The 53211-nt window shown below is 68.5% G+C and carries 65 protein-coding genes, 1 pseudogene and 1 riboswitch (2 of these 67 running past the window's edge); of the genes and pseudogenes, 44 read left to right on the forward strand and 22 right to left on the reverse strand.

All coding sequences use genetic code 11. The features are described from left to right. The 3 genes in view from ACZ3HL_RS01930 to ACZ3HL_RS01940 are tightly spaced (each overlapping or abutting the next) and all read left to right on the forward strand, a layout consistent with a single transcriptional unit that may run on beyond the window. On the forward strand, window positions 1-35 hold the final stretch of the coding sequence (locus ACZ3HL_RS01930) for a ComEA family DNA-binding protein (protein WP_465528160.1). The gene continues 688 nt to the left of window position 1, outside the view; 35 of the gene's 723 nt are visible here — the last part of the coding sequence; its start codon lies off the left edge, out of view; its stop codon occupies window positions 33-35. Next, a complete protein-coding gene (locus tag ACZ3HL_RS01935; protein ID WP_465528162.1) occupies window positions 32-916 on the forward strand; it encodes a ComEC/Rec2 family competence protein in 885 nt (294 codons plus the stop codon). Before ACZ3HL_RS01930 ends, ACZ3HL_RS01935 begins: the two co-directional genes overlap by 4 nt. Beyond that, window positions 865-2349, forward strand: a complete 1485-nt coding sequence (locus ACZ3HL_RS01940; protein ID WP_465528164.1) for a recombinase family protein — start codon at window positions 865-867, stop codon at window positions 2347-2349. The genes ACZ3HL_RS01935 and ACZ3HL_RS01940 overlap by 52 nt, the downstream gene beginning before the upstream one ends. Window positions 2350-2644: 295 nt before the next feature. On the opposite strand, the gene ACZ3HL_RS01945 is transcribed toward ACZ3HL_RS01940, so the two are convergent. Continuing rightward, the gene (locus tag ACZ3HL_RS01945; protein ID WP_465528166.1) at window positions 2645-2803 is read right to left on the reverse strand and encodes a hypothetical protein; all 159 of its coding nucleotides are present in this window, start codon (window positions 2801-2803) and stop codon (window positions 2645-2647) included. Between the two features lie 190 nt (window positions 2804-2993). Here ACZ3HL_RS01945 and ACZ3HL_RS01950 point away from each other — a divergent pair, with 190 nt between their 5' ends. Together ACZ3HL_RS01950 and ACZ3HL_RS01955 are read left to right on the forward strand one after the other, a co-directional pair. Next, window positions 2994-3527, forward strand: coding sequence for a hypothetical protein (locus tag ACZ3HL_RS01950; protein ID WP_465528168.1), 534 nt, complete (start codon window positions 2994-2996; stop codon window positions 3525-3527). Further along, entirely contained in the window at window positions 3527-5203 is a 1677-nt protein-coding gene (locus tag ACZ3HL_RS01955; RefSeq protein ID WP_465528170.1) for a DNA primase family protein, read from the forward strand. Before ACZ3HL_RS01950 ends, ACZ3HL_RS01955 begins: the two co-directional genes overlap by 1 nt. 278 nt (window positions 5204-5481) lie before the next feature. Here ACZ3HL_RS01955 and ACZ3HL_RS01960 read toward each other — a convergent pair whose 3' ends face one another. Then, window positions 5482-5754 (reverse strand): hypothetical protein, encoded by a 273-nt coding sequence (locus ACZ3HL_RS01960; protein WP_465528172.1) that lies wholly within the window; start codon window positions 5752-5754, stop codon window positions 5482-5484. 169 nt (window positions 5755-5923) lie between these two features. Between ACZ3HL_RS01960 and ACZ3HL_RS01965 the strand changes: the two genes are divergently transcribed. Together ACZ3HL_RS01965 and ACZ3HL_RS01970 are read left to right on the forward strand one after the other, a co-directional pair. Continuing rightward, on the forward strand, window positions 5924-6442 hold the full coding sequence (locus tag ACZ3HL_RS01965) for a hypothetical protein (RefSeq protein ID WP_465528174.1): 519 nt from the start codon (window positions 5924-5926) through the stop codon (window positions 6440-6442). A gap of 175 nt (window positions 6443-6617) precedes the next feature. Next, window positions 6618-7166, forward strand: coding sequence for a hypothetical protein (locus ACZ3HL_RS01970; RefSeq protein WP_465528176.1), 549 nt, complete (start codon window positions 6618-6620; stop codon window positions 7164-7166). Here ACZ3HL_RS01970 and ACZ3HL_RS01975 read toward each other — a convergent pair. Continuing rightward, the gene (locus ACZ3HL_RS01975) at window positions 7159-7896 is read right to left on the reverse strand and encodes a hypothetical protein (RefSeq protein WP_465528177.1); all 738 of its coding nucleotides are present in this window, start codon (window positions 7894-7896) and stop codon (window positions 7159-7161) included. The genes ACZ3HL_RS01970 and ACZ3HL_RS01975 overlap by 8 nt on opposite strands. 32 nt (window positions 7897-7928) lie before the next feature. Here ACZ3HL_RS01975 and ACZ3HL_RS01980 point away from each other — a divergent pair, with 32 nt between their 5' ends. From ACZ3HL_RS01980 to ACZ3HL_RS01990, 3 genes are all read left to right on the forward strand, one after another. Beyond that, entirely contained in the window at window positions 7929-8945 is a 1017-nt protein-coding gene (locus tag ACZ3HL_RS01980; RefSeq protein ID WP_465528178.1) for a glycosyltransferase family protein, read from the forward strand. A 66-nt stretch (window positions 8946-9011) separates the two neighbouring features. After that, window positions 9012-9152: a hypothetical protein gene (locus ACZ3HL_RS01985; RefSeq protein WP_465528180.1), complete on the forward strand. Its 141-nt coding sequence runs from the start codon at window positions 9012-9014 to the stop codon at window positions 9150-9152. Between the two features lie 99 nt (window positions 9153-9251). Next, window positions 9252-9845: a galactosyltransferase-related protein gene (locus ACZ3HL_RS01990; RefSeq protein ID WP_465528182.1), complete on the forward strand. Its 594-nt coding sequence runs from the start codon at window positions 9252-9254 to the stop codon at window positions 9843-9845. A 76-nt stretch (window positions 9846-9921) separates the two neighbouring features. On the opposite strand, the gene ACZ3HL_RS01995 is transcribed toward ACZ3HL_RS01990, so the two are convergent. Beyond that, window positions 9922-10116, reverse strand: coding sequence for a hypothetical protein (locus ACZ3HL_RS01995; protein WP_465528184.1), 195 nt, complete (start codon window positions 10114-10116; stop codon window positions 9922-9924). Between the two features lie 68 nt (window positions 10117-10184). On the opposite strand from ACZ3HL_RS01995, the gene ACZ3HL_RS02000 reads away from it, so the two are divergent. From ACZ3HL_RS02000 to ACZ3HL_RS02115, 24 genes are all read left to right on the forward strand, one after another. Further along, a complete protein-coding gene (locus tag ACZ3HL_RS02000) occupies window positions 10185-11690 on the forward strand; it encodes a hypothetical protein (RefSeq protein WP_465528186.1) in 1506 nt (501 codons plus the stop codon). Further along, entirely contained in the window at window positions 11687-13210 is a 1524-nt protein-coding gene (locus tag ACZ3HL_RS02005; protein WP_465528188.1) for a hypothetical protein, read from the forward strand. Before ACZ3HL_RS02000 ends, ACZ3HL_RS02005 begins: the two co-directional genes overlap by 4 nt. Beyond that, window positions 13194-14345, forward strand: coding sequence for a hypothetical protein (locus ACZ3HL_RS02010; protein ID WP_465528190.1), 1152 nt, complete (start codon window positions 13194-13196; stop codon window positions 14343-14345). Before ACZ3HL_RS02005 ends, ACZ3HL_RS02010 begins: the two co-directional genes overlap by 17 nt. Window positions 14346-14378: 33 nt before the next feature. Then, window positions 14379-14918, forward strand: coding sequence for a phage scaffolding protein (locus ACZ3HL_RS02015; protein WP_465528192.1), 540 nt, complete (start codon window positions 14379-14381; stop codon window positions 14916-14918). Between the two features lie 109 nt (window positions 14919-15027). After that, the gene (locus tag ACZ3HL_RS02020) at window positions 15028-15960 is read left to right on the forward strand and encodes a phage major capsid protein (RefSeq protein ID WP_465528194.1); all 933 of its coding nucleotides are present in this window, start codon (window positions 15028-15030) and stop codon (window positions 15958-15960) included. A 60-nt stretch (window positions 15961-16020) separates the two neighbouring features. After that, window positions 16021-16449: a hypothetical protein gene (locus tag ACZ3HL_RS02025; RefSeq protein ID WP_465528196.1), complete on the forward strand. Its 429-nt coding sequence runs from the start codon at window positions 16021-16023 to the stop codon at window positions 16447-16449. Continuing rightward, window positions 16434-16793 carry a hypothetical protein gene (locus tag ACZ3HL_RS02030; RefSeq protein ID WP_465528198.1) on the forward strand — a complete coding sequence of 120 codons (360 nt, stop codon included), beginning with the start codon at window positions 16434-16436 and terminating at the stop codon, window positions 16791-16793. Before ACZ3HL_RS02025 ends, ACZ3HL_RS02030 begins: the two co-directional genes overlap by 16 nt. A 3-nt stretch (window positions 16794-16796) precedes the next feature. Further along, the gene (locus ACZ3HL_RS02035; protein ID WP_465528200.1) at window positions 16797-17120 is read left to right on the forward strand and encodes an HK97 gp10 family phage protein; all 324 of its coding nucleotides are present in this window, start codon (window positions 16797-16799) and stop codon (window positions 17118-17120) included. After that, entirely contained in the window at window positions 17120-17581 is a 462-nt protein-coding gene (locus tag ACZ3HL_RS02040; protein ID WP_465528202.1) for a hypothetical protein, read from the forward strand. The genes ACZ3HL_RS02035 and ACZ3HL_RS02040 overlap by 1 nt, the downstream gene beginning before the upstream one ends. Before the next feature lie 57 nt (window positions 17582-17638). After that, window positions 17639-18247: a hypothetical protein gene (locus ACZ3HL_RS02045; protein WP_465528204.1), complete on the forward strand. Its 609-nt coding sequence runs from the start codon at window positions 17639-17641 to the stop codon at window positions 18245-18247. Between the two features lie 95 nt (window positions 18248-18342). Next, window positions 18343-18747: a hypothetical protein gene (locus ACZ3HL_RS02050; protein WP_465528206.1), complete on the forward strand. Its 405-nt coding sequence runs from the start codon at window positions 18343-18345 to the stop codon at window positions 18745-18747. Further along, window positions 18744-19100, forward strand: a complete 357-nt coding sequence (locus ACZ3HL_RS02055; RefSeq protein WP_465528208.1) for a hypothetical protein — start codon at window positions 18744-18746, stop codon at window positions 19098-19100. Before ACZ3HL_RS02050 ends, ACZ3HL_RS02055 begins: the two co-directional genes overlap by 4 nt. Before the next feature lie 18 nt (window positions 19101-19118). Then, window positions 19119-22409 (forward strand): hypothetical protein, encoded by a 3291-nt coding sequence (locus ACZ3HL_RS02060; RefSeq protein ID WP_465528210.1) that lies wholly within the window; start codon window positions 19119-19121, stop codon window positions 22407-22409. Window position 22410: 1 nt separating this feature from the next. Beyond that, on the forward strand, window positions 22411-23286 hold the full coding sequence (locus tag ACZ3HL_RS02065; protein WP_465528212.1) for a phage distal tail protein: 876 nt from the start codon (window positions 22411-22413) through the stop codon (window positions 23284-23286). 11 nt (window positions 23287-23297) lie between these two features. Next, a complete protein-coding gene (locus ACZ3HL_RS02070; protein WP_465528214.1) occupies window positions 23298-24431 on the forward strand; it encodes a hypothetical protein in 1134 nt (377 codons plus the stop codon). A 16-nt stretch (window positions 24432-24447) separates the two neighbouring features. Further along, a complete protein-coding gene (locus ACZ3HL_RS02075) occupies window positions 24448-24684 on the forward strand; it encodes a hypothetical protein (RefSeq protein WP_465528216.1) in 237 nt (78 codons plus the stop codon). 3 nt (window positions 24685-24687) lie between these two features. Then, window positions 24688-25845: a hypothetical protein gene (locus tag ACZ3HL_RS02080; protein WP_465528218.1), complete on the forward strand. Its 1158-nt coding sequence runs from the start codon at window positions 24688-24690 to the stop codon at window positions 25843-25845. Next, complete coding sequence (locus tag ACZ3HL_RS02085; RefSeq protein WP_465528220.1) at window positions 25846-26535, forward strand: hypothetical protein; 690 nt, start codon at window positions 25846-25848, stop codon at window positions 26533-26535. 19 nt (window positions 26536-26554) lie between these two features. Continuing rightward, complete coding sequence (locus ACZ3HL_RS02090) at window positions 26555-26947, forward strand: hypothetical protein (protein ID WP_465528222.1); 393 nt, start codon at window positions 26555-26557, stop codon at window positions 26945-26947. Beyond that, window positions 26944-27279 (forward strand): hypothetical protein, encoded by a 336-nt coding sequence (locus ACZ3HL_RS02095; protein WP_465528224.1) that lies wholly within the window; start codon window positions 26944-26946, stop codon window positions 27277-27279. Before ACZ3HL_RS02090 ends, ACZ3HL_RS02095 begins: the two co-directional genes overlap by 4 nt. Further along, complete coding sequence (locus tag ACZ3HL_RS02100; protein WP_465528226.1) at window positions 27279-28010, forward strand: hypothetical protein; 732 nt, start codon at window positions 27279-27281, stop codon at window positions 28008-28010. Before ACZ3HL_RS02095 ends, ACZ3HL_RS02100 begins: the two co-directional genes overlap by 1 nt. Window positions 28011-28049: 39 nt before the next feature. Then, window positions 28050-28283 carry a hypothetical protein gene (locus tag ACZ3HL_RS02105; RefSeq protein WP_465528228.1) on the forward strand — a complete coding sequence of 78 codons (234 nt, stop codon included), beginning with the start codon at window positions 28050-28052 and terminating at the stop codon, window positions 28281-28283. Window positions 28284-28495: 212 nt separating this feature from the next. Continuing rightward, window positions 28496-28909, forward strand: coding sequence for a hypothetical protein (locus ACZ3HL_RS02110; RefSeq protein WP_465528230.1), 414 nt, complete (start codon window positions 28496-28498; stop codon window positions 28907-28909). Next, window positions 28910-29530, forward strand: a complete 621-nt coding sequence (locus ACZ3HL_RS02115) for a DUF3558 domain-containing protein (RefSeq protein ID WP_465528232.1) — start codon at window positions 28910-28912, stop codon at window positions 29528-29530. 7 nt (window positions 29531-29537) lie between these two features. Here ACZ3HL_RS02115 and ACZ3HL_RS02120 read toward each other — a convergent pair whose 3' ends face one another. The 3 genes from ACZ3HL_RS02120 to ACZ3HL_RS02130 form a co-directional block, all read right to left on the reverse strand. Beyond that, complete coding sequence (locus ACZ3HL_RS02120; protein ID WP_465528234.1) at window positions 29538-29864, reverse strand: helix-turn-helix domain-containing protein; 327 nt, start codon at window positions 29862-29864, stop codon at window positions 29538-29540. Between the two features lie 178 nt (window positions 29865-30042). After that, window positions 30043-30285 carry a hypothetical protein gene (locus ACZ3HL_RS02125; protein WP_465528236.1) on the reverse strand — a complete coding sequence of 81 codons (243 nt, stop codon included), beginning with the start codon at window positions 30283-30285 and terminating at the stop codon, window positions 30043-30045. 151 nt (window positions 30286-30436) lie between these two features. Then, window positions 30437-30724 (reverse strand): hypothetical protein, encoded by a 288-nt coding sequence (locus ACZ3HL_RS02130; RefSeq protein ID WP_465528238.1) that lies wholly within the window; start codon window positions 30722-30724, stop codon window positions 30437-30439. Between the two features lie 102 nt (window positions 30725-30826). On the opposite strand from ACZ3HL_RS02130, the gene ACZ3HL_RS02135 reads away from it, so the two are divergent. Further along, a complete protein-coding gene (locus ACZ3HL_RS02135; RefSeq protein ID WP_465529085.1) occupies window positions 30827-31588 on the forward strand; it encodes a GntR family transcriptional regulator in 762 nt (253 codons plus the stop codon). A 54-nt stretch (window positions 31589-31642) separates the two neighbouring features. Here the strand turns inward: ACZ3HL_RS02135 and ACZ3HL_RS02140 are convergent, their stop codons facing one another. The 6 genes from ACZ3HL_RS02140 to ACZ3HL_RS02165 form a co-directional block, all read right to left on the reverse strand. Beyond that, entirely contained in the window at window positions 31643-31993 is a 351-nt protein-coding gene (locus ACZ3HL_RS02140; RefSeq protein ID WP_465528240.1) for a hypothetical protein, read from the reverse strand. Window positions 31994-32181: 188 nt separating this feature from the next. After that, complete coding sequence (locus ACZ3HL_RS02145) at window positions 32182-34047, reverse strand: FtsK/SpoIIIE domain-containing protein (RefSeq protein ID WP_465528242.1); 1866 nt, start codon at window positions 34045-34047, stop codon at window positions 32182-32184. Continuing rightward, on the reverse strand, window positions 34044-34724 hold the full coding sequence (locus ACZ3HL_RS02150; protein WP_465528244.1) for a DUF2637 domain-containing protein: 681 nt from the start codon (window positions 34722-34724) through the stop codon (window positions 34044-34046). The genes ACZ3HL_RS02145 and ACZ3HL_RS02150 overlap by 4 nt, the downstream gene beginning before the upstream one ends. Continuing rightward, complete coding sequence (locus tag ACZ3HL_RS02155) at window positions 34721-35179, reverse strand: hypothetical protein (protein ID WP_465528246.1); 459 nt, start codon at window positions 35177-35179, stop codon at window positions 34721-34723. The genes ACZ3HL_RS02150 and ACZ3HL_RS02155 overlap by 4 nt, the downstream gene beginning before the upstream one ends. Continuing rightward, on the reverse strand, window positions 35176-35364 hold the full coding sequence (locus ACZ3HL_RS02160; RefSeq protein WP_465528248.1) for a hypothetical protein: 189 nt from the start codon (window positions 35362-35364) through the stop codon (window positions 35176-35178). The genes ACZ3HL_RS02155 and ACZ3HL_RS02160 overlap by 4 nt, the downstream gene beginning before the upstream one ends. After that, window positions 35361-35552, reverse strand: coding sequence for a hypothetical protein (locus tag ACZ3HL_RS02165; RefSeq protein ID WP_465528250.1), 192 nt, complete (start codon window positions 35550-35552; stop codon window positions 35361-35363). The genes ACZ3HL_RS02160 and ACZ3HL_RS02165 overlap by 4 nt, the downstream gene beginning before the upstream one ends. A 50-nt stretch (window positions 35553-35602) precedes the next feature. Between ACZ3HL_RS02165 and ACZ3HL_RS02170 the strand changes: the two are divergent. Then, a pseudogene (locus ACZ3HL_RS02170) lies at window positions 35603-37210 on the forward strand (ComEC/Rec2 family competence protein); the annotation flags it as partial. Between the two features lie 17 nt (window positions 37211-37227). On the opposite strand, the gene thrC reads toward ACZ3HL_RS02170, so the two are convergent. Next, on the reverse strand, window positions 37228-38493 hold the full coding sequence (thrC, locus tag ACZ3HL_RS02175) for a threonine synthase (RefSeq protein ID WP_465416364.1): 1266 nt from the start codon (window positions 38491-38493) through the stop codon (window positions 37228-37230). A gap of 13 nt (window positions 38494-38506) precedes the next feature. Beyond that, a riboswitch (SAM riboswitch) is annotated at window positions 38507-38639 on the reverse strand. A gap of 135 nt (window positions 38640-38774) precedes the next feature. On the opposite strand from thrC, the gene holA reads away from it, so the two are divergent. Continuing rightward, window positions 38775-39758, forward strand: coding sequence for a DNA polymerase III subunit delta (holA, locus tag ACZ3HL_RS02180; protein WP_465416362.1), 984 nt, complete (start codon window positions 38775-38777; stop codon window positions 39756-39758). A 52-nt stretch (window positions 39759-39810) separates the two neighbouring features. Here holA and rpsT read toward each other — a convergent pair whose 3' ends face one another. After that, the gene (gene rpsT / locus ACZ3HL_RS02185) at window positions 39811-40071 is read right to left on the reverse strand and encodes a 30S ribosomal protein S20 (RefSeq protein WP_007034798.1); all 261 of its coding nucleotides are present in this window, start codon (window positions 40069-40071) and stop codon (window positions 39811-39813) included. Window positions 40072-40403: 332 nt separating this feature from the next. On the opposite strand from rpsT, the gene ACZ3HL_RS02190 reads away from it, so the two are divergent. Continuing rightward, window positions 40404-41309 (forward strand): EamA family transporter, encoded by a 906-nt coding sequence (locus ACZ3HL_RS02190; protein ID WP_465528252.1) that lies wholly within the window; start codon window positions 40404-40406, stop codon window positions 41307-41309. Window positions 41310-41332: 23 nt separating this feature from the next. Next, window positions 41333-41707, forward strand: coding sequence for a VOC family protein (locus tag ACZ3HL_RS02195; RefSeq protein ID WP_465528254.1), 375 nt, complete (start codon window positions 41333-41335; stop codon window positions 41705-41707). Here ACZ3HL_RS02195 and ACZ3HL_RS02200 read toward each other — a convergent pair. Next, entirely contained in the window at window positions 41704-42291 is a 588-nt protein-coding gene (locus ACZ3HL_RS02200; protein WP_465528256.1) for a class I SAM-dependent methyltransferase, read from the reverse strand. The two genes, ACZ3HL_RS02195 and ACZ3HL_RS02200, sit on opposite strands and share 4 nt — an antisense overlap. A gap of 113 nt (window positions 42292-42404) precedes the next feature. Between ACZ3HL_RS02200 and lepA the strand changes: the two genes are divergently transcribed. Then, window positions 42405-44246, forward strand: coding sequence for a translation elongation factor 4 (gene lepA, locus ACZ3HL_RS02205; RefSeq protein ID WP_034316306.1), 1842 nt, complete (start codon window positions 42405-42407; stop codon window positions 44244-44246). A 46-nt stretch (window positions 44247-44292) separates the two neighbouring features. Here lepA and ACZ3HL_RS02210 read toward each other — a convergent pair whose 3' ends face one another. Together ACZ3HL_RS02210 and ACZ3HL_RS02215 are read right to left on the reverse strand one after the other, a co-directional pair. Beyond that, entirely contained in the window at window positions 44293-44739 is a 447-nt protein-coding gene (locus ACZ3HL_RS02210; RefSeq protein WP_465416354.1) for a pyridoxamine 5'-phosphate oxidase family protein, read from the reverse strand. A gap of 56 nt (window positions 44740-44795) precedes the next feature. Further along, window positions 44796-46559, reverse strand: coding sequence for a family 20 glycosylhydrolase (locus tag ACZ3HL_RS02215; protein ID WP_465528258.1), 1764 nt, complete (start codon window positions 46557-46559; stop codon window positions 44796-44798). Between the two features lie 154 nt (window positions 46560-46713). Between ACZ3HL_RS02215 and ACZ3HL_RS02220 the strand changes: the two genes are divergently transcribed. Beyond that, window positions 46714-47763 (forward strand): nitronate monooxygenase, encoded by a 1050-nt coding sequence (locus tag ACZ3HL_RS02220; RefSeq protein WP_465528260.1) that lies wholly within the window; start codon window positions 46714-46716, stop codon window positions 47761-47763. Here the strand turns inward: ACZ3HL_RS02220 and ACZ3HL_RS02225 are convergent. From ACZ3HL_RS02225 to ACZ3HL_RS02235, 3 genes are all read right to left on the reverse strand, one after another. Beyond that, complete coding sequence (locus ACZ3HL_RS02225; RefSeq protein WP_465416346.1) at window positions 47738-49213, reverse strand: amino acid permease; 1476 nt, start codon at window positions 49211-49213, stop codon at window positions 47738-47740. The genes ACZ3HL_RS02220 and ACZ3HL_RS02225 overlap by 26 nt on opposite strands. A gap of 135 nt (window positions 49214-49348) precedes the next feature. Next, a complete protein-coding gene (locus ACZ3HL_RS02230; protein ID WP_465528262.1) occupies window positions 49349-50392 on the reverse strand; it encodes an alpha/beta hydrolase in 1044 nt (347 codons plus the stop codon). A gap of 171 nt (window positions 50393-50563) precedes the next feature. After that, complete coding sequence (locus ACZ3HL_RS02235; protein ID WP_465528264.1) at window positions 50564-51541, reverse strand: zinc-binding dehydrogenase; 978 nt, start codon at window positions 51539-51541, stop codon at window positions 50564-50566. 60 nt (window positions 51542-51601) lie between these two features. Between ACZ3HL_RS02235 and ACZ3HL_RS02240 the strand changes: the two genes are divergently transcribed. The 3 genes from ACZ3HL_RS02240 to ACZ3HL_RS02250 are packed head-to-tail and all read left to right on the forward strand — an operon-like array spanning window position 51602 to window position 52649. Continuing rightward, entirely contained in the window at window positions 51602-51805 is a 204-nt protein-coding gene (locus tag ACZ3HL_RS02240; RefSeq protein ID WP_465416341.1) for a hypothetical protein, read from the forward strand. Window positions 51806-51816: 11 nt separating this feature from the next. Beyond that, window positions 51817-52296, forward strand: coding sequence for a guanyl-specific ribonuclease (locus tag ACZ3HL_RS02245; RefSeq protein WP_465416340.1), 480 nt, complete (start codon window positions 51817-51819; stop codon window positions 52294-52296). Beyond that, entirely contained in the window at window positions 52293-52649 is a 357-nt protein-coding gene (locus ACZ3HL_RS02250) for a barstar family protein (RefSeq protein ID WP_465416338.1), read from the forward strand. The genes ACZ3HL_RS02245 and ACZ3HL_RS02250 overlap by 4 nt, the downstream gene beginning before the upstream one ends. Here ACZ3HL_RS02250 and ACZ3HL_RS02255 read toward each other — a convergent pair. Then, on the reverse strand, window positions 52646-53211 hold the 3' portion of the coding sequence (locus ACZ3HL_RS02255) for an enoyl-CoA hydratase family protein (protein WP_465528266.1). 208 nt of this gene lie beyond the right edge of the window; the window shows 566 of its 774 coding nt (coding positions 209-774); its start codon lies off the right edge, out of view — the gene reads right to left on this strand; its stop codon occupies window positions 52646-52648. The genes ACZ3HL_RS02250 and ACZ3HL_RS02255 overlap by 4 nt on opposite strands.

The following is a 53211-nucleotide window of genomic DNA, read 5'->3' on the forward strand; positions in this document are numbered from 1 at the left end:
TCAAGAAGGTCCGGGAATTGGTGTCCGTCGGATGAACCCGTCCGCCGATCCGTCCGAAGTGGACACCGCGTCGTGGCGAGGGCAGGACTTGCGGCTGGTACCGGCCGCGACGACTGCCTGGCTCGGCACTCTTTCCGGGTTGCTGGGCGGCTGGTGGATCACGATGCTCTGCGGCGCGGCCGCCGTGGTGCTCGCGATCGCCGCCGGTGTCCGCGCCCGCCGGACGGCGTCCCGGTGGGTGGCGGGCCTGGGTGCCCTGGCGGTCGTCGGCGTGCTCACCGCCGGTCCGGTGGCGCTGCGGATCCGGGCCGCCGAGCACGACGACCTCCGTGCCGCCGCCGCACGGGGGAGTGACGTCGCCACGAGGGTGGTGGTCACCGAGCGGCCACGTCCGGTCCGCGGTGCCGGATACGCCGACCGCCGGGCAGGCACCCGCCTGGTGGTCATCGCCGCGACGGTGGACACCGCGGTGACGGGTGAGCGGGTGGTGGATTCGGCCGGCCGGATCCTCCTGCTCGCTCCCGCCGAGGGGTGGACGGACCTGTTGCCCGGGCAGCAGGTCACCGCCTCGGGGCGGCTCGCGCCGTCGAAAGGGGCCGGGCTGACGGTCGCGGTCCTCTCGGTGCGAGGCCCGCCGTCGGCCCTCGGTCCGTCGCCCTGGTGGCAGCGAGCCGCGGAATCGCTGCGCGCCGGGCTCCGGGAGCTGTGCGCCGTACTCCCGGAGGAGGAGGCCGGTCTCGTGCCCGGGCTGGTCGTGGGGGATACGAGCACCCTGTCCCCGAGGGTCGAACGCGAGTTCACGGACTCCGGCATGTCCCACCTGATGGCCGTGAGCGGAGGCATTGTTCGTGCTACACATGCGACATGTCAAGTGACCTCGTGCGCGTCGGCCAATACGGCCGGGCCTCCCACCTGAACGAGCGCAGCGTGGACGACCAACTGGTCGAAAACGACGCGTGGGTCGCGCGGGAGCCCACGTGGCGCACAGTTTGGGTGAAGCGCGACGACGGCCGCAGTGCTTCGAAGTTCGCCACCAAGGCCCGGCCGGGTTGGGAGCAGGCGATGGCGTCGATCGACGCCGGTGAGATCGACGTGCTTCTGTGCTGGGAGCTGAGCCGGGCATCCCGCGATCGCAGGGTCTTCGCCGCATTGTTCGCCAGCTGCGAGGAAAATGGGGTCAAAATCGGCGTCGGCGGCCGGGTCTACGACCTCGCCGACGAAGAGGACGCGTTCCAACTGGACCTCCAGGCGGCCCTTGCTGTGCGGGAGAGCGGGAAAACGCACAAGCGCGTAAAGCGCGGCAGCAGGTCGTCACTCGCATCCGGGCGTCCGACGGGGAAGCCGCCGTTCGGCTATCGCCCGATGCGCGACCCAGAGACCGGCAAGCTGGACTCGTGGGTTGCGGACGAAGTGACAGCGCCGATCGTCGCGGAGATGGCCGAGCGGGCTCTGGACGGGGAGCCTCTCGCGACGATCGCGAAGAGCCTGAACGCGCGCGGCATCCGCACCAGGCCGACGAAGGCCTTCCCCGAGGGAGCCGAGTGGGACGGGATTCGCGTTCGTCGCACAGTGATCAACCCGACGAACGCGGCATTTCGGGTCCACAATAACCAGATCGCGGCAGGCGTAGAGGCTCAGTGGCCGGCCATCCTGGTCCAGGACGACGACCCAGAGAAGGCGCGCGAGAAATCCCGCGAAATGCTCGATCTACTTGTCGCGAAGCTGTGCGACCCGAGTCGGAAAAGCTACGCCGACGGCTCGACGAAACATCTCTTGGTAAATATCGCGCGATGCGGCAAGACACTGGAGGGCGGCGAGATGTGCGGAGCCCGCTGCCGCCGCATCAAGAACCGCCGCACCCCGAGCTATGCCTGTGAACGGGCGTTCTGCGTCGCGCGCGAGCAGGCGCTCGTCGATCACTTCGTCACAGAGGTTGTCCTCGGCCGACTGGAGCGTGAGGACGCCCTGGAGCTGCTCGTGCCAGACGAGAGCGGGCAGGCCAGCGCGGCACGGCAGGAGGCCGCGGTCTTGCAGGCGCGCCTGGAGACGTTTTATAGCCGGGGCGCGCGCGGCGAGATTTCAGACGAGGGTGTCGCTCGCATCGAGAAGGAGTTGATCCCGCTGATCCGGGCCGCTGAACGGCGTGCTGAGCAGCACGCGGCCGCCGCGTCCCCGCTGCTCGCCCAGGTGGCCGGGCCGGGCGCGCGGGACCGGTGGGAGCGGCTGACGGTGCCGCAGCGGCGCGAGGTGGTCCGTGTGCTCGGCGTGCCGGTGATCCTGCCGACGGGGCGTGGAAAATGGCGCGACCCGGCGGCGCTGGACTTCCGCTGGCACCACGAGGCCAGGTAACGATTTCGTCGCGCAAACAAGGGCCGTTCCCGTTGGGAATGGCCCTTTTTCTTGCCCGGGTTCGTAAACGTGCTGGTCAAAATTTTCGAGCCGCTTTCGGGTTGGCTATTGAATAGCCAATTGATTAGCCGTTCTCGGGGCGGCTAGGCTCTGACTAGCGGTAATAGAGGCTTGCGCGCGTTACTGAATCCGCATTAGCGTGGAGTCATCCTCAACCGGCGAACGCGGCCGGGAAACCACCTATTCGAAATGGTGCCTGCTCATGTCTGAAAACGCCAGTAGCGCAGCGCGTGCGTTAGCCCGTCGGCGCTGGGACAACGCCGGGCCGCGAGAACGCCGTGCGCACGGTGCCGCCGTTCAGGACGGCCTCCGCCGCCGGTTTGCCCGCGAGATCGACCCGGAAGGCCTGCTTGACGCCGAGGAACTGGCCGTGCTCGTCGAACAGCGGCGGCACGACCACTACGTCGAGATAGGCCGCAAGGCCGCTGCCGCAGCGTTAAAACGAGCTAAGGCGGGATGACCCAGCTACCCGAAGAAGTCAAGGACCGGCTAGCTGCGCGCATCGCCGAAGTCCTCGCTGCCGCACCGCCCCTCTCGGCGGCGCAAAAAGCAAAACTTGCATCGATCTTGAAGGGTGGCGCCCGGTGACCGACGAAAAGAACGCCGCCCCGGCTCGAATCCGGGGCGGCGTCGGAACTACTAACAGCAGCCGTCGCCAGTTTAGCGCATTGCGCCTTGTCGGTGGACCGCTCGACCAGGAAATTGAGGCCGCCGTGGCACGTCACCCAGCAGGGAAGCAGCGCAGTGAAAACGGGTCTTCGGCGTGCACCGGATGTGTGCGGGAGAGAGAACAGCGCCGTCGCATCATCGGGTTCCACCACGATCGGTGTGCCCGGGGTGTCCTTATCCGGGACACGTTGATCGCGGACTATCGCACGTACGCCCAGCTCGGCTATTACGACTACGAGCGCCCGGTCCTGTCTCACGAGGTCGACGACCTCCTGGCCGAGAACCCCGACCTCACGACAGAAGCCCTCCAAGGCGCGTACCTCGACATGGTCGGCAACGCGAACCGTGCGATGGAATTCGCGTACCGGCTGGCGTGTGGGCAGCGGTTAACCGCGTGGATGCGGGTCTCTGCGCAGCACGGCGACCGGTGGATCGGCGGTGGCGCGTGATGGCTACCCGGGAAGAATGGATCGCCGCCGTCAACGCGGCTAGTTATCCCGAGTACTCGCGGCTCACGAAGCCCGCCGCGCGCATCGACCTCGCCGACCAGCTCGCCCTGCTCGACGTGCTGTGCGTGCCGCTGCGGCGGTTCCTGGAGCACCTGCGCGTCCACGGCGTCCCGGAGGACGCATGGCGGACACTGGCCGCGCTGGCGCACCCAGACCGGGCCGAGGGCCGCTTCGCCGTGGCGAAGAAGTCGCTCGACTCGGGACGTGCGTACACCGACCTCGGCTTGGCCGAACGCGTCGCCGACCAACATTCCGCGGACCTCGCGTGGTGCCGAGGGCTCGGCGGGTGGGTCGGCTGGGACGGCACGCGGTGGCGAACCGGCGACGGCGACCAGGTCGCGCAGGCGGCCGTCATCGCCACCGTCCGCCGCCTCGGCCACGAAGTGACCCGTGCTGAGCGTGAACTCGCTGCTGCGGACGACGAGAAGGCGACGAAGTTGGCGGAAAAGAAGGTCACGGCGGCAGCCAAGTTCGCTCACGCGGCACAGGGCGCCAGCAAGATCAGCGCCGCCGCCACGCTCGCGCGGAGCGAAGGACTCGCCGCCGACCCAAACGACTTCGACCAGCGGGCCGACCTCCTGGCCGTCTCCAACGGCACCCTCGTGCTCGGCGACACCGTCCAGTTCCGCGAACACCGCCGCGCCGACCGCGCCACGCTCGTCGCGCCCACCGAGTACGAACCCGGTGCGCCGTCGATGCAGTGGGACGCCTTCCTCGCGCGCGTCCAACCGGACCCGGAAATGCGGCAGTACCTTCAGAAGCTCGCCGGATACTCCCTCTTCGGCGCGAACGACCGGCGGCTGCTCGTCTTCCTGCTCGGCGACACCTCGACCGGGAAAAGCACGTTCGTCGAAACGATCGGCGCCGTTCTCGGCGACCACGCCGCCGACTTCAAACTCTCGCTGTTCGCGTCCAAACAGGAGGAGTCCGCGCGGCCGGATCTGCTGGAGGCGCTGCCCAAGCGCTTCGTGCATGCAAGCGAAACGTCGAGTCGCTGGAAGATCCACGGTGATGAGATCAAGACCTTGACCGGGCACGACACGCAGCGGGCGCGGGCATTACACAGCTCGGTCTTCGTCTCGCGGAAGCCCGCGTTCACGCCCTGGATCGCAACCAACGCCGCTCCCACCGTCACTGGTGCCGACACCGCGCTCTACCGGCGCATCGTTGTCGTCCCCTTCGACGTGGTCATCCCGCAGGACCGCGAACACGCTGGGCTCGCCGAGAAGATGGTGCGCGACGAAGGCCCGGCCATCCTCGCGTGGCTCGCGCGAGGCTGGGCGCTGTATCGCACCGAAGGACTCGAACCGCCCCTCGCGGCACAGAAAGCCGCCGCCGCCCTCCGCAGCGACCTGAGTGTGCTCGACACGTGGCTGGCCGAGGAGACCGAAGCGGGCGAGGACTACAGCGCCGACGCGGCCGACCTGTGGAGCAGGTACACGTCGTGGGCGCGCGACGCCAAGATCCCCGACGCCGACACCGGTTCCAAGATCGCCTTCGGTAAGGGCCTCAGCGCGCGCGGCTACGGCACCGCGTTCGGCGGCACGAAGAACAAGCGCCGACGGCTACGCACAGGACTGCGGCTCAGCGCCGCCGCCGAGAGCATCGCCATCTGAGAGGTGCACGGGTGCACGGAAGGGTGCACGGGTCTCCACAGGAGACTCGTGCACCCTTTTTGCTGGTCAGAGGGCGCACGAGGGGAAGGTGCACGGGTGCACGGGATTTTGGCGAAAACTACTTCCCCCACGTAATACACACCCCACTCCTTACGCGTTATGTAGAAAAAGCCCGTGCACCCGTGCACCTTCGCGTCGATCTGTGTCCTGAGCTGGGCAAACACGGTGCACGGATAGCTGTCTCAACCCGTGCACAGCCGTGCACAGCCGTGCACCTCCTACGCGCCGCCCTTGTCGAGGTCGTCGACAACCGCGGCCAGGCGACGGAGTGCGTCGGCGGCGTCCACGGCCGGCACCCCGTCTGCTGTGATCTCACCGGAAGGGATGAAGGTGTTCAGGTGGAGTTCCGTGCGGCTGTCGCCGGTGGCGGTCCGATCAACGAGGTAGGACTTGAAGCCGTGCCGTTTCAGTGCGGCTTCGGCCTCTCCATAGCTCACGTTCCGGTCCACTTTGAGGGCGACGCCGACGCTACCGCCGAAAAGTTCGATCATCCCGAGGCTCCCTTGTGGTCACGCATATGTGCACAGTGGTCGTTCTCGCCCGGCCGAGCGTTTCAAGCGCTCGAACAGGGCCGTTGACACTGGCCCCTTGACGTAACCGTCTAAACGAGAACATCGGTTACCCTGATCTTGCGATGTTCGTGCAGGTCAGGAGGTCACGATGTCCGAGTTGATGGAGTTGCTGGACCACGTCGTCGCCCGCCAGGCGGTGACCTCCCGGCCGGGTGCGATCCCGACGAAGGGCGGCTTCGGCTCGGCACCGCCGATCGACCTGGACGCGCTGGCGCTGCGCGACGCGCTCGTCGGGGCGGCCGGTTCGGAGTATGTCGACTTGGTGGCGGCAGCCATGGCGCGGATCGAGCGGCCGTTGCGTGTGCCGCTCGGCCTCTGCGAGTGCGGTGTGCCGGTCGCGTGCGAGTTCGACCGCGTGGCCGCGCAGTGCGGCGGCTGCGGCGAGTGGATGAACCGTGCGGAATCTGTTGCTGCTGCTCGGGAGTACGTCGAGACCACGTGGCTCACGCCCGCCGAGATCGAGCGGGAGACGCGTACCTGGGGTACCCCGGTGTCGGCTGGCCGCGTGCGGGTTTGGCGGCACCGGGGGCGAATCGGCGCCGATGAGTACGGACGCTATCGGCTCGTGGACGTCCTGGCGTTGATCGACGAGGTGGGCGCTTCCTAATGCGACCGAAGTTGCTTTAGTGGAGTCGATCGCGTACGTTACAAAGCAGGCACCGTCGTGCCCGAAGATCCCAGTTGCTCGCTCGGGGGTTGCTGGAACGGCGAGACGACGGCCCGAGAAAGCCCCCGAACGCGTCGGTGTTCGGGGGTTCCTTCTTGTCCAGGAGGTGATCGCGATGCCGAGCGGCGGAACGAATCACCAAGCCTCGGGTGCTGTCGCAGCACATGCCGAACGCCAGGTGCGTGCCTTCGAGTTGTCGCTGGAAGGTCACAGCCTGCGCGCCGTCGCGGCGATCATGACCGCCGAGGGTGAGCGGGTCTCGCACGAGACTGTGCGGAAGTTGATCGAACTGGAGGCCGCCGAACGCGTCGGCCCCGTCGCGGAGCAGTACCGCACGATCCTGATCGAGCGCACGAACGCGCTGCGCCTCAAGGTCGGCGAGTTGCTCAACGTCGACCCGGCCCCGGTCACCGCGGGCAAAGACGGCGACGTCGTCCGCGACCCCGAGACCGGGGAGTTCGTCCGGGACTACGGGCTCCGCTTGTCCACCGTGGACCGGCTGATCAAGCTCGACGAGCGGCTGGCCAAGCTCACCGGTGCCGATGCGCCGCAGAAGGTCGAGGGCAACCTCAACGCCGTTGTGACCGAAGTGCCGGCCGACGTGGCCGAGCTGCTGCGGCAGGCGCGGGAGCGGAACGAGGCCCGGCGCGGTGAGATCAGTTGAGGCTGGGTAAAAAGCCACTGTCATTCGGAGTTGTCTCGTGGTGAAGCCTGCCGTCCGGCTCGCGAACCCAGCGGACCCTGTTGGCGTCAGTGAAAGTGAACGTGATCGAAGCCGCGTTGATAAGCATCAACATGGCCGCGTCGACGTAGCGCTCATCAAGCAAGATCGGCGTGATGCCTGCGGGCATGTCGTCCAACCCATCACGAGTCAGCTGGGCTCGGAGTAGGTCCCGCTCCCTGAACAGTGCGGCCAGCAGGATTTCGTTGAAGGTCCGAGGGTCGCGTGCAAAGTTCTCCGGGGTAGTGGTTGGCCGCAGCATCAACTGGGCGTCGATGTACGGGGCTGGGCCGTGGGGGAACGTCACCGTCGCCTCAGCCTGGTAGATCGGCATGCCGCCGCCGTTGATGTACTTCAGAACGAACTCGGGTCTTGACGTTGGATCCGTTCGGCCCGGAAAGTCGGGTACCTGTTCGACCCAGAGCGCGACTTTGAGCGCCAGTTCACGTTCTTCCTTCTCCTTGGCTTCTCGATCACTTCGCCGCCAGCCCTCGACTGCGATCCATACGGCGACGGCAGCAGCTCCGATCGAGCCGATGCCGCCAATCCACTGGCCCCAGGCGGACCACCAGTCGGCGCCTTGGTTCAGCACGACACTCATGATGATCAACAAGATGAACGCGAGCGCGAGCACGCCGCCGAGGTAGCGCACATCGACCTTTCCGAACTTCATGCCGCGAAGTATCGCGCACCCAAGGAGGTTCGATGCGGATTTTCTACTGGCTCGCCGACTACTCTGGCTGCGGCTTCTACCGTGCCCTGCTGCCCGGCTCCGAGCTGGCGAACCGCGGCCACGACGTGATGGCCGACGGCCGCGTGGTCCCCGCCGAGGTGCACGCCGGGGAGTGCGATGTGGTCGTTGGGCAGCGTGTGTGCAACGAGGCCGCCTCGGTCACCTGGCGGAAGCTCGCCCGTGCTGGGCACACGAAGCTCGTCTTTGAGACCGACGACCTCTTGTCCGCCGTGGACCCGTCCAACCGGCAAGCCGCGCACTTCTACGACGCCGAGACCGTCGAGCGCTACCACGAGAATATGGCGATGGCCGACGTGATCACGGTGACCACGGACCGGCTGGCCGACTACGCGGCCTCGGTCAACATGACCGCCGAGATACACGTGCTTCCGAACCAGGTGCCGGGCTGGCTGCTCGACCACGAGAAGCCATCGGCCCCGGACCCTGAGCTGCTGACGATCGGCTGGCGCGGCGGGCTCTCGCACAACCGCGACTTCGGCGAGCTGGCCCGGCCGCTGCGTGCCTTCCTTCAGCACCCGGTGTACCGAGGCCGCGTCGAACTGCACTGCATGGGCGCCGACTACACGTCCCGGGCGGCCAGCAACCACAGCCGAACCCGGTGGACCGGCTGGCACGAAGCCGTCGGCGACTTCCTGCGCGCCGTCGACTTCGACCTGGCCGTGATCCCGCTACGGCCGTCGATCTTCAACGAAGCGAAGTCGGACCTGGCGCTCGTGGAGATGTCCGCGCTTGGCATCCCGGCCGTCGTGTCTGGCTGGCACGGCTCGCCCTACCGCGTGCTCAAGGGCTACGCCGACCCGGTCGCGCACCTAGCCAGCAAGGCCAGCGACTGGACCGAGCACCTGCGGTACCTCGTCGACAACGTCGAGGCGCGGGAGCACCTCGGCAAAGAGGCGCGCGAGTGGGCCGCCGGCCGAACCATCGAAGCCAATGTGCATCGCTGGGAGACGGCCTACTCGGGCGGCTGACGCTATGGATCACGTCTCCGCATACATACGGTGCTTTTGCCGAGAATCGGCCATAGCGTTGTTCGCATGGATATCTGCCCTGTATGCCACGAAGGCGAACTGACAGACATTTCGATCGAAGAGCAACCCAACCTGTGGAAGTGCAACGCCTGCGACGGCTACTTCCGCAAGGTCGGTCCACGTAAATACGAGAAGTCGGACGACTGAGCCTGTGGGGCTGCCCTCCAGCGCTGCGAAATTCTGGAGGGCGGGTCCATGGGTGTTGCTGTTGTCGTTCCTTTTGGACGCCCAGCTGGTGACGCTGGCGTGATCCGCGAAGGCGTGTGGCGTCGGCTCCGCTTCGAATGGGAGCGCACCGGCTGCGACCTGATCGTGGCCGCCGACCCGGCTTTCGCGGCTCGCGGGAAGTTCTCCGTATCACGCGCGATCAACAACGCTGTCCGGCTCGCCCCGGCCGAGTACGACCGGTTCGTGTGCTTTGGTGCGGACATGCTGCCGTGTCCCGCGACAGTGGCATGGGCGGCGGCCGAGCTGGACGCCCAGCCGTGGACGCTCTTGTTCGACCGGGGTACGTCGGCAGGCGAGGAGTCCACCAAGAGGTGGATCGAGGCCGGTCTCAAGCCCGGCATTCCGAACCCGGACATGTTCGCCTCGCCGTGTGTCGGCCCGATCGCCTTCACCCGCGCCACCTTCGAGAAGGTCCGCGGCTTCGACGAGCGGTACGAGGGCTGGGCTTACGAGGACGTCGACCTCTGGTACCGGCTGCAACGCGACGTGCCCCGCACGGCGCCGCAGACGTACCCCGGCACGCCCCTGATCCAGTTCTGGCACCCCGAAACGCACCACGACCTGTCGCAGGAGAACCCGAACGTCCGGCTGTTCGCCGAAACCTGGGGTTGACCGGCTGCCCGGCGGAGTTGGGTAGAGCCCTCGGTCACGGCCCGCGCACGGGCAGGACGCGGAGGGTATCTACCCCTTAGCCAACAGCAACGCCCGGCTTCTTGATCTCGGCTGTGCCGACTCTGCTGGTATTCGTCCACTGGCCGGGTGCGAATGTCGCGATCGCGTCATTGGCCTGGTTGTAAACGAACAGGTGTCCGTCGTGGACGCGCGTCATGGTCGCAACTTCGAACGTGTAAGTGGTCTTGCCGTCGCGTACCTCGAATGCCATCTGGGCTCCTCCTGGGGTTGGTGTTGATAGGTCGGTCGCACGCCTTGATCCGTTACGGGTGGTGAGCGATGTTCGACCTCGACGCCCACCTGGCCAGCCTCGACGAGCGGCTGCTGGCGCTGCCCGAGGGCCGCCGGGTCCTGACCGAGCTGGACCCGCTGCTGTTCGCCGTGCTCTACCTGCCGCACCATCTGCGGGCACAGGAGACCGGCGAGAACATCACGTTCAGCGAAGCCCACCTCGAATGGTGCGAGCTAGCGCAGCGCTACGTCGCGCCGATCAGCACCTTCGAGCCCGGCGCCCTGCGGGACGCGATCATCGCGCCGCGCGGACTCGGCAAGAGCACGTGGTGGTTCCTGATCATCCCGATGTGGCTCGCCGCGCACGGCCACCGCAAGTTCGTCGCCGCGTTCGCGAACAGCGACACCCAGGCCACCGACCACCTCGGCTCGTTCAAACGCGAGCTAGAGAACAACGCACTGCTGCGGTCGGACTTCCCGAAGCTGTGCACCCCGGCCCGGCGGCCGTCCGGCACAACGGTGTCCGACAGCCAGCACATGTACGTCGCCGCCTCGGGCTTCGTGTTCACCGCGCGCGGCATCGACTCGCAGGTGCTCGGCCTGAAGATCGGCACACGGCGGCCGGATCACCTGATCCTGGACGACGTCGAAGGCACCGAAGGTAACTACAGTCCGACACAGAAGGACTCCCGGCTCAAGACGATCACGTCGGGCATCCTGCCGATGAACAACCTCGCCTCGGTCACGATGGCGGGCACCGTAGCCATCCCCGGCGCGATCATCGACGACATCGCGGCGAAACAGCGCGGCGAGACCTACCCGGACTGGGTCGACGACGAGCGGTTCATGCCGCGCTATTACGACATCATCCAAACCGGCGAGGACGGCACCGAGCGCAGCCTGTGGCCTGAGCGCTGGACGATGGCGTGGATCAACACGGTCCGGCACACCCGGTCCTTCCAATCGCAGATGCGCAACGACCCGATGGCCGCAGACACCGCGTTCTGGTCCGGCGACGACTTCGCCTACCGCGCGGATCTGCCGATCGTGCGGCAGCTGCTGTCGATCGACCCGGCCGTGACGACGAAGGCGAAGAGCGACTTCACCGCCCTGGCGGTGATCGGCGCGACGCTGCCCGGCCCGGATCGCGTGTGCGTGGTGCGGTTCGCCCAGCAGGTGAAGATCCCGCCGGGGGAGAAGCTGCGCCTGCGCGTGCTGGAGATCCTGAACGAGTACCCGGACATCACCGGCGTGGTCGTCGAAACGAACCAGGGCGGCGACACGTGGCTGGCCATCCTGCACGACCTGCCGGTCCAGGTCCGCACCGTCCACCAGGACCGTCCGAAGGAAGTCCGCGCCGGATCACTGCTGGCGAAGTACCAGCGCGGCCGCGTCTTCCACGAGAAACGCTTGCACCGCCTCGAAGCCCAGATGCTGAAGTTCCCGCTCGACGCGCACGACGACCTCGTCGATGCCGTCGGCACCGGGGTCGAGGTGTTCCTGAAAACCGATGCCCCGCCGCAGCGGGCGAGCGTGCGTGAGGGGGCGGCATGAACAGCGATCTCGATGACGCCCTGGAGGCGATGCGCGGCGCCGAGGACGGCTACGACACGGCCAAGGCGTACTCCGATGGCCCGGTCGAAGAGGTGTTCACGTCCCGCCGTGTGCGGCGCTTGCTGCACAACCAGGGCATCAGTTTCGAGACGCTCATGGGCGACGTCGTGATCGACGCGGTCGCGGACAAGCTCACCATCGAGGCGATCACCAGCGACACCGAGGCGCGCACGAACCTGATCACCGACGTCGACGAGGCGAACAACATGGCGCAGGTTCGGCCGGCGGTGATGCGCCGGGCGCTCCAGCTCGGGGACTCGTACCTGTCGGCCTGGCCGGTGCTGGACGTGGCCGGTGAACCCGTGCCGGGCAAGGTGCTGGTCTCGGTCCACTCGCCGAAGGCCATGCGCGTGCTCTACGACGAGGACCAGCCGGGCACGCCTCGGGTCGCGATCCAGAAGTGGACCGTCAAGACACCGCTCGGCGCCAAGCGCACGAGGGTGGATCTGCTGTACGACAACCGGATCGAGCACTTCATCTCGAAAGGCGCGCGGTCGAGCCGGGCGGGCGACTTCGTGCCCTACGAAGCCGAGGACCGCGACGCCGTCGAGGACAACCCGTACGGCTTCCCGGTCTTCCACTTCCACGGCACCGGCCTGCCGGGCGAATACGGCACACCGGAGCACAAGTGCTTCTACGGCACGCAGAACAAGCTGCTGAAGCTGGAGATCAGCCACATGGCGGGCGTGGACTTCAACACGCTCCCACAGCGGCTCGGTCTTCGCGACGCCGGAAAGCCTGGTCCGTCCCCGGTCGACGACCTCGACGAGGACGAGTTCCTCGCCAGCCCGGACGGGCAGCGCACCAGCTCGACGACCGGCGACCGGAAGTCGAAGCTCTCCAGCGAACCCGGGTCGTTCTGGGACATGGAGGGCTACCGCGACGTCAAGCAGCTGGAGCCGACCACCGCAGCCGTGTTCCTCGACCCGCGCGTCGCGTACCTGCGTGAGGGCTCGGTGGTGTCCAAGACGCCGCTGCACCTGTTCGACCGCACCGGCCAGATCCCCAGCGGCGAGTCGCTGAAGACGGCGAATGAGCCGCTGGACAACAAGTCCGGCCGTCGGAAGACCGCGTTCGATCCGACGTGGCGGGCGTTCTACCGGTTCGTGCTCAAGATCCTCGGCCACGACGATGCGCCGGTGACGTTGGCGTGGGCGCCGATCGAGTCGACGGACGAGACCACGAAGTTGGCGCAGGCCAAGCAGAAGCAGGAGATCGGCGTGCCGGTCGATCAGTCGCTGACGGAGCTGGGCTACAAGCCCGACGACGTGAAGCGATGGATGGACGACGGCGACGGCGGCCTGCCGCAACGGATCGCGTTGCTCGCCCAGCTCGGCGACGCCGTTGGCGACTTCGCCTCGGCGGTCGCGGCAGGGCTGATGGACCAGGCGACGGTTCAGCAGGTGATCACGAAGCTGGTCGGCGACGTGACAGGCCCGGACGATGACGGCTCCGGCTAGCGTCATCCCGGCGGTCATCGTCGAACACGACGGCGAGGCTCTGGCACTGGAGGACGCGGCGGTTCTGGCTGCCGCCGGACCGGTGCGGGACGCGTTGAAGGCAGCGCTCTCGTGGGCGCACGTGGTGTGGTCGAAGCGATTCGGTGCGCCGCGCGGCCTGCGGTCCGGCGATGAGTTCGACGCGTACGTCGCCGAGTTGGCCGACCGTATCCGAGCGGTGGAGATCGACCCGGCGCCCGTGCTGCTCGACTTCGCGCAGCGGGCCCGGGTGCTCGGCGTCTCGCAGGGCTTGATCGAGGCGGATGTGCAACAGCGGGATCTCGGCAGCGCCATCCGCGAGGAGACGCGGCGGCACATCGACGAAGCCGCGGTGGCGGCGCACGTGAAGCTGGCGCAGGCGGCCGATCTCGTCGAGGCGCTGAGGCGTGGCAGCTTCAAGACGATCAACCGGCAGCTGGCCGTCGCCGACCAGGCCGGGAACATCGTCGAACGCACGGCGCGCACCGTCACCAACGACGAGCTGAACGAGGGCCTGGCCGCCGCCGCTGAGCACGTCGGTGGACGTCTGGTGTGGATCGCCGAGCGGGACGCGTGCGTGTCGTGCCTCGCGCTGTCCGGCCAGGTCGTCGAGCCCGGCGACGTCTTCGATTGGCGGCTGACCTTCGGAGCCAAGGCGTACCAGCCGAAGGCGTACAACGCCGCCGGTGACCTCGTCGACACTGAACTGGAGCGGCCACCCCGGCATCCGTACTGCCGGTGCCGGGTCTCGCCCTGGCTCGGCCACGACGAGACCGCCTCGCGAGCCGTGACCCACGACTGGGCGCAGGCCATCAAGAACGCACAGGCGAACGGCGACCAGGCGGCGGTCGACGCCGCACGCAAGGCCGCTGCGGCGGCTCAGTCCTCTGCCGCGTTCGACCTCCCGGCCGCGCTCCGGCGTGAGGCCGAGCGGTCGATCCTGCGCGGCGACGCGCTTCCGACCGAGTCGGAAAACGTGCGCCTGGCCGCCGCTGATCGGTTGCTGGCCCGGATCGGGTCCGGCAAGAACTCGCCCGCGCCCTCGGGGTGGCGGGTGCCCGCGTCGGTGAAGACGCGGGCCGAGCGGGCCGTGAAACGCGGCCGGTTCACCCGGTAGCCCGCTGGCGGGCATTCACGAGAGGAAGCCGAGATGGCTGACGACCCCACCCCTGCCCCCACGACAGACCCGGCGCCCGCCCCCGCGCCCGCTCCGGCCCCGGAGTGGAAGCCGCCGACGAAGGCCGAGTGGGAGGCCCACCAGGCCGAGCTGTCCCGCGTCAACGCCGAATCCGCCGGCCGCCGCGTGAAGCTCAAGGAGCTGGAGCAGAAGAACGAGACCGACGCCGAGAAGGTGAAACGGGAGGCGCTGGAGGCCGCCACGGCGCTCTATAAGCCGACCGCGATCAAGGCCTTGGCGAAATCTGCCCTGCTCGAAGCCGACGCCAAGACGGACCGCGTGGCCGCCTTGGCCGGTCTGCTCGACGTGTCCAAGCTGGACATCGACGACAAGGGCGAGATCACCGGCCTGGACGCCGAAGTGAAGCGCGTCAAGGCCGAGTACCCCGAGTTCTTCAAGGCCGAGGGCGAAGGCGAGAAGCCGCGCCCCGCGAAGCTCACCCCCGGCGGTAAGACCACGGCCGCCACCGAGAAGACGGCGGGCGAGATCATCGCCGCTCGCTACGGCGGCTGATCCAGCTCGCCACCCCTGCACCACGAGCAGCCCGTGAGGGCGTCCAACCGCACCCGTGACGGGGAAGCGGTGACTTTCCCTTTTATCCCAATAGAAACGGAGAGCCATCATGGCTGTCGCTTTCACCGGGGCGGGCTGGATCCCGATCGAGACCAACCCCGAGGTCATCCAGAAGGTCCAGCAGACCTCGGCCGTGGAGCGCTTCGGCCACCACGTGCCGATGGGCTCGAACACGAAGTACACGCCGCGTTCCGGTGGCGTCGTGCTCGGCCGCTGGGCGAAGTCCACCTCGGCTCCGGCCGACAGCTCGCCCAACGACTCGGTGCTGCTGTCCTCGGACAAGATCGGTGGCAAGGTCACCATCGCCGAGGAGGACATGTCCGACTCGCTGGCGTCCATCGTGGACGCCAAGAGCGTCGACGCGGGCACCTCGTACGCGAAGCTGTTCGACAACGTCTGCCTGGGCATCACGGCGGCGAAGGGCACCAGCGGCTGGCTGTTCGACTCGCTGTACTACATCCTCACGCAGAACGACACGGTCACCGGTTACACCGGTGGCGCCAACCTGTCGACCGGTGCCACCGCCGCGACCTACGACAACCTGTCGGCCGCCCTCGGCGTGTACGAGCAGGGCGACTACTTCGACGAGGCCGAGACCGTCGTCATCGCGCACCCGGCCTTCAAGCAGATCCTGCGCGGGATCAAGGACAACTCGGGGTCGCCGATCCTGAACGAGTCGTCCAACGGCACCGCGGGCGGTGGCCAGGGCGGCACGCCGAAGCTGTTCGGCTACGACCTCCAGTGGTCGATGGGCTGCAAGACCAGCGCGGCCGGGTCGCAGGCGCCGACGGGTAAGCCGTTCATCGTGTACGGCAACCGGCAGTACCTCCAGGTCGGCGACCGCAACCCGCTGGCGGTCAACTTCCAGGACGCCGAAACCGGCATCGGCGTCGACACCGACGAGAACGTCCTGTACTTCCGCGCCCGCAAGGCGTTCGCGGTCGGTGCGCCCGGCGCGTTCTCCATGCAGGTCATCGGCTGATCGACGACGTGACGGGGCCGTGTGGCGTGCTGCGCGGCCCCGGCCGGGAGGGAGCGGGCCATGCCGGACACCTGGGCCACTGTGGCCGACGTGCTCACCTACGCCAAGGCCACGGTCGACGAGGGCGAGCTCTTGTCGGCGCAGGCGGTGATCGACACCTACGCCGGGCGGTTGCCGATGGACGCCGAGCGGATCGGCGCCCGGGACCAGTACTGGTTGAAGCTCGCCGTCGCCTATCAGGCCGCGTGGCAACCGGCGCAGCCTGACCAGTTTGAGCGGCAGGACATCACGTCCACCGGCGGCGGTCAGTCGACGCAGGGCACCGAGACCTGGTTGACCCTGGCTCCGCACGCGGCGCAGGCGCTGCGGCGGGTGTCCTGGCTCGGCTCGGGTTCGCTGCACGTCCGCGCGCCTTCCGAGGAGGTCGATCGTCGTCGTGCCGTCTACGGCGACGACGGAGATGACCCCGGCACGTGGTGGAGGCTCTGATGTGGGCGCGGGCGACGTGCCGGGCGTCGATCTACCGGGGCACCACGCCGTCGGACTTCGGCGACCCGGTGCCGAACAATCTCACTCCGGCCGCCAGCGGCGTGCTGGCCGCGATCGAGGAACGGGACTCCCGGGTCTGGGACCCGGCAACGCAGACCGCCCGCGTGGTCCGCGTCGCGAAGGCGGCGCTTCCGTCCACAACGGACATTCTCACCGGCGACCGGCTCAGGGACGACACGCACGGCGTCCTGTACTTCGTGCAGAACGTCACGCGTCCGCGCACGGCAGGCCGTGTGCCGGACGTGCAACTGGACCTCAAGCGGGTCGGCGACGACGGGGGGTGAGCCGTGGCGGAGTACCGCGAGGTCCCGGATTGGCGGGAGCAGATCGCCGCCGACGTGCGTGGCCTGTTCTCTCAGCTCGTCGGGGAAGTCCTCGACGACGCCAAGCGGCTCGTCCCGGTCGACACCGGGCACCTGCGCGAGTCGCTGTCGGCTGAGATCCACGGTGACACGGCACGGATCGGCTCGGAGCTGAACTACGCCCTGTACGTCGAGGAAGGTCACCGGGTCGCCTATGCCGGGCCGGACGGCGAGACCGTCTTCACCGGCGACGTGGTGCCGCCGCAGCCCTACCTGCGTCCGGCGCTCTACCGCAGGCGGGGTGGCTGATGACGGCCCCGTTCATCTATGCCTCCGACGAGGTGGTGACGACGGCGTGGCTGGCGCAGCTCAACGGTTTCTCCGCCGGGATGGTCGGGGAGGCCCTGCCGCGCGACGCAGGCAGCTGGGCGGCCTCGGGGTTCGTGACCGTGGCGGTGGCCGGCGGTTCGACGGTGCCGGAGTTCCGGCTGGAGTCGCCGGTGATGGACGTGCGCGGGTGGGCGACCACGCCGGGCACGGACGCGCCACCGTGGAACAAGGCGCGGAATCTCGCGCTGAGCGTGCAGGCGGGAACCTACCGGCGGGAGCCGTGGTTCGTGCCTTTGCCCGCGTGCAGTGAGAACGCCGTCGTGAAGACGGCCTACGTCCTCGGGAAACCGAGGCGGGCGTACGGCGACTTCGGCGACTACGCCGTGTACGCCCTGGACCTGGTCGTGAACTGGGTTCCGGTCGCCAAGAGCACCCCGTGAGGGGACTGGCAATCAACCTTCCGGGCCGAACGGCCCACAGTCCTCTTTGGAGCGATCATGGCCGATACCTTTGGCCTCCAGCCGGGAAACCTGGTGATGGGTCCTGCCCGGCTCTACATCTACCGTCTCGCGTTCGACCCGACGCTGTCCTACGAGCCCGCGCTGGCGGACATCAACCTCGCTCCGGCCGCGTCGGCCTGGTACGACACGGGCATCACGCTCGGCGGGACGAACCTCAACATCGCGCCGACGTGGACGCCGCTCACCGGTGACCAGCTCGTCGACAAGCTCGGCGCGCGGCTCACGGACCGCGACATCAAGTGCACGGCGAACTTCGCCGAGATGACGCGGGCGAACCTGGCCTACGCGTGGAACATGACCGCGGGGCCGACCGGTGCGAACTACCGGGTGTCGGACCTCAACGCCGGGCAGACCGCGAACCGCGCGCCGTACCGGACGGTTCTGGTCGACGGTCTCGGCCCGGACGTCGAGGACGGTTCGCAGTCGTTGAAGCGACGGGCGATCCTGCGGAAGGCACTGCCCTCGGGTGACACCGCGCTCAACTGGGAGAAGGCGAACCAGCAGGCTCTGGCCGCCGAGTTCCAGGCGTTCTTCGTGTCCGAGTCGATCAGTCCGATTCGGATCATCGACGAAGAAGAAGTCTGATCCACCCCTAGACGCAGCCTCGTTCTGCGCGCACCTGACGGCGTGCGGGGCGGGGCTGCCCCCATTTTTCCTTGTCCTGTCAGGAGGACCGTGTCATGGCCGCATCCACCCCGCGCAAGACGACCACCCGCAAGGCCGCGCCGCGCAAGCGCGCGTCCACGCAGCCGAAGGCCGACCTCGGGATCGTGCTCGACGACAGCGCCGCGCAGGCCGAGATCGACGCACTCATCGGCGACCGCGAGCCGCTGTTCACCATCGGCGGCATCACCTACACGATCCCGAAAAAGGTCCCGCCGTCGTGGTCGCTGAAGGCGTACCGGATCGCGGTCGAGCAGGGCAGCGCGGCGTCGTTGCAGTTCGCGGCGGAGAAGCTGCTCACACCGGAAGCGTGGGACGCGCTGACCGAGTGCGAGACGATCACCGAGACGGCGATGCGCACCGTGTTCGACGCCCTGGTCGCCCGGATCCTGCCGGACGGGGTGCTCGGCCCAAAAGCGTGATGGACGCCTGGCGTGCGCGGCTGTCGGCGGTGGGCTGGTTCTTCGAGCATCTCGACGACGTGCTGAGTGACATGTCGGTGTTCCACCGGGTCGACCAGCTGGATCAGCTGCCCGCGTCGGTGTTCCTGCCGCGCATGGTGCGCCTGGCGCTCTACGACGGCGCCGTGCGCCACGCCCTTCGCCGTGATGCCGAGAAACCCGCATTGCCTGCGCCACAAGCAGAAACCCGGCCCGCTGCCGCACCGCCGGAGCCGGTGCGTGCGCACACCAGCGCTGAGTTGAAGGCGCTGAACAAGACCCGCGAGTACGGGCCGCTGGGCGTGAATCAGGCCGGGGTCTTCGACTTCGGCTGACCGGGGAGGGGGCACACGGTGACCGCACCTGGTGGGGATTTCAAGCTGGCGGGCGCGTACGTCGAAGTCCGGTTGAAGGACGAGACGTCCGGCGATGAGAAGCGCATCCGGGCGAAGATCGAGGGCGAGAAGCCTGTTTCGCTCGACACGGCGCTGAAGGATCCGAAGAACGCCCGCCTGATCAAGGAGAAGATCGAGCGGGAGACGAAGCCGGTTCTGCGGCCGGAGGTCGACGAGAAGTCCACGCGTGACTCCGCGCGCAAGGCGGGCAAGGGCGCCGAGGACGAGCTGAGCCGATCGGCACGGCGTGCCAACGCCCAGTTCGACGCCTTGAAGTTCGTCGGTTTGTCGGTCGGATTGCCCGCTGCCGCAGCGATCGGCGCGGCAGGGGCGACGGCGTCCCTCGCTCTGGTGGCCGGCGGATTCGCCGCGCTCGGCGTGTATGCGGCGTCCTCGTCGGAACAGGTACAGGCCGCCGCCAAGCGCATGGCCAACGGCGTGCTCACCGACGTGCACAGCATGGGCAGCGCGCTCGAAGACGATGTCGTCGGGGCGCTGGGGCACGCCGGGCAGGCGTGGGACCGGCTGGCACCGCAGGTCCGCAGTGCGGTGAACGCTTCCAAGCCCGCCGTGCGCGAGCTGACGGGCTCGGTGACCGACTTCGCCGAGAACGCCATGCCGGGCATGGTCACCGCGGTCAAGGCGTCCGAACCGGCCCTCAAGGGCCTGCACAGCCTCGCCTCACAGGCTGGCACCGGGCTCGGCCTGTTCTTCGCGAACGCCGCGCAGGGCAGCGAAGGCGCGCAGCGCGGGTTCGTCGTGCTCGGCTCGACGGTCGCACTGCTGGAAGCGCGGCTCGGAACGCTGTTCGCGAACCTCGCGCGCGGCAGCTCGGGGCCGCTGTCGTCGCTGTACGTCCTGGTCGATCAGGCCACGGGCGCGCTGAACGACATGACCGCGCAGGGCTCGGCGGTGATCGGGTTCCTCGGCGGATTCACCAACACCGGAGTCGGCGCGGTGTCGATGCTGCGGCTGCTTGTGTCGCTGTTGTCGATGCTGCCGCCGGGGATCGGCCAGTTCGCTGGGTCGCTGACGGCGGCGGCGATGATCGCGAACCGGTTCGGGGTCGACGTTGGCGCCGGATTCCGGGGCATCGGGGATCAGGTCCGCAACGCGCAGGGCGCGGGGAACAAGTTCACGACCTTCCTCGGTGGCCTGGCGGGCGGGTTCACCCCGGCCACGTTGGCGGTCGGTGCGTTCGGGCTGCTGCTCTCGATCCTCGGGCAGAAGCAGGCCGAGGCCGCCGAGCGCGCCGCGCGGCACACGCAGGCCGTCAACGACATGACCGAGGCGTACCGCCGGGACAACGGCGTCATTGGGGAGAACGTCCGGCAGACCGCGCTGAAAGCCTTGGCGGACAAGGGCGCGTTCCACTCCAACGAGCGGCTGGGCGTGTCGATGGGCACGGTGTCGGCGGCTGGCATCGGCCAGGCCGACGCGCTCAAGACCGTCAACGACAGCTTCCGCGGCTACCTCACGAACCTCGTCCAGTCGCACCAGGTCGGCGGCGACGTCCTCGACATGGTGCTGCGCCAGGCCGACGCGTACGTGAAGGAAGGCGGCTCGGCGGAGGACACCGTCGACGCGATGACCGCGCGTCGTATGGCGTCGCTGGAGCTGTCGGACGCCGAAGAGGCACAGCTGGTCTCGACGTTGAAGAACGTCCGTGCGATCAACGAGCAGGCCGGGGCCTCGGCCGAGGGCGCGCGCAAGGCGGCCGAGCTGGAAGCCGGAATCCGCAAGATCGAGTCCATCGCCGCGCGGGGCATGTCCCCGGCGATGTACGCGGCGAAGGCCGCGACGGCAGACCTGGAAGCCGCGTTCGCGACACTGAACGCGACCGGCGGGGACGTGGCCGCCAAGGGCCAGGCGATCATCGACGTGATGCTGCGCCTGTCCGGCCAGACCCCGAGCGTCGAGGAAGCGTTGCAGGCGTGGAACGACGGGCTGCGCGGCATCGGAGAATCCTTTAAGGGCGCCAACATCCCGGGTCACGCGAAGGATCTGGTCGACGCGTCCGGCGCGATCAACACTGTGTCCGACGCGGGATCGAAGCTCCAGGACACCGTGCAGAAGGGAGCGACCGACTTCGCCGCCTACGCCCAGTCCCTCAAGGACGCGGGCACTCCGGCGGAGGAGATCAAGAACAAGCTCACCGGCATGCGCGGGGAGTTCGCCGCACAGCTGAAGCAGCTGGGTCTCAACGACGCCCAGATCGGGAAGATCCTCGATCACTACGGGATGTTGCCGGACAAGGTGATCACACAGCTGGGGTTGGAAGGTGACGCCGAGACCCAGCGGCAGCTGACGGACATCCGGTCGCAACTCGCGGCCGTGCCGGACAACAAGGGCATCGCGGTCAAGGCACTGACCGACCCGGCGATCCGAGCGCTCGGCGAGCTGGGCATGAAGGTCGTGAAACTGCCGGACGGAACGTTCCGCGTCTTCGCCGACACCGAGCCTGGCAAGGCGGCGGCGCAGAAGCTGCTCGACGACGTCGGGAACAGCGACGCGACCGCCACCGTGTTCGCCAACACGAATCCGGCGGACAGCGCCGTGACGAACTGGAAGAACGTCACGACCAAGACCGACGGCCGCACGACCACGTACACCAGCACCGACCCGGCCACCGGTGCGGTGCGGCAGTGGAAGGCGACGACGGACGCGACAGGGGCGGTCACCCGGACCTTCTCCGACATCAACCCGGCCACGGGCGCGGTGCGGGTCTGGAAACAGCAGGCCGACGGCACGTGGGCGGAAACCCACGCCAGGGCGGACGTCGCGGCGGCGAACGCGTCGATCGACTGGGCGGCGCGGGATCGCACCGCGTACATCCGCACCATCACCGTCGGGACACCGGGCGGTGGCGGCACGATCAACAGCGCCTATCGGCCGAACGCGGTGGGGAACATCCTGACGGCCAACGCCAAGGGGAACATCCTCAAGTTCTTCGCGGGCGGTGGCTTCGAGGGCCTGACGCCGATGTCGTCGATGGCGCAGATCGTGCCGCCGAACACCTGGCGCGTCGTCGGGGACAACATGCGAGTTCCCGAGTCCTACATCCCGCTCGACCCGCGCTCGGCGCGGTCGCAGCGGCTGCTGGACGAGACGAACGCGCGGATGGGTCGGACGGCGGTGGCCGGCGGCGGGGTGACCAATCACATCACCGTGCACACCGCCGCGATGGAGCCGTACGCCGTAGCCGCGGCGGTCTCGGCGGAACTCGGCTGGGCCATGAGGGGAGGCTGAAGTGCCTACCTCGGTGATCCTGCCGGTGTACTCGATCGGCGGCTGGTCGGCCAATGTGGACGACGACTTCGGCTGCCGGTGGGTGGTCACGGCGCAGACGTTCAACAGCGGCTCGGGTCGCAAGCTGCACGTGACGGAGCGGCCGTTCGGGATGGGCGCGTACCGCGCGCGCTCGTACTCGGCGGCCCGCTCCGACACGCTCCAGGGCTGGTGCCAGGCACCGGACTTCGCGGGAGCGGCAGCGGCACGGGACCGGTTGCTCGGCGTGTTCCCGGACGGCGCGCAACTCGCGCTCGTGAGGTCCGATGGGCTTTCGACACGGCAGCTGGTGGTCGAGCTGAACGCGGACGCGCCGAAGATCGACGGCTGGGCGGACGCGCAAGGTTTCGACTGGCAGCTGCCGCTCTACTCCGCTGATCCGCGCTGGCTCGACACAGCTGTGCAGACGGCCGGGCCTTTCACCGTCGGCGGCGCGGCGACCGACGGCCTCGACTGGGGCAGCGGCGGCCTGGATTGGGCGAACGGCGGCCTGGACTGGGGCAGCAGCGGGAACAGCGGCGTGCTGTCGCTGAGCAATCTCGGCACCGCACCGACGTGGCCGGTCTTCACCATCGTCGGGCCGCTGACTAACCCGACGTTCACCAACCCGGCCACGGGCGACGTCATCGCCTACACCGGCACCGTCGAGGCCGGTCAGACCCTGGTGATCGACACGAATCCGTTCACCCGCTCGGTCGCGCTCAACGGCGTCGACCGCTTCGGATTCCTCGCCTCCGCACAGTGGATCGAGATCCCGCCCGGCGGGCAGGTGACCGTCCAGTTCTCCGGTACCGGCGCGGGAACCGTCACCGCCACCTGGCAGTACGCCTACAACTGAGAGGGGGCCCGATGCCCACCAACGCGGCAGCGACCGGCTTCTGGTCCGCGATGCCTGGCGGCTCGCGCGCCAACAACGCCCGCCAGGGCCGTGCCCTGCTCCAGGGCATCTACCAGAACAACGACGCGACCCCGATGAACGGCACGCGCTCCGGCGTCATACCCACCACCGGGCTTACGGTGATGTCGGACCTGCTGGTGTTCAACGTGTCTGGGCTCTCCATGAGTGTGGCGCCGGGGACGGCGGTCGCGCACCGCAACGGGCAGGGGCCGTACGAGGGATGGCTGACGGCCACGGCATCCGTGACGTGTGATCCGGCGCCCGCCACGAACCCGCGCAACGACATCGTCGTGATGCGCTGGTACGACTCGGCTCTGGGCGACACGTCGCCGGATGGGAACCCGTGCCGTATCGAGATCATCACCGGCACGCCGGGTGCGGTGCCGGTCGACCCGATCACGGTGAACAGCCTCGGCGTGTACACCAGCTTCCCCACGACGGGCGGTGGGATCGGTATTCCGCTCGCACGGGCGCAGGTGTCCACCGGCGGCGTCATCACGCTCACCGATATCCGCCGCTCGGCCGGGATTCCCGGCGCGGTCAGGGTGCTGATGCCCGGCGACTCCGACACCAACGGGCGAGTCGGCGAGACCCGCTACAACCCGGCCACCGACACGTTCGAGGTGCGTGATAGCGCGGGGAACTGGCGCAAGATTCGGTTCGGATCCGACGTCGGCGGCGAGTGGCGAGCATCCGCGTCACAGTCGCTACCAGTCGGTGTGACCAAGCTGCAGTTCCCGACCCAGACTGTGGCGCCTAACGGAATCACGTTCAACGGCACGGATATGTGGACCACGCAGACCGACGGGATCTACGGATTTCATTGCAACCTCCGCAAGTCGATAGCCATCACTGGCGGCGACACGATCCACATCACCGGTCCCGCCTATTCGGACGGAACGCTTCTGCTGCCCGGAAACTCGCTGGGGTCGGGGTACGGCGACGTCTCCAACTCCGGCTCCATGTTCCTGGCGGCGGGTACGCAGATCTGTGCTTGGTACTACAACGGCAACGGAGCAGGCAGCACGTTGTATTCGACCAGGCCGCCGAAGATGCGCATTTGGAAGCAGCAGGCTGCTGCGTGACGATCGGAGCGAACACATGAGCTGGGTTCCCGTGGTCCCGAAGACTCGCTTTCTGGAGTGGACTGGCAGCAACTTGGCCGAGTGGCAGGAACGCTGGCCCAATGCGGAAATCGTCCAGGGCAACAAACTGTTCTACGGTCCCTCGATCGTCATCGAGGTGGGCGACGGAATGGTCGAAGGGGGCGGGATCTCCATTATGTGGATTTCCGCCGCCGACCTCGCCGCGCAGTTCGACGTCGTGGCCGAGGAGTAGGCCGTGGCCGCCGCCGAGCGCGTGTACACCGCGCTGGCCTACGACACGGTCACCGGCCGCGTCCTGTTCGAACTGGACCTGACCACCCAGCCGGAATGGTCGGCCCGGATCAACGACGTCGGCGGCTGGAAGATCACCGTGCCACTGCACGGCCAGGACCGCGCGGCGAAAGTCCGGGAGTGGTGTGTGCCGTGGAGGTTCTCCGTCGCGATCGTGCGCGGGCGCGGCGTCCCGACTGACACGGTGTGCCAGGCCGGACCGATCGTCCCGTACGCTCCGGACGACGACAAGCCTGTGCATACGGTGTCCGGCAAGGGTTTCTGGGAACTGTTGAATCGCCGGGTCTTGCACAACAAGGCGTGGAACCCGAGCGCGAAGCGAATCACGGATGCCTCGGCCGACCTGACGATCAACGACAGCCTGCCGAACATCGCTCGGGGCATCGCCGACCACGCCACGTCGATGACGTACCGGGCGGGCTCGGCGTTGCCACTGGACCTGCCGACACCGACGGCAGTCGGCACGAACACCCGCACCTTCCACGGCTACGAGATGCCGTTCGCCGGTCAGCGGCTCCAGGAACTCACGCAGGTCGACGGCGGCCCGGACGTCCTGTTCGAGCCGTACTTGACGGTGATCGGCGGGCTCCGCTACATCCGGCATCGGATGCTGGTCGGGAACCCGTACCTCGTGCAGCCGGGTGTGCCGTTGCTGTTCGACTACCGGTCGAACCTGGTGAAGCTCACCATCGCCGGTGACGGCTCGAACCAGGCCAATACCTCGTTCGTCAAGGGCGCCGGGAACGAGGCCGGTCAGCTCTACGGCTACGCCACCGACACGTCGCTGACGTCGGCGGGCTGGCCGATGCTGGACATGGTCGACACCGGTCACACCTCGGCGTCCGAACAGGCCACATTGGACGGATGGGCCAGTGCCGATGTCACGCTGTACAACTCGCAGCCTGAGCAGTGGCAGGCCACCGTGCTCGCCGACGCCGAACCGCGGCTGGGCTCGTACCTGCCCGGCCACTTCGCCGACTACAGCGTGAAAGACCACCACTGGCTGCGCAACGGCAAGTACTCCTACCGCATCCTCGGCGTCTCGAACGCCCCGGAGCGAGACAAGGTGCTGCACCAGCTCCAAGCGGTCAGGGGGTCCTGAGTGGTCGCCAACCAGCCGATCGAGCGCCCGCAGTCGCTGGACTACCTGATCAACCAGCTCCGAGACCTCCAGCAGACCGTGAACGAGCTGACCCGGCAGTCGAAGTTCCCGTTCGTCGTCTCGCATGGCGGGGTCATCGACTTCGCCGTCGTGCCGCGTGAGGACTCCGACAGCGCGGTGGTGCAGGTGTTCGACGGCACCGGAAAGCTCGTGCTCGGCTCGGACGCCGACGTCGGGTACGGGCTGGCGCAGCCGTTCATCCAGGTCCCGATGTACCCGACGAACCCGGGCCTGATCTTCAACAGCGGTGGGTCGTTCGCCTCCTACTACACGGGCCAGGCGCAGCAGCTCAACAGCTGCTTTCTCGCGCAGTGGCGCATGAACAACAGCTGGGGCGGCGTCGGTGCGGCGTCGGTGGTCGAGAGCTACGTGAAGATCACCGACTCGGTCACCGCCTGGACCTGGCAGAGCCCGACCGTCACTTCCCCGGCCTCCACGACGACCGCACCGGGCGTGCTGACCACGTGCGGCCCGTACGCCGTGCAGGTGCCCGACACCTCGATCGGCAACACCGTCGGCGTCGAGATCTTCTCCCGGCTGGTGTCCGGCGGCGCCAGCTCGGCCGTCGCCGTCACGCCCGTCTCGATGCTCGGCACGTCGAAGGCGTTCGCGTCGCCCTGGCTCACCTGAATCTGAAAGGGGGTGACTCGTGATCACGAGTACCCGAAATCCGTTCGAGACGCTGATCGTCGCGGCGTTCGGCCTGTACTGCGCGGTGGCCCTGTCGATGTTCGACAAGGTCGCCACCACGACCTTGCGCGGCTACCCGCCGCCGTTCGGGCACGTGTTCCTCGCCATCGGGCTCGTCACGTGCTCGGTGGCACTGACCGGCATCATCCGCGCCGCCACCGTGCGCGGCGTGCTGCTCGAACGCGCCGGGCTCACCGGATTGGCCGGCGTCGGCTTCGCCTACGCGTGCTGGGGCATCGGCACCACCGGCGTCCGGGCGCTGGCGTTCTGCCTGTTCCTGCTCGCGATGGCCATCGCCGCGGCCTGGAGGGCGTGGCAGATCTCGCTCGCCAGAAAGGCGGCGCTGCGATGACCGATGTGTGGACGTGGCTCGGCGGTTCCGGCGGCGCGCTCGCGGTCGCGAAGGCCGTCTTCGACCTCGTGAAGAGCCGGGCGGACGCCCGGAAAGTCAACGCCGACAGCGCGGCTGTGCTCATCCAGACAGCCGCCGAGTCCAATAAGGACCTGGGCGAAGACCTGAAGGAGGTCCGGACCGAACTTCGCGAGGTCCGCGCCACGCAGCGCCGTCACGACGACGTGCTGCGTGTGCACCACCGCTGGGACGAACAGGTCGTGGACCAGCTTCGTCAGCTCGGCGGCTCGATTGCCGACCCGCCGCCGCTCTATCTGCCGGAGGTCCCCTGATGTCCTGGTATATGGCGAAGTCCCTCGACGTGCTGCTGGGGCAGCTGAACGCGAAGGCGCCGAAGCGGAGCAAGGTCTCCGATGGCGGGATCGGGGACGCCGCGCACTCGGCCCGGCTGTCCGACCACAACCCGACCGCGTCCGGGCAGGTGTGCGCCCGGGACTTCACCAACGACCCGGCTGGCGGACTTTCGGGTCAGTGGCTCGCCGACACGTTGGTGGCCAGCCGGGACCCTCGGATCAAGTACGTGATCTTCAACCACCGGATCATCGACAGCCGCGCAGGCAACAACCCGTGGAAGTGGATGCCGTACTCCGGGACCAACGCGCACGAGCACCACGTTCACGTCTCGGTGTTCGCCGGGGCGCTGGGCGACAACACCGCGCCGTGGAACCTCGGCGCTGGGACCAACGGCGGAGGCGGCAGTGCCCCCGGCCGGACGAACACGGAGGACCTGATGGCTCAGGGAGTGAAGGGAACCGGGCAGATCTCGATTCCGGTCAACGGCATGCGGTCGCTGTTCTGCCTGATCGGTGGCAAGGGGGCCGTCGTGAAGGGCCGTATCTACTACATCGGCGACACGCCGTCCGGCCAGGGCGGGAACTACGTCGGCGACCGGGACGTGCAGTTCGACGCGGACCGCCCGGGACCGGTACCGCTGCCTGCGGGCGTGCGCGGAGCGACGTTCTTCTACACCGCCTCCGCCGACTTCAGCGCCTGGGCGGCGTAGATGGCAACCACCGAGCCAACCAGTGAAGGGAGCCCGCCCATGAGCGAGCAGGAGTATCATCCCAGCGCCCAGTTCAACCCCGCTCACCCGGATAACGCCGCGTGGGCGAACGGACCGAAGCCGCCCGACATGCCTGCCGAGGCTGGAATCGTCGAGCAGTTCAGGGGCGACGAGGTCGCCTTGGCGAACGCCCCTGCCGAGGCCGAGATCGTCGCGGCGCACACCGTTGCCGAGGACGACGGCGGCAAGCCGAAGACGTCCCGCAAGCGCTGATCGAGCACGAGGCCCCACTCTCCGCACCGGAGAGTGGGGCCTTTTCTGCGTCTTCGGCGGTTGAGAAATCGACGACTTCGCTGAGTAGCCCACTAGTCGCTGAACGATGCCCTATGCTCGGCCGTCGAGGGCCGATCGAGATGAACATTAGGGGAGGGGTTCCGCGATGGCGGGAGTTTCGAGGTGGCGTCTTTCGGGCAGAGGGGGAACTCGTGCCTGAGGGGCCGCCTGCCTACGAACCCGGGCCTGACCTGGGTGTGTCCGGTTTCTTCCGCCCCTCTGGTGGTTCGTACGGTGAGCCCGTTCCGGAGGGCGCTGGGTTCAAGTACGACGAAGCCACGCTGCACGAACTCGTCAAGGAATGGCGAGAGCTTGCCAAGGAATACAGGCGAGACCTTGCTGACGCGGAACACATCGCCAAGGCTCAGCCGCCGGGCGCCGAGTACGCGAGCGGCGACAACGCCCAGCTCGTCCGGTCGTCCGGCGAAGCGCTCGTTACAGCGCTCAACGAGCGGGCCGCCTACTGCGACAGTATGGCCGACAAGTACGTAGCCGCGCTCGGCAAGTACGCGACCGCCGAAGAGCGGGCCACCGAGGACATCAACCAGCAGTCGAAGGGTATCTAGGTGACGCGACGCACGATCGTTGTTCTCGGCGCGGCGGCGCTGGTGCTGTCCGCCTGCTCCACCCCGAAGGACGGGACCCCGACCCCAACTGGTGGTGCCACCAGCCCGGTGCCGTCGAGTTCGGCCGGCCAGAATCCCGGGCCTGATGTTCCCAAGGTCGGCGAACCGGTCGATCTGGCCAAGTTCCGGGCGGCGCCCTGCGATGCACTCACCAGCACGCAAGCTCAAGATCTCATCGGGCCCAAAGTCGAAGCCACGCCGCGGAACGAGTCGGCAGGGCCTGCGTGCGAGTGGTCTACCCCGGGTACTTCGCGCCCCACAGTCAATGTGATCTTCGGCAAGGGGCCTGACGGGGGCACGGCCGCCGTCTACGCAGCCAAGGGCAAGGCTTACAAGCTCGTCGAACCGCTCGAACCGATCGAGGGCTACCCCGTGACCGCGTATGGCGTGATCGACAGGCGTGCCGAGGGCGGGTGCAATGTCGCGCTGGGCACCAGCGACACGGAATCCATCACTGTCACGGCGGAGCAGTCCGAGGGCAACATCGGCAAGAAGGACCCGTGCGACGCCGCGCGCCTGGCCGCGATCAGCGTGCTGGCCACGCTTCGGGCGGCGAAGTAGCGGAGGCCTAAGCGAGCCGACGGCCTTTCCGCCGGGGCGTGACTCCCGCCGCGATCAGCTTCCGCCGCATCATGCTGTACGTGAAGCCGAAGCTGGTGGCGACCTCGGGGATGGTCATCCCGCGTTCGTAGGCGATCACCATGCTCCGCGACGCCGGTACGACTGGTGACAGCCCGTTCTTGCGTAGCGTCGTGCCCGCCGCCAGCAGCAGCGCCCGCGCCCGGTGATAGGTGAGGCCATGGCGAGCCTTGAGGTTGGCGATCGTCGCCCCGTCCTCGTATTCACGCCGGAGTGTCGTGCCCAGATCGTCCACCGCGATGTCGTTGTTCCGCATTGTCATCCTGTCGTTGGTGCGGGGACACGAGGCCCCGGCGGGTTGCTGCCTCGCCGGGACCTCGCTCCCCATACGGGCCCGCTCGCCAGGAGCCCTCACCGCGCCTGTCGTCAGGACGCGGTGTGGTCTTGGAACCCGGTCGACGCACGAGCGAGGGGCAGGCACGTCGACCGGGGGATCAGGTGCGCCGCGCGCCCGGCGGTGAAGCGATGTTGTGGCTTCGCCGGTAGGCCGTGTCGCATTCCCAGCACGTCTTGAGCGCGCCGGGGCGTAGCGCGGCGGGCTTGTACTCGATGTCGTCGGTCTCGCCACAGAGGGTCGTCAAGGTCCCGTCGGCGAAGCTGATCATGGCGACCCGGTGCCAGGCATCGTCGAGGACCGGTTGAAGCCGAGCCTGATCGAGGTACAGGACGACGCTCATGGCCAGTACCCGCAGACGGGCACGCGGACTTCGGTTCCATCGTCGTAGGTCTCGACCCTGATCCATGACGGTTCGTTGCCACACGGGCATTTCTCGTCCGGCAACGGCCGAGCATTGCGAGTCCTGACAACGGCCGGAGGGTTCTCGGTCTTCATGACGGCCGCCCCTGCCGCATCTCGTGACGCTCATGGACGCACGGCGGGCAGAGCTGATGCTTGGAGTGCCGCGCGACCGGGTGTCTGTCGACCTTTCGCCGTAAGTGCTGAGCGGGCAGGAGTTTCCCCCGCTGGCACCACGGAGTCAGGTGGACGAAGCCGGGGTCGGCAAGCTCGCGCTTGAGGTAGTCGTGGACCAAACCGTCGTCGGTGTAGTAGCGCTGCGCGTAGTCGGCTTCGGTGACGTGGTTCAAGCCCGCCGCTTCGGTGACGTTCGTCCCCATGGCTACATCCTCGCCGTTACTCGTCATGACGTCTTGACCACTTAAAGGTGACATGTGCCGGGCAACTGGTCAAGACGAGTTGGCGAGTGGAGAATGCTTGCCATGATGGATCGCACGAGTGGAGTGCCAGCGTTCCGGCAAGTCGCGACCGATCTTCGGAAGAAGATCCACGCCGGTGAGTACCCACCTGGCGCCAAGCTTCCGAGTGAACGCGAGTTGATCGATACCTACGGCGTATCTCGGCCGACCGTCCGCGAAGCGGTCAACCTGCTTCGCTCCGAAGGCGTGGTCAACGTCGAGCACGGGCGCGGCGTGTTCGTCCGGCCGCCGTCGAACATCCAGCGTCTGGCACGGTCGCGGTTGTCGCGTGCCGCCCGCGAACGCAACGAAGGCGCCTTCCTGGCGGAGGCCGCAGCGAAGGGCTTCGCCGCGTCGAGCAACGTCAAGGTCCGTTTCGAGCGCGCCGATGAGCGAGCGGCCGAGTTTCTCCGGGTGGACGTCGGAACCGAACTGACCGTGAGAGATCGGGTGATGCGGGCCGATGGGCTGGTTGCTCAGCTCGCGGTGTCGCGCCTTCCTCGCGAGCTGACGCGCGGCACCCTGATCGAGAAGGTCAACACCGGCGAAGGCGGCGCCTATGCACGGCTGGAAGAGGCCGGTCACATCATCGGCACTTTCGCCGAACACGTTGGTGCGCGAATGCCGAAGCCCGACGAGGTGACGCTTCTCCAGCTACCGGGTGGCGTGCCGGTCATAACGATCACCCGCGTCGCCTACAGCACAGACGACAGGCCGTTGGAGATGAACGACATCGTCCTTCCGGCGAACCTGTACGAGCTGACGTACGAGTGGCCTGCCGAGTGAGCAGCCCGTGAAGAAGCCCCCGGCACACATGTGCCGGGGGCTTCCTTTTGTTGATCAGTCCAGGTCGTCGAGCGCGTCCTCGATCGCTTCCACGAGCGCCTCGATCCTCGGGAGATCCGCCTTCGAGAACCAGAAGGCGTTGGTCGGAGCCTTCGACGACATCGCGGGCATGATGCTGGGCAGGTCGGGCGATTCCCCGGACAGGCGGAACGTGAGCATGCCGCCGGGTTCCAGCCTGGACGGTCGCTGGACCTCGATGGCCTGGATCTTGCGCAGCCGGAACCGGTGTACCAGCTCGGCCCGGGAGACCCAGCTTCCGGTGACGATCGTGATCGTCACCGCCTTGCCGTCGAACTTGATGCTCCGGTACTTGCCCGAGATCTCGTGCACCGCTGTGTCCGTCACGTCGTCGCTCCTCGTCCTCAAACCTGGTCATTAGCTCGGTCAGACTGGGCCAGCCGTTACAGATTCGGCCGTTCACCTGCGATTTCGCGCTACGTTCTGTGATCTCCGAACGCTCACCGAGCGCTCAACGCTCGCCCTCGCCTGCGTGTATGGGGTTGAGCGTGAGCGTTGAGCGCTCCGTGAGCTGATCACTCAGCGTTGACCCACTTCCCCCGGCCCTCACGCCGCGCCCGGCCCTCGGCCTCCAGCTCGGCGAGCAGCCGCCGCATCGTCGACTCGGCGAAACCGGTGGCTTCGCGCAGCTGGGCGGGGCTCACCGGGTCCGCGCTGAGCAGCCCGGCGACCTGGTCGTGCTTGCTGGCCACCCGCTGCACCGGCACCGACGGCACCGCCTGCGGCGCCACCTCCGGGCGCTCGATCCGTTCAGCCTCCGCGTGCACCAGCTCACCGTCGGCGCCGAGTAGCCGCGCCGCCGACCCGCTGTCCAGTAGCCGGGCGCCGGACAGCCCCGCGAGGAACCGCGCCCGCTCCGCCGGGGTCACGAAGAACCCCTTCGACTGGCGCGGCGCGTCGTGCTCCTGGTCGTGCAGGAGGAACACGCCGGTCGGCAGCCCCACCGACGTGTAGCCCCGGCCGCGCAGCTCGCCCCACGACGTCTTCGACTGCTGGGAGTCCAGCCGGAACCCGGCCATGCCGAGCTGGGCGCGCAGCTCCGTCGACCCCATGTCAGTCTTGGTCGAGTTCTGGGCGGCCAGTACCAGCGTCGTCTTCGTCTTCCTCGCCCGCTTCGCGATCCGGCCCACCAGCTTCACCACCTGCTCGCCGCCCTCGGCGACCAGGTCGGGGAACTCCTCCAGGATCGCCACGAGCCATGGCATCTCCGGCGAGACTTCCAGGACGTCCGGCCCCGCCCCGCCGGCCGCGCGCTTCCCCTCGGCCAGCAGCCCTTCGCGGTACTGCACGACCTGCTCCAGGCCAACCAGCAGCCGCACGGCGTCCTCGGTGGTCGTGGCCAGCGGCGCCGCCAGTGCGGATTCCCAGGCGCCGAGCGTGGCACCGGCCGCCATGTCCGCCCCGATGACGGCGGCGTCCACACTGGACAGCAGCCACACCAGCAGCGACTCCAGGAACGCCGACTTCCCCGAGCCGTTCTGTCCGACCACGGCCAGGTGCCGCAGCTGGAACAGCTGATCCCGGCCGTCGTCGAGCACGCCCATCGGCAGCAGCGACGACTCGGCCAGCGAGTGCGGGCGAGGGCTCGCGATCAGCGGGTGCTCGATCCGTGCCTGCCACGGGTCGCGCGGCAGGATGCGCACCGCCACCTGCCGTTCGGTGCGGCCGGGGGAGATGGTGACCGCGCCCTTGCGCAGGTTGAAGACCGAGCCGACCGCCGGTGCCCTGTACGCGACGTCCTCGATCGTCTTGCCCGAGGCCAGCTTCACCGAGAGCACGGTGCCGCCCTTCGTCCCGGCGATGGACTCCACGCCGGTCGGCAGCACCTTCGACCCCCGGAACGCCAAGACGTCCTCGGTGACGACCGGCCAGCGGCGGGCGAACCGGTTACCGCGGCCAGTACGGCGGATGCGGCGGTGCCACCACCAGGGCGCGGCCAAGAACAGGAACAGCAGCCCGCCCACCTGCCAGACACCCGTCGTCCCCGCCCCTCGCGCGCCGAGGATCGCCACCCAGCCGCCGCTGACCGCGAGCATCACAGCCAGGTACGCCCGTTCGATCTCCCGGTCGAGCACGCCCTTGCGTCCCTCGTCGAAACCGTCCGGCACGAAGAACGCCAGGACCCGCTGAACGGGCTGAGCGAGCCGGGCGCCCCACACCTGGACCGTGACGCCAGCCGCCGGGCCGCCGATGGCGGGCACCAGCCACCAGGCGCCCGGCACCAGGAACAGCACCAGCCCGGCGATGGTGAGCCCGGCGGCGACCCAGACGGGCACCAGGGCGGCCCGGTGGTGCCAGGCGCGCCGCACCAGCCAGCTGGCGAACCACCTGGCGGCTTTCCCGATCAGTGACCGCCGCCTGGTGCGATACCGGCGGCTCACCGGGCGTCCTGGCGAACGACCGCCAGCCTGGCGGGCGGCGCCTGGCGCAGCTCGGCGAGCACCTGGCGGACCTCGTGCTCGCTGGCGCCGAGCTGGCGAGCGATCGCGGCACGGCCGGGCGGGCGCTGGCCCGCCGCCTCCGCTTCGGCCAGCACGTCGGCGACCCGCGCATCCAGCGGCGACACGTCCTGGTGAGCGTTCTCGCTGGTCACCAGGTATTCGCCAGACTCCTGGTGATCGTCACCAGCGTCCTGGTGCGGCTCCTGGTGGGCTGGTGACTCCTCTCCAGGTGTCTCGGCCGGGCTGGCGTCGACCTGGCGGACGAGCGACATCACCAGCTCGAAGGCGAGCGCGAACGCCAGCGGCGGCCACGCGGCCACCAGGCGGCTCGCCAGATCCGGACCGGCCGCCGCCACGTTCGCCACCAGCGACACCAGGATGCCGATCACGACCGCCAGCCACGCCAGCCACGGCGCCCGGCCGCCCTCGCGGCGGGCGCGCAGGATCGCCAGGCTGGCGACCACCAGGAGACCGTCGACAGACAGCGGGCTGAGCCAGGACAGCCAGTCCTCGCCGTGCTTCGCCGCCAGCGTCCGCATGTGCGTGTACGAGGCGACGGCGGCAACGAGCGCCACCAGGCCGCCGAAAGCGATGCCGCTCGTGCGATACCCGTTCACGCGGACCTCACCCGGCAGGCGAGCGTGTGCGTGTTCTCCAGCGGCACCGGCTCGGACTGCGCGATGACCCGCCCGTCGAAGGTGACCGTGCAGCTGGCCGAGTCGTCGCCGATCGGCGCGGCCACATACACGACGAGGTCGAGCTGACCGGACGACTTCGCCGTCCCGAACCGCGCTTCGTCGCGTCCGGCCGCCGGGAGATCGATCGGACCGGTGTCACCGAAGACCTCGCCCAGCACCCGGAACTGGGTGCCGGGCGCGCCGGTGATCGTGATGACGACCTCGTTCCGGGGTGCGGGTGACGGCGCGGTGACGCTCGAAACGACCGTCGGCGGCGGAGTGGCAAGGCTGGGCACGGTGAGCGCGCTGGACGCCCACAGGGCCAGCAGTGCCAGGGCGACGATGAGGGCGACGAGCCCGAGCAGGGCGGCCAGCACGGCCGCTGCCCGCTTCACCGCGCACTCCACGCGGCGTCGATGCTCTCCGGCGTCGGCCCGGCGTGCAGCGCCTTGTTCACGCGGCCCGCCAACCGCATCGCCGCGTCCCGCACATCCGCGTCGGCCGCAGGCTTGACGCCCCGGCGGAGGTCGAGCAGGTACCGCAGAACCCGACTCGTGTCGTTCGCCTCGGTGATGTTCATCGGGCGTCACCCGCCCGGTCGGCGAACGCGAGCACGGCGCGGCCGATGAGCCAGCCGACGCCGATGCCCACGACGATGCCGCCGAGGACGGCGAGCGCGGGCAGTACTCCGAGGAAGACCAGCACGATCACCACGGCGGCGCTGACCAGCAGCGTTACCGGCAGACCGAGCCTCATGAACCCTGACATTCAAGCTCCCGGGGGTCGGGGTTCGTCAGGTCGCATGTGCCTGACGAACATTGTCAGGCGGGAACGTGGCGATCGTCTGCGGCTCGATCCTTCTCCTGCTGAGGGTGCTCCGGGTCGGGCCGCGGACCTCCGCCGCCGCGGCCGCCGCGGGGCTCGCCGGGTTCGTGGTCCTTGCCGGGCCCGCGCCCAGCGTGCTCCGCGCCGGGGTGATGGGGGCGGTCGGGCTGCTGGCGCTGGCACTGGGGCGCCGGGGTTCGGCGCTGCCCGCGCTGGCGTTCGCGGTGGCCGGGCTCGTCGTGGCCGACCCCGCGATGGCCGCCGACTTCGGGTTTGCGCTTTCGGTGCTGGCCACGGCCGGTCTGGTACTGCTGGCGCCGAGGTGGGCGGAATGGCTGGTCGGACGCGGCGTTCCGGCCGGCTACGCCGAGGGGCTGGCCATCCCGCTGGCCGCGTTCGTGGTGACGACGCCGGTCATCGCGGGCATGGCGGGATCGGTCAGTCTCGTCTCGGTGGTGACCAACGTGCTCGCCGCGCCGGTGGTCGCCCCGGCCACCGTGTTCGGTGTGCTCGCCACCGTCGTCGGCCCGTGGTGGCCGTCGGCGGGAAGGTTGCTGGTCCGCCTGACCGAACCCGAGGCGAGCTGGCTCATCACCGTGGCCCGCCACGGCGCCCGTGCGCCGGGAGCGGTCCTGGACTGGCCCGATGGCTGGTGGGGCGGGCTGCTGGCGGCCGGATTACTCGTCATCCTGCTCGTCGCCATCCGGCTGCGGCACGCCAGGATCCTCCTGGCGGTCGCGTTGGCCGCCGGGCTGCTCGTCTTCGTGCCGGTGCGAGTGCTTGCTCCGGCGTGGCCACCGGCGTCGTGGAGTGCCGTCGCCTGCGACGTCGGGCAGGGTGATGCCGTCGTCCTCGCCACGGGCGAGCAAGGGAGGGCGGTCCTGGTCGACACCGGGCCGGAACCGGGACCGGTCGACGAATGCCTGAGCAGGCTGGGCGTCGACCGGGTGCCGTTGATCGTGCTGAGTCATCTGCACGCCGACCACATCGGCGGTCTCGAATCCGTCTTCGAGGGCAGGTCGGTCGGGGCGGTCGCCGTCGGCCCCGGCCGGGCTCCCGCGTGGGCGTGGCAGCAGGTCGCGGACGAGACCGCGCGCCGCGGGATTCCCCTGCTGGAGCTGGAGATCGGACAACGGCTGGACTGGCCGCGGCTGTCGCTGGACGTACTGGGGCCGCGGTATGTCACCAGCCGATCGGTCCGTGAACAGGACGGAACGGTGATCAACAACGGTTCCGTCGTCCTGCGCGCCGGGACCCCGGCGGGCCGGGTGCTGCTGACGGGCGATGTCGAGCTTGCGGCGCAGGCCGACCTGATGACCGAGGGCGCGGAACTCCGTGCCGAGATCCTGAAGGTCCCCCACCACGGAAGCCGTTACACGGCACCGGATTTCCTCAACGCCGTCGCGCCGCGGGTGGCGTTGGTGAGCGTTGGCGCCGGAAACACCTACGGGCATCCGAACAAGTCCACTTTGGACAACTTGGTGGCCGTGGGTGCGTCGGTCGCGAGGACGGACACGGACGGCGACACCGCTGTCATCGCCGACGCGCGAGGTCTCGCCCTGGTACGCCGGGGTGAGCCCCGCGGCCCGCCTCGTTCTTGAGGCGGGCCGCGGGGAGCTCAGATGCCCAGAGCTTCGCGGACCGCGTCGGCCGAGGCGCTGACGGTGGCCTTCGGGCCGATCTTGTCCTCGACGGCGTCGAGGGTCTTGAGGCCGTCGCCGGTGATCAGCAGGACGATCTCCTCGTCCGGGTTGAGCTTGCCGGTCTCGATGAGCTTCTTGGCCGTCGCGACGGTGACGCCGCCGGCGGTCTCGGTGAAGATGCCCTCGGTGCGGGCGAGCAGCCGGATGCCCTCGACGACCTCTTCGTCGGTGACGTCTTCGATTGCGCCACCGGTGCGGTTGACCACGTCGAGGACGTAGGGGCCGTCGGCCGGGTTCCCGATCGCCAGCGACCGGGCGATCGTGTCCGGTTTGACCGGCTGGACGACGTCGTGCCCGGCGCGGAAGGCCGCCGAGACGGGGGAGCAGCCGGTGGCCTGCGCGCCGAACACCTTGTACGGCGTCTCCTCGACGAGGCCGAGCTGCCCGAACTCGCGGAAACCCTTGTCCACCTTGGTGAGCTGGGAACCGGAGGCGATCGGCACCACGATCTGGGAGGGAAGCCGCCAGCCGAGCTGTTCGGCGACCTCGAAGGCCAGCGTTTTGGAGCCTTCCGAGTAGTAGGGCCGGACGTTCACGTTGACGAACGCCCAGCTCTCCTGCTCGGCGGCGAGCTGGGTGGCGAGCCGGTTCACGTCGTCGTAGTTGCCGTCGACCGCGATCAGGTCACCGTCGTACACGGCGGTGGTGAGGATCTTGGCGCGTTCCAGGGTCTTCGGGATCAGCACGACCGACCGCCAGCCGGCGCGGGCCGCCGCGGCGGCGACGGCGTTGGCCAGGTTGCCGGTCGAGGGACAGGCGAGCACGTCGAACCCGAACTCGCGCGCGGCCGCCAAGGCGACGGCGACCACGCGGTCCTTGAAGGAGTGCGTGGGGTTGCCGGTGTCGTCCTTGACCCAGACCTTCTTGACACCCAAGGCTTTCGCGAGCCTGTCAGCCTGGATGAGCCGGGTGGCGCCGGGTTCGGTGTTGGGAATCTCTTCGACGTTCGAGGGAACGGGAAGGAGTTTCTTGTAGCGCCAGATGTTCTTCGGCCCGGCTTCGATGTCCTCGCGGCGCACGCGGCCGAAGTCGTAGGCGACTTCGAGCGGCGAGAAGTCCTCGGCGGAAACGAATTCTGGAGCGAGCGGCTGCCGGTGTCCCTCTTCCTTCGACACCAGTTCGACGGCCGGTCCGAGATCCGGGGTCTTGGTGGTGGAGGTCGTGCCGAGGGTTGCGGTCATCGCGAGGTTCCTTTCCTCATCTGCCCCGCCATGGCGGGCCGGAATTGGCACCGTGTTCGTCAGCTATCCCGCGATCGCGGAATGACAGGCTGACGCCGGTTGCCGGGGCTTCATCGGGCCGTTCCCTCTGCCCCTCTGGATGAGCGGTATTCGATTGTCGGCACGCGTGTGATCGCGTCGCCTCGCCAACACCGTACGACATGAGGCTCAGGTGGGGCCACCGTGCCCGCAACACATCACCGGACAAAGCACACGAGAGGAGGAGTGGCAGGATCGTCATCGTGACGACGCAAGCTTCCGCCCCATCGCCGCTGGTCCTGGTTCTCGGTGAGGAAGAGCTGCTGATCGAACGCGCGGTCCGCAGCGCTTCGGACGCGGCCAAAGCGGCTGATCCGACGGCGGATCTCACCCGGATCCGGGTGTCGGACCTCACAGTCCCGGCGCTCGCGGAGATGGTCAGCCCCTCCCTGTTCGCCGAAGGGAGGGTGATCGTCCTCGAGTCCGCGCACGACATCTCGCAGGAGCTCGCCGACGGGGTGATGGCCTACGTCAAGGCCCCCGCCGACGGCATCGTGCTCGTCGTCGTGCACAGCGGAGGTGGCCGGAGCAAGGCCGCGAAGGGGCTCCCCGCCGCCTTGAAGAAGGCCGGTGCGGAGGTCGTCGAATGCCCGAAACTGACCAAGGCCGCTGAGCGGGAGTCTTTTGTCCGCAACGAGGTCCGCCGCGTCGGCGGGAAGATCGACGGTGCGGCCGTGCTCGCGCTGATCGACGCGGTCGGCTCGGATCTGCGTGAACTGTCGTCGGCCGCGACCCAGCTGGTCGCGGACGCCGGCGGAGTGGTCGACGAGCAGGCGGTCCGGCGCTATCACCGGGGCCGTGCGGACGTGAACGGGTTCGCCGTGGCGGAGAAGGCCGTCGCCGGGGACAAGGCGGCGGCACTGGAGTCGCTGCGCTGGGCGATGCAGCTGGGCGTCCCGCACGTGCTGGTGGCGGACGCCCTAGCCGACGCAGTCCGCACGATCGCGCGGGTGTCCGGTGCTGGTCGAGGCAACCCGAACCAGATGGCGGGTGAGCTGGGGATGCCGCCCTGGAAGGTGCGCAAGGCGCAGGGGCAGGCCCGCGGCTGGGGCCAGGACGGGCTCGCCACCGCGATGCGGGTGGTCGCCCGGCTCAACGCCGAGGTCAAGGGGGTCGCGGCCAACCCCGAGTACGCGTTGGAGCGTGCCGTCCTGGAGGTCGTCGACGCCCACGGCACAAGCCGCTGAACACGGCGAAGGGCCCCGGTGACTGGCGTCACCGGGGCCCTTCGAAAGCCGATCAGAGAGAGTTCGCGCGCTTCGCCAGCGCGGACTTCTTGTTGGCGGCCTGGTTGGCGTGGAGAACGCCCTTGGTCACGGCCTTGTCCAGCTTCTTGGCCGCGTCCTTCTGCAGCTCCAGGGCCTTGGCCTTGTCGCCGGCGTCGGCGGCCTCGCGGAACTTGCGGATCGCGGTCTTCACCGAGGACCGGATCGCCTGGTTGCGCTGACGCGCCTTCTCGTTGGTGGTGATGCGCTTGATCTGCGACTTGATGTTGGCCACGGGGGCGCTCCTCTTGAATCTCTCGGTGGTTTCATCGCCGCGCTGTGACCGGCCCTGCGTGCTCGTGGGAGCGCGCGGGTTTCCTCCATGACGGAATGCCACACGACGGTGAGAGGCAAGCTTAACAGCCGTCCGGGGATGGCTCGCGGCCACCTCGGGGCGGGGGCTTGAGGTACGGTGCGAAGCGTAGTGCCTAGGGTTCCGCCGCCTGCCCGCTCAGGAAAGCACACAATCAGGGCAGACGGGACAGGTCCGAGCGGCACCATCGGCGGGGCCGGAAGCGCCGCCGTTCATCTGACGGGACAAAAGCCTGGAGGACCGGTGTTTTCCGCATGCGCGGAAAACGTGAAAGGTCCGCCGTGAACGCCACCGCCCTGTCCTTCGTCCTCATCGCCGCCGTCATCCACGCGGGCTGGAACCTCGCGGCCAAGCGGATCCGTCGTGGCGGAGCCCGGTTCGTCTGGGCTTACTACAGTCTCTCCGCCGTCCTGCTCGTCCCCGTCATGGCCGTCTCGCTGACCGTGGAGCCGCAACGTCCACAGTGGACATGGTTGTTCGCCGCGGTGGTCACGGCGGTGTTCCACGTCACCTACGGGATCGTCCTCCAGCGGGGCTACGCCGTCGGCGACCTTTCCGTCGTCTATCCCGTCGCCCGCGGTACCGGACCGCTGCTCTCGGTGCTCGCGGCCGTCGTGTTGCTCGGCGAGCGGCCGGGCGTGCTCGGCCTGGTGGGCGCGTTCCTCGTCGTAGCCGGGGTGCTGGTGATCGGCTCCGGGCGGGCGCCGGCGCATGCCGATGCCGCCGATCGTGCCGCCCGCCGCAAAGGCCTGGTCTACGGACTGCTGACCGGGCTCACGATCGCCGCCTACACCCTGTGGGACGCGCATTCGGTCACGGGCCTCGGGGTCCCGCCGATCGTCTACTTCGGAACCGGCGCGATCGTGCAAAGCCTCCTGATGACGCCATACGCGCTGAAGGACCGCGACGAGGTCTCGTGGCTCTGGCGAGAACACAAGCGTGAGGTGCTGATCGTCGGCGCGCTCTCGCCGGTCGCCTACCTGCTGGTGCTCTATGCCCTCCAGATCGCTCCGGTGAGTCTCGTCGCACCAGCGAGGGAGCTGAGCATCGTCCTGGGTGGGCTTGCCGCCTGGCTGGTCCTGGGGGAGGCGAACGCCGTCCGCAGGCTGGCCGGCTCGGTGGTGGTGCTGGCGGGGATCACCGCGATTGCGATGGCCTGAACCCATCCGGTAGGGATTGAGCCATGGACGTGCTGAGCAGCAGGGTGCTGATCCACCCGAAGGACCTCGACGTGTCGACGGCGTTCTATCGGGACACCCTGGGCCTGGCCATCGACAAGGAGTTCCCTGGCGGGACGGTGTTCTTCGCCGGGAACGGCTCGATCGAGATCGTCGGTACCGGGAAGACCGGCCCGACCCCTGACGTCGCCTTGTGGCTCCAGGTCCGGGACCTGGCGGCGGCGCTCGAGGAACTCGTGGAGAAGGGTTTGGAGCCCGTCCGCGGGGCACAGCGCGAACCCTGGGGTCTGGACGAAGCGTGGATCGCCGACCCGGACGGCACCAGGATCGTGCTGGTCGAGGTGCCGCGTGAGCATCCGTTGCGCACGGATCCGCGTTAGTCCAGCGGCTTGATCGCGCGCAGCTGAGCGGCGAGTGAGGCGCCGAAGCCCGGCGGTTCCCAGGTCCAGGTCTGCAGGTCGGTGAAGCCGGCGGCGGCCACTTCGTCGGCCAGTTCGTGCCGGGACACCGGCAGCCACTTCTCGTGCGAAGACAGCAGCAGTCTTCCGCCGGGACGCAGCACGCGGAACAGCTCGGCGAAACCGGCCGCCCGGTCCTCCCACAACTGCACGTTGTTGACGCTCAGGACCACGTCGACGCTCTCGTCCGGCTGGCCGGTGGCGTCCGCGGTGCCGTGCCGCAGCTCCACCTCGTCGCCGCAGCGGCGGCGCGAGCGGGCGAGCATCTCCAGGGAGGGGTCGACGCCGATCGCGCGGCCCGCGCGTTCGGCCGTGGCCTCAAGGCCGACGCCCGGGCCAGGGCCCACGACCAGGGCGGTTTCGCCCGACTCGATCGACGCCAGCTCGACGACGCGAAGCTCGGTGGCGGCGTTGCCGTGCGCCATCGCCCGGCCGCCGAACCGGCCGAGCAGTCCCCGGGGATGGCCGAACGTTCGGTCGAGTATCTGGGACAGTGAAGTGCTCATACTTCGAGGGCACCACAGCTCATCACGGGCCGCATCGGGGATGACCCCCACTCGCACCCGGAGCGGCATGGGAGCATAGAGATGGCACACCCCGACCTTCGCGAGGAAACCCGTTGACGACGTTCGCCGACACGACCTTCACGCCCCCGGAGCTCATCCGGAACTTCTGCATCATCGCGCATATCGACCACGGCAAGTCGACCCTGGCCGACCGGATGCTGCAGCTCACCGGCGTGGTCGAGGAACGGGCCATGCGAGCTCAGTACCTCGATCGAATGGACATCGAGCGGGAGCGCGGCATCACCATCAAGGCGCAGAACGTGCGCCTGCCCTGGAAGGTCGACGGGCAGGACCACGTCCTGCACATGATCGACACCCCGGGCCACGTCGACTTCACCTACGAGGTCTCCCGCGCCCTCGAGGCGTGTGAAGGCGCCGTCCTGCTGGTCGACGCCGCGCAGGGGATCGAGGCGCAGACGCTCGCCAACCTGTACCTCGCGCTGGAGAACAACCTCCAGATCATCCCGGTGCTCAACAAGATCGACCTGCCGTCGGCGGATCCGGACAAGTACGCCGCCGAGATCGCGCACATCATCGGCTGCGAACCCTCGGACGTGCTGCGCGTGTCCGCGAAGACCGGTGTCGGCGTCGGTGACCTGCTCGACGCGGTGGTGAAGCAGGTGCCCGCGCCGCAGGGTGACGCCGACGCCCCGGCACGGGCGATGATCTTCGACTCGGTGTACGACACCTACCGGGGCGTCGTGACCTACATCAGGGTCGTCGACGGCAAGATCACGCCGCGCGAGCGGATCAAGATGATGTCCACCGGCGCCACCCACGAACTCCTCGAGGTCGGGATCATCTCGCCGGAGCCCAAGGCCAGCAAGGGGCTGGGCGTCGGTGAGGTGGGCTACCTCATCACCGGGGTGAAGGACGTCCGGCAGTCGAAGGTCGGTGACACCGTCACCTCCGAACGCCAGGGCGCGAAGGAGCCGCTCGCCGGTTACCGCGAGCCGAAGCCGATGGTCTACTCAGGCCTGTACCCGGTGGACGGCTCGGACTACCCCGACCTGCGCGAGGCCTTGGACAAGCTTCAGCTCAACGACGCCGCGCTGGACTACGAGCCCGAGACGTCGGTGGCGCTCGGCTTCGGCTTCCGCTGCGGCTTCCTCGGCCTGCTGCACCTGGAGATCACCCGCGACCGGCTGGAGCGCGAGTTCGGTCTCGACCTGATCTCCACCGCGCCGAACGTGGTCTACGACGTGGTGCTGGACGACGGCAAGGAGATCCACGTCACCAACCCGTCGGACTGGCCGACCGGGAACAAGATCGACAAGGTGCTCGAACCGGTCAGCAAGGTGAGCATCCTGGCGCCGTCGGAGTTCATCGGCACGATCATGGAGCTGTGCCAGAACAAGCGCGGCACACTGCTCGGCATGGACTATCTGTCCGAGGACAGGGTCGAACTTCGGTACAACCTGCCGCTGGGTGAGATCATCTTCGACTTCTTCGACACGCTGAAGTCGCGGACGCGTGGTTACGCGTCGCTGGACTACGAAGAGGCCGGTGCGCAGGCGGCGGACCTGGTCAAGGTGGACATCCTGCTCCAGGGCGAGGGTGTCGACGCGTTCTCCGCGATCGTGCACAAGGACGACGCCTACAACTACGGCAACCGCATGGTGAACCGGCTGCGCGAGCTGATCCCGCGGCAGAACTTCGAGGTGCCGATCCAGGCCGCCATCGGCGCCCGCATCATCGCCCGCGAGACCATTCGCGCGATTCGCAAGGACGTGCTCGCGAAGTGCTACGGCGGTGACATCTCGCGTAAGCGCAAGCTGCTGGAAAAGCAGAAGGAAGGCAAGAAGCGGATGAAGACCGTCGGCCGGGTCGAGGTCCCGCAGGAAGCCTTCGTCGCCGCGTTGTCCACAGAGGACTCAGGCAAGAAGAAGCAGTAACGGCAGGAAAGGCCGCCCGGATCACGATCCGGGCGGCCTTTTCCTGTCAGCGATTCCCGCTGATGCGGTTCGCCGTGACGAAGACGGCGACCCGGCGTTCGGCGGCCATGACGCGGTCGTATTCGTCCCAGTCGTCGTGGGTGCCCGTCGCCGCGACGAAGACCTCGCGCAGCAACCGGGGAAGGCCGGCCGGGTCGAAGTCCGGGTCCGGGTCGTCCGGTCCGATGAGGTGCGTGCTTCCCTGGACCGCCGCCCACTCCCAGCCACGCCGGAAGGTGACCGTGGCGTGGCCTGCCCGGCGGAAGAGATCGAGCTTCTTCACCCCGCCCATCGCCACGAAGGCGACTCCCGGTGCGTTGGTGACCGGGTCTTCGAAGACGCCGGCGTTGACCACCGAGGAGTGGACGGTGCCATCCGCGCGGACCGTCGAGACGGTCGCGAGTCCGTTTTCGCGCAAGGAAAGTGTGCGGACGAGTTCGAGGTCTGCGGCCATGGCACCACCGTAGCCCGCCGGCCCGGTGAAGGGGGCCGAGCGGGCTACCGGACGGGTCAGCAGGTGCCGTTGTCGCGCCAGACACCCCATTGGCCGGTCGTCCCGGGCTCTTCGCCTTGCGTCCACCACTGCGCCGTCCACTTGTGCCCGTTGTGGGAGACGGTCGCTCCGCCCGTGTAGACCGAACCACGGTCCCAGGCGGGAAGCGAGCAGGTGCCCGGGTTACCGGAGCCGGTCTCCCAGGGCACCTGGCTCGACTTGTAGTAGGCGAGGCCCTGGGCCTGCCACCGCGGGGCTTGGGCACCGAGGCGTACCCGGAAGGTGTTCCAATCGTGGGTCGACCACGGCGACCAGCCGAGTTCGGCGTGCGCGGGGAGCCGGGGGAAGGCGAGGTAGTCGATGTTCGCCGGGGTGACCACGGTTTCGGTCCACAGCGGGGATTCGACGCCGCGGACGGCGGATTCGGGCACGCCGGAGAGGTAGGCGCCCGGGTTCCAGTTGTAGGCGTCCTGGACCTCGATGTAGCCGGCCCACGAGAGCCCGATCGGGGTGCTGGAGTTGTACTTCATGTCCAGGTAGGCCTTGTTCGCCGGCGACAGGATCACCTTGCTGCCGCGGGCGACGGCGTTCGAGACCTCCGTGCTGGACGTCGTCGTGCCCCAGAACTGCGGAGTCGCCGTGGCGGGCAGGGTGGCCTTGCCGATCTCGTGCCAGCCGACGACCTGCTTGCCCGCGGCGGCCACCATCGGCAGCACCCGGTTCATGAACGTGCGGTAGTCCGCGTCGCTGGTGGCCTGGGCCTCGTCGCCGCCGAGGTGGAAGTACGGCCCGGGCGTCAGTGCGGCGACTTCGCGGATGACGTCGTTGACGAAGGTGTAGGTGATCTCCTTCGAGATGCAGAGCGAGCTGTAGCCGACGGCGGTGTCGGTGCGCAGCGGGGGAGCGGTGTTGTTGCAGTTCAGCTCGGCGTACGAGGCCAGGGCGGCGTTGGTGTGCCCGGGCATGTCGATCTCCGGGATGACCGTGATGAACCGCGAGGCCGCGTAGTTCACGATCTCCGTGTACTGCGCTTTCGTGTAGTAGCCGCCGGCGCCTCCGCCGACCTGGGTGCTGCCGCCGTAGGTGGTCAGTCGCGGCCAGCTGTCGATCTGGATGCGCCAGCCCTGGTCGTCGGCGAGGTGCAGGTGCAGGTTGTTGATCTTGTACTGCGCCAGCTGGTCGATGTACCGCTTGACGGTGGCGACCGGATGGAAATGCCGGGCGACGTCGAGCATCGCGCCTCGGTAGCCGAATCGCGGGTAGTCCAGGATGTCGGCGCCCGGGATCGTCCAGGGGCCCTGCTGGACCGTGGAGCTTTCGATCTTGCCCGGCAACATCTGTCGCAGCGTCTGCACGCCGCCGAAGAGACCTTGCGCGGTTGTCGCGCGCAGGACGACCGAAGCGGATGTCGAGTTGAGCTGGTAGCCCTGGTCACCGACACGAGAGTCGGCTCCGGACAGCAGGAGTGAGATTCCGTCGGCCGGGGTCGCCGAGGGCGCGTCGGAGACGGGCAGCGGGTAGCCGGTGGACGCACGGAAGATGCCGGCGAGGTAGTCGCCGACGGCCCTGGCCTGCGCCGAACCGGCCTGGGTGTAGATCTTGGTGTTCGCGGTCAGGGTGTGGTCGGCACCGGTGACCGCGCGGACCGAGACCGGGACCGGGACGATCGCTTGCAGTGGCGGGGTGGCCGCGTCGGCGACGGGGGCGGCTGCGGTGGTGGCGCCGGCGAGCAGCGCCACCCCGACGAAGGCGCGCCCAAGTCGCGCTTTCAAGGTCTTCACCGGGTGCCTCCAGGGGACAGGGGGACGTGACGCGCGTCACGACCTGTCCGATGGTCGCATTTTCGGCGTTAAAGGTCTAGACCACCACGGTGGAACGTCGGAGTGGCTCGAACGTCACATTCCGTGTCGCGGTGAGGGGACTATCGTCGGAAACGTGTTCGATGATCTGCGTTTTCCCGTGATCGCGGCCCCGATGGCCGGTGGGCCGACCACTCCCGAGCTCGTGGCCGCGGTGACCGCGGCGGGCGGATTCGGCTTCCTGGCCGGGGGCTATCTGAGCGCCGACGCCCTCGCGGACCGGATCGCGAAGACCGCCGGGCTGACCGGCGAGCCGTTCGGTGTGAACCTCTTCGTCCCGGGCGCCGCCGCCGAGGCGGATCTCGGCGCGCATATCGAGCGGTGGCGCGCGGAGGCCGAGCGCCTCGGCGTCGAACCCGGCGAGCCGCGCTGGGACGACGACGCCTATGCCGCGAAGCTCGAAGTCGTCCTTGAGCGCAAGGTGCCGGTGGTTTCGTTCACGTTCAGCACGCCCTCGGTCGAGGACGTCGAACGCCTGCACGCCAACGGGAGCAAGGTGGCTGTCACGGTCACCAGCCCGGCGGAGGCCGATCATGCCGTGGCTGTCGGCACGGACGCCCTCGTGGTCCAGGGATTCGAGGCCGGAGCGCATCGAGGGCTCTTCGCTGACGAGCCAGGAGCCGAAGGCGGGGGTGCGCAGTACGGCGTCCTCAGCCTGCTCCGGCTGGTCTCGGCGCGGACGGATTTGCCGCTCGTCGCGACGGGTGGGCTGGTGCACGGAGCCGACATCGCGGCGGTGCTGGCGGCGGGGGCCGTCGCGGCACAGCTAGGCACCGCTTTCCTGCGGGCGGACGAGGCTGGGACACAGCCCGCGCACCGGCAGGCAGTCGCGGACGGCGGAAGGCCGACGGCGTTCACCCGGGCGTTCAGTGGACGTCCCGCCCGGTCACTGGTCAACCGCGCGGTCGCGGACTTCTCGGCCACGGCGCCGTCGGCGTATCCGGAGGTCAACAACCTGACCAAACCGGTCCGCGCGGCGGCGGGCAAGGCGGGCGACCCCGAGATCATGTCCCTCTACGCGGGGCAGACCTACGAACTCGCGGGCTCCGGCCCGGCGGCGTCGATCATCGAACGCCTCCAGGCCGAAGCCCGCGAAGCCGCTACGCGTTTGAGTCGTCTCCACTGACCTGCTTCGCGTCGCCGTTGTCCGCGTTCATCGCGGAGTGTCGACGGCTGTAGGCGAAGTAGATGATCAGGCCGACGCCGAACCAGGCGGCGAACCGCAGCCAGGTCTCCGGGTTCAGGAACGTGATCAGCCAGATCGAGAAGACGATCCCGATGATCGGCACGACCGGCATGCCGGGGGTCTTGAAGGACCGGGGCAGGTCCGGCTGCTTGTAGCGCAGGACGATCACCGCGACGCAGACGACGACGAACGCGAGCAGGATGCCGATGTTCGTCAGTTCCGCGGCCTCGCCGATGGGCAGCAGCCCGGCGATGACCGCCGACGCGACACCGAGCACCCAGGTCATCCGGCTCGGCACCTTGCGGACCGGGTGGGTCTTGCTGAACCACTTGGGCAGCAGGCCGTCGCGGCTCATCGAGTAGCCGACCCGGCTCGCGCCCATGAGGAAGGTGAACAGGACCGTGGTGATACCGATGATCGCGCCGACGGCGATGATCAGGCCGAGCCACTTCATGCCGAGGCCGGCGAAGGCGCTGGAGAAGGCGGCCTCGCTGTCGATGTCCTTGTAGTTGACCATCCCGGTCAGGACCAGGCAGGCCAGCACGTAGAGCACCATCGAGATGGCGAGCGAGTAGATGATCGCCTTCGGCATGTGCTTCTGGGAGTCGGTCGACTCCTCTGCCGCGGTGGACATGGCGTCGTAACCGAAGACCGCGAAGAACACGGTCGCCGCGCCGGTGAACGCGCCGCTGAGGCCGAACGGGAAGAAGTTCGAGTAGTTGTCGGTGTTGATGTGGAAGACGCCGACGACGATGACCAGCAGGACCAGGCCGACCTTCAGGTAGACCAGCAGCGTTTCGAACCGGGCCGCGTTCTTCATCCCCTGGTTGAGGATGAAGGCGATCAGCAGGCACAGCAGCACGGCGAACAGGTTGATCTTGTAGGACCCCGGTGCGACATCGCCCGTTTCGGTGCCCGGAGCGCCCAGCATCCACGTCGGGAGCTCGATGTTGAGATAGCCCAGCAGTTCGTTGAAGTAGCCGGAGATGCCGATCGCGACCACCGCCACGATCGCGGTGTACTCCAGCAGCAGGTCCCAGCCGATGAACCAGCCGACGATCTCGCCCAGCACGGTGTAGCCGTAGGTGTAGGCCGACCCGGCGCGGGGGATCAGCCCGGCGAACTCGGCATAGGAGAACGCGGCGGCGGCGCTGGCGATACCGGCGATGAGGAACGAGATGAGCACGGCGGGGCCTGCCGTCTTGTTCGCGACCGCGCCGGCCAATGAGAAGATCCCCGCACCGATGATGCCCCCGACGCCGATCGCGGTCAGCTGCCGCAGGCCGAGCGTGCGTTGGAGCCCTCCGCCCCCATTGAGCTCTTGGATCTGATCGATCGGTTTACGGCGGAAAATCCCGGATCCCGAGCCCAGGCTGCGCGGTGCGGACATCGTCGTCTCCCAACAGGTTGTGCCCTTCGGACTGGGTCACAGTCCGAATGGAGACTAGGCAAGCGCCGCGAAGCGGCTCCATTGAGGGTGGTGGCGGGGGCATGGATGGACGTAGCGGGAGCCGGGACTTCGCACCTATCCGGCGACGGTGTCCTCGCTCACTTCGGCGGCCACGCGAGCGGCGATCTTCGACGGCCTGGACGCGCCGGCGGAGAAGTAGGTCAGCAGTTCGGAGATCTCGACGGGGTCGTCCAGCTGCGGGCAGTGGCCCCAGTCCTCGCGAACCATCAGCCTGCTGTGCGGGACCAGCGCGTGCAGCTGACGGCCGGAGGCGGCGCTGACCAGCTTGTCCTTGCCGCAGACGACCACCAGGAGCGGGATGCGGACCTCCTCGAGCCGGTACGCGTTCGCCAGCTCTTCGACGAGCTGCCTCGCCTGTTCCAGCCTGGTGGTGGTGGACCGGTAGTCCGGGAACAGCGAGGTGAACCGGCGGACCTGGGTGGCGTCGGCGGCGGAGGAGTCGGCGTACAGCAGCCGGGGGACGACCTGCTCGGCGACGGCGCGCACGAGGAAGCCCGGGATCGGCAGCGGCAGGGCCGAGTACATCCGGAGCGGCAGCGGATACCGGGCCACGGTGCGGATGAGCCAGCTGTCCACGAAACCGGGCGCGGCGATCGACACCACGCCCGCGACGGGCAGCCGGTGGTTCTCGGCGGCTCGGAGGCTCATCGTGCCGCCGAGCGAGTTGCCGGCGAGCACCACCGTGCCGAGTACGGCCTGCTCCTTGACCACGGCCGCGGTGAACGCGTCCAGCTGCGGGAGCATCGGACCCGGCCGCAGTGGCTGAGCGTCACCGAATCCGGGCAGATCGACCGCGACCGCCGGAACACCGGCGGCCGCGAGCAGCTCCAGAACCGGGCGCCAGGTGTCGGCGCTGTCGCAGTAGCCGTGCAGCAGCACCAGCCTCGGCGCCGTCGGTTTGACCTGTCCGCGGGCGGTGGTCCGCTTGCCGAGCACCCGCCGGGGCGCGCGATCGGTGGATTCCACCGGCTGCGGCCCGACCTCGAGCACTCTGGTGCGGACACCGGCGTAGCGCCGGAACGAGACGCGGATCGGGTCGGTGTCGCTGGTGGTCCGGCCCCCCGGGTCCGCCGGTTCGGGCCGCTGCGATGCGGTCATCTTCCCAGGCTAACCGCGAGAGGTCGGATTTTGGTCGAACTTTGGTCGTGAAAAGCTCCCTGAGTCATAACGTTCTTGACACTTGACAAGACTGCGAAATGACTGCTTGACCTGGGCGGAACGCGCGGACGTGCGCCTGTGTGCGCGTTTCATCGGAGCACGGGGGAAGAGTCACCCCTCCGATGAATGCGTGAAGACCACCTTGCCGGAGGTTTCCCCGTCGAGCATGTTCTTAAACCCGGTTTCGGCTTCGGCGAGCGGCAGTTCGGCGCCGATCTGCGGGCGGACCCCCGTGAGCTCCAGGTAGGCGAGGAGATCGTTCAGTTCGTCCCTGGTCCCCATGGTCGAACCGGCGATACGCAGTTGCAGAAAGAACACGCGCTGCAACTCCGCGTGAGCGTCCGGACCGCTGGTCGAGCCCGAAACGACGATGATGCCGCCCGGTTTGAGCGACTTCACCGAGTGCGACCAGGTCGCCTTCCCGACGGTTTCGAAGACGGCGTCGACTCGTTCCGGCAGCCGCGCGCCGGACTCAAAGGTCTGATGTGCGCCCAGACTCTGGGCCAGCGCACGCTTCTCCTCGCTACGACCGGTCACCCAGACCCGGAAGCCTGCCGCACGCCCGAGCTGGACGAGGGCGGTCGAGACGCCGCCGGCGGCGCCCTGCACGAGCATCGTCTGTCCCGGTCGCAGCCCGGACTTCACGAACAGCATCCGGTACGCGGTCAGCCACGCCGTGCCCATGGTCGCGGCTTCGGCGAAGGTCAGGCTCGACGGCTTCGGCACGACGTTGCGCGCCGGAACCACGACCTGCTCGGCGAAGGTGCCTTGGTACTTCTCGGTGAGCAGGGTGCGCTTCGGGTCGAGCGTGTCGTCGCCCTGCCAGCCCGGGGCGTTGATCACCGAGTGGACGACGACCTCGGTGCCGTCGTCGAGGGTGCCCGCGCCGTCGCAGCCGAGGATCATCGGGAACTGCTCGGGTTTGATGCCGACGCCGCGCAAGGTCCACAGGTCGTGCATGTTGAGGCTGGCGGCCTTGACGTTGACCCGCACCCAGCCTTCGGGCACGTCGGGCTCGGGTCGCTCGCCGATCACGAGCGAGTCCAGCGGCTTTTCGGCGTTGGGTTCGGAAGCGTAAACGGCGAACATGTCAGCAACTTACCCGGCCTGACCGGCGGTGGCAGTGCCTGCGAGCGTAGGCTCACAATTGTGTTCGACGGGCTTGCAGACTGGTGGGACGGCGTGGAGCTGTGGCTCGCGCAGGCCCCGTTCCCCGTACAGTTCGTGCTGGTCATGGCGGTCGTGGTGCCGCTGTGCCTGGTCGCGGCCTGGGTGCTCGACACGGTGTTCGGAAAGCTCGCCCGGTTCTTCGGCGCGGCCCGCGATGCGAACGACTCCGACCGGCCGTCCTAAGCTGGCACACCATGTTCAACCGTAGGCGGATCACCGCCGCCCTGATCGGCCTGATCGTGCTGGTGCTCGCAGGCTGGTTCGTCAAGGACGGCATCAGCGGTGACGACACAAAGAGCGCTCCGGCGAGTTCGTCCGCTTCGGCCACGCCGTCGGGTGACGCCGCGGCGGGCCAGGCGAAGGGCAAGGTCGCGGGCGCGGAGTCCGGGCTTCCGGTCAAGCCGCTCACCGGGCTTCCCTCGCAGGCGTCCGACACCTGGAAGCTCATCCAGGCGGGCGGGCCGTACCCGTATCCGCGCAACGACGACGTCACCTTCCAGAACCGGGAGAAGGTCCTGCCCGCCAAGGGTTCCGGCTACTACCGGGAGTACACGGTCAAGACGCCGGGCAGCCCTGATCGCGGGGCCAGGCGGCTCGTGACCGGTAGCGGCAAGGAGCTGTACTACACCGAGGACCACTACAAGTCCTTCGTCGTAGTGGATCCCAGCCGATGAGCGCGGGCAAGGAAGCGGCGGACAAGGCGTTCGCCCGCGGCGCGTATCCGCATCTGATCGACGGCGCGCGGACGATCGACAAGGACACCACGCTCGACGCGATCGCGGAGGCGCTGTCGTTCCCCGACTACTTCGGGAAGAACCTCGACGCGCTCTACGACTGCCTCACCGACCTGTCGTGGCTCCCGGCCGGCGAGCACGTGCTGATCTGGTCCGGCTCCTCGGGCCTCAGGGAACGCGATCCCAAGGCGTACCTGGCCGTCCGCAGCGTGCTTTCCGACGCGCAGCGGGCGCTGGGACCCTCCGGTGACCGGAAGGACTCCCGGCGCCTCACTGTCGTCTTGCCGGACTAGGCCTCCGGAACCCAGTTCGGCTTGCGCTTCTGGGCGAAGGCCGTGATGCCCTCCTGGCCTTCTTCGCTCGCGAAGAACCCGGCGGACAGCTTGTTCATGGCCTCGAAGCCTTCGGACGGCGTCGCCGGGCGAGGCTTGCTGAGCAGTTCCTTCGTCGCCGCGAGCGCCTTCGGCCCGCCGAGGGCGAGCGCCTTGACGTAGCGGGCGACCGCGCCGTCGAGTTCGTCGGCGGGAACGGCGGAGTTCAGCAGGCCGATCTCGACGGCGCGCTTCGCGTCGAAGGTGTCACCGGTCAGGAAGAGCTCGTGCGCGGCGCGGGCGTTGAGCCGCGGCAGCACGGTGAGCGAGATGACGGCGGGCACGACGCCGATCCGCACCTCGGAGAAGGCGAAGGTGGCTTCGTGGACGGCCACGGCGATGTCGGTCGCGGCCACCATGCCGATACCGCCCGCCCGTGCGGGGCCCGCCAGCTTCGCCACGACGGGTTTGGGGCTGGTCCACAGCTGCTCGAGGATCTTCGGGAACTCGTTGACGCCCTGGGCGCCCGCACCGGCGCCGCGGG

The sequence above is a fragment of the Amycolatopsis sp. NPDC000009 genome, from assembly GCF_055563465.1.

What these genes read in the sequence shown, in the direction of transcription:
- ACZ3HL_RS01935 (WP_465528162.1), top strand. Translation starts at nt 32, where the DNA reads ATGAACCCGTCCGCCGATCCGTCCGAAGTGGACACCGCGTCGTGGCGA.
- ACZ3HL_RS01940 (WP_465528164.1), top strand. Translation starts at nt 865, where the DNA reads ATGTCAAGTGACCTCGTGCGCGTCGGCCAATACGGCCGGGCCTCCCAC.
- ACZ3HL_RS01955 (WP_465528170.1), top strand. Translation starts at nt 3,527, where the DNA reads ATGGCTACCCGGGAAGAATGGATCGCCGCCGTCAACGCGGCTAGTTAT.
- ACZ3HL_RS01960 (WP_465528172.1), bottom strand. Translation starts at nt 5,754, where the DNA reads ATGATCGAACTTTTCGGCGGTAGCGTCGGCGTCGCCCTCAAAGTGGAC.
- ACZ3HL_RS01965 (WP_465528174.1), top strand. Translation starts at nt 5,924, where the DNA reads ATGTCCGAGTTGATGGAGTTGCTGGACCACGTCGTCGCCCGCCAGGCG.
- ACZ3HL_RS01970 (WP_465528176.1), top strand. Translation starts at nt 6,618, where the DNA reads ATGCCGAGCGGCGGAACGAATCACCAAGCCTCGGGTGCTGTCGCAGCA.
- ACZ3HL_RS01975 (WP_465528177.1), bottom strand. Translation starts at nt 7,896, where the DNA reads ATGAAGTTCGGAAAGGTCGATGTGCGCTACCTCGGCGGCGTGCTCGCG.
- ACZ3HL_RS01980 (WP_465528178.1), top strand. Translation starts at nt 7,929, where the DNA reads ATGCGGATTTTCTACTGGCTCGCCGACTACTCTGGCTGCGGCTTCTAC.
- ACZ3HL_RS01985 (WP_465528180.1), top strand. Translation starts at nt 9,012, where the DNA reads ATGGATATCTGCCCTGTATGCCACGAAGGCGAACTGACAGACATTTCG.
- ACZ3HL_RS01995 (WP_465528184.1), bottom strand. Translation starts at nt 10,116, where the DNA reads ATGGCATTCGAGGTACGCGACGGCAAGACCACTTACACGTTCGAAGTT.
- ACZ3HL_RS02000 (WP_465528186.1), top strand. Translation starts at nt 10,185, where the DNA reads ATGTTCGACCTCGACGCCCACCTGGCCAGCCTCGACGAGCGGCTGCTG.
- ACZ3HL_RS02005 (WP_465528188.1), top strand. Translation starts at nt 11,687, where the DNA reads ATGAACAGCGATCTCGATGACGCCCTGGAGGCGATGCGCGGCGCCGAG.
- ACZ3HL_RS02010 (WP_465528190.1), top strand. Translation starts at nt 13,194, where the DNA reads ATGACGGCTCCGGCTAGCGTCATCCCGGCGGTCATCGTCGAACACGAC.
- ACZ3HL_RS02015 (WP_465528192.1), top strand. Translation starts at nt 14,379, where the DNA reads ATGGCTGACGACCCCACCCCTGCCCCCACGACAGACCCGGCGCCCGCC.
- ACZ3HL_RS02020 (WP_465528194.1), top strand. Translation starts at nt 15,028, where the DNA reads ATGGCTGTCGCTTTCACCGGGGCGGGCTGGATCCCGATCGAGACCAAC.
- ACZ3HL_RS02025 (WP_465528196.1), top strand. Translation starts at nt 16,021, where the DNA reads ATGCCGGACACCTGGGCCACTGTGGCCGACGTGCTCACCTACGCCAAG.
- ACZ3HL_RS02040 (WP_465528202.1), top strand. Translation starts at nt 17,120, where the DNA reads ATGACGGCCCCGTTCATCTATGCCTCCGACGAGGTGGTGACGACGGCG.
- ACZ3HL_RS02045 (WP_465528204.1), top strand. Translation starts at nt 17,639, where the DNA reads ATGGCCGATACCTTTGGCCTCCAGCCGGGAAACCTGGTGATGGGTCCT.
- ACZ3HL_RS02050 (WP_465528206.1), top strand. Translation starts at nt 18,343, where the DNA reads ATGGCCGCATCCACCCCGCGCAAGACGACCACCCGCAAGGCCGCGCCG.
- ACZ3HL_RS02070 (WP_465528214.1), top strand. Translation starts at nt 23,298, where the DNA reads ATGCCCACCAACGCGGCAGCGACCGGCTTCTGGTCCGCGATGCCTGGC.
- ACZ3HL_RS02075 (WP_465528216.1), top strand. Translation starts at nt 24,448, where the DNA reads ATGAGCTGGGTTCCCGTGGTCCCGAAGACTCGCTTTCTGGAGTGGACT.
- ACZ3HL_RS02095 (WP_465528224.1), top strand. Translation starts at nt 26,944, where the DNA reads ATGACCGATGTGTGGACGTGGCTCGGCGGTTCCGGCGGCGCGCTCGCG.
- ACZ3HL_RS02100 (WP_465528226.1), top strand. Translation starts at nt 27,279, where the DNA reads ATGTCCTGGTATATGGCGAAGTCCCTCGACGTGCTGCTGGGGCAGCTG.
- ACZ3HL_RS02105 (WP_465528228.1), top strand. Translation starts at nt 28,050, where the DNA reads ATGAGCGAGCAGGAGTATCATCCCAGCGCCCAGTTCAACCCCGCTCAC.
- ACZ3HL_RS02120 (WP_465528234.1), bottom strand. Translation starts at nt 29,864, where the DNA reads ATGCGGAACAACGACATCGCGGTGGACGATCTGGGCACGACACTCCGG.
- ACZ3HL_RS02125 (WP_465528236.1), bottom strand. Translation starts at nt 30,285, where the DNA reads ATGAGCGTCGTCCTGTACCTCGATCAGGCTCGGCTTCAACCGGTCCTC.
- ACZ3HL_RS02130 (WP_465528238.1), bottom strand. Translation starts at nt 30,724, where the DNA reads ATGGGGACGAACGTCACCGAAGCGGCGGGCTTGAACCACGTCACCGAA.
- ACZ3HL_RS02135 (WP_465529085.1), top strand. Translation starts at nt 30,827, where the DNA reads ATGATGGATCGCACGAGTGGAGTGCCAGCGTTCCGGCAAGTCGCGACC.
- ACZ3HL_RS02160 (WP_465528248.1), bottom strand. Translation starts at nt 35,364, where the DNA reads ATGAACATCACCGAGGCGAACGACACGAGTCGGGTTCTGCGGTACCTG.
- ACZ3HL_RS02165 (WP_465528250.1), bottom strand. Translation starts at nt 35,552, where the DNA reads ATGTCAGGGTTCATGAGGCTCGGTCTGCCGGTAACGCTGCTGGTCAGC.
- thrC (WP_465416364.1), bottom strand. Translation starts at nt 38,493, where the DNA reads ATGACCGCAACCCTCGGCACGACCTCCACCACCAAGACCCCGGATCTC.
- ACZ3HL_RS02190 (WP_465528252.1), top strand. Translation starts at nt 40,404, where the DNA reads ATGCGCGGAAAACGTGAAAGGTCCGCCGTGAACGCCACCGCCCTGTCC.
- ACZ3HL_RS02195 (WP_465528254.1), top strand. Translation starts at nt 41,333, where the DNA reads ATGGACGTGCTGAGCAGCAGGGTGCTGATCCACCCGAAGGACCTCGAC.
- ACZ3HL_RS02200 (WP_465528256.1), bottom strand. Translation starts at nt 42,291, where the DNA reads ATGAGCACTTCACTGTCCCAGATACTCGACCGAACGTTCGGCCATCCC.
- ACZ3HL_RS02210 (WP_465416354.1), bottom strand. Translation starts at nt 44,739, where the DNA reads ATGGCCGCAGACCTCGAACTCGTCCGCACACTTTCCTTGCGCGAAAAC.
- ACZ3HL_RS02225 (WP_465416346.1), bottom strand. Translation starts at nt 49,213, where the DNA reads ATGTCCGCACCGCGCAGCCTGGGCTCGGGATCCGGGATTTTCCGCCGT.
- ACZ3HL_RS02230 (WP_465528262.1), bottom strand. Translation starts at nt 50,392, where the DNA reads ATGACCGCATCGCAGCGGCCCGAACCGGCGGACCCGGGGGGCCGGACC.
- ACZ3HL_RS02235 (WP_465528264.1), bottom strand. Translation starts at nt 51,541, where the DNA reads ATGTTCGCCGTTTACGCTTCCGAACCCAACGCCGAAAAGCCGCTGGAC.
- ACZ3HL_RS02245 (WP_465416340.1), top strand. Translation starts at nt 51,817, where the DNA reads ATGTTCAACCGTAGGCGGATCACCGCCGCCCTGATCGGCCTGATCGTG.
- ACZ3HL_RS02250 (WP_465416338.1), top strand. Translation starts at nt 52,293, where the DNA reads ATGAGCGCGGGCAAGGAAGCGGCGGACAAGGCGTTCGCCCGCGGCGCG.